Genomic DNA, 57,671 nt, shown 5'->3' on the forward strand with positions numbered 1-57,671 from the left:
ATATTGAAGCCATTGCGGTAACCGAGTGGGACGAACCCCAAGCGGTCATCGGCAGCTATCTGCATCGCTATGCCTACCCCGACTTTTTTGCTGCCCACCAAGCCCAGAAACAGCAACTACAAACCTCACACGAACACAGCGCTGACCGCAGTCAATGTCTCCAACTGCGCGGTGAGTATTTATTTATTGCCGACGGCAAAGCAGGATTCAGAGTCTTAGATGTGGCCTCGGTTGAAAACAAGGGCATCTCGCAACGCTTAATCACCGCGCCTTATAGCGCGCTCGGCCACGACGCAAAAGTCGCCACTAAAAATGCCAGCTGTGTTGCGCTCCCCAGCATTCAGCCCATTGCCCCAGAACGCAATCAAGGCGACTTAATGCGAGTAGACAACAAGGAGCAAGCCTTTCATCCACTTTACAATTACGCCTATATCACCGACACCGAAGAGGGTCTAATTGTCGTTGACGTCAACACCTTTGCCGACGGTGAACCCCGCAATAACTTTATAAAAGCCGCGCTGCGCTGGCATGCCGACGGGGCCTTAAAGGGAGCCCGTCACATCACTATTGGCGGTCACTATCTTTACATCATCGCCGATGCGGGCTTGCTGGTCATAGATATAAACTCGCCCCTAGATCCAAAACTACTGCACACCATTGCACTCAACGACGGGCGCGCCTCCGCGCTGCAATTCCGCTATTTGTTTGTGACCGATGCCGACGGCATCAAACTCGTCGACGTCACCCTCCCAGAAAAAGCCCATTTATTACCCGAGTTCACTATGCCGCTTGCTGATGCCCAAAAAATCAGCCTGGCTAGGGGTTACGCCTACGTGGCGGCAGGACAGCAAGGTCTTGCCATCATAAAAATCGAGCGCCCGGAAAAGATGCAGTTACTGCAAAGTTATAATGGCGAAGGTCACTTGCAAGACAGCCGAGATGTAGTCATTGGCACAACTAACGCGTCACTGTTTGCCTATGTCGCTGATGCAAAAACCGGGCTGAACGTTATCCAATTAAGCTCACCAGATTTACAGCCAAAGTTTTACGGCTTTAACCCCGAACCAAAACCGCTTTGGATTGCCGGCAAGCAAACCGCCAGTCCGGCATTAAGTTTGTCCCGAGGCTTGGCTCGAGATCGTGCAGTGGACGAAAGTGGCGGTCAGATCGCGGTATTTGGACGACGCGGTGCGCGGCCAATGAATTTACAGGAAATGCACAAACTCTATTTAGATAAAAATGGCGAACCGTGGTTTGTGGAAGATACACCAAGCAAATCCGGATCCGGAGCGAAGCATGAATAGAACTAAGCAGCTCAGGCTTAATGACAGCACCCCGTGGCTAGGGCTTTGCTTACTTGCAATGCTTTGCTTTAACGCAGGATTGCTGCACGCAGCCAAGCTAAGCCCAAACGCCAGCGCAGCCACTGGTGCCGAGGCCAGCACTGAAGCCATGCACTTGGGTGTAGCTAGTTGTGCAAACAGCGTCTGTCACGGCCGAGCGGCGGCTGTTGAACAAGGCAATGTATTACAGAATGAATATCGCACCTGGGCGAAGTACGATAATCACTCACGCGCCTATGCCATTTTGAAAAACGCCGACTCAAAACGCATCGCCGCCAATATGGGAATTAAGGACGCAAGTCAGACGGCGGAATGTTTAGCCTGCCACGCCGACACCACGCCGGCCAACTTACGGGGCCCGAAGTTTCATATCTCGGACGGTATTGGCTGCGAAGTCTGTCACGGTGGCGCAGAAAATTGGATAGACTCCCATTACGGCGCCAATACCAGTTCACCTGCAGACAATGCCATCGCCAGGCATCAAGCAAATTTAAAGAATGGCTTATCACCAACCGAAGAACCCGCCTTTACAGCCAAGTTATGCCAGTCATGCCACCTTGGTAATACTAATCAACTCGCTACTCATGAAATGATGGCCGCCGGTCATCCTCGCCTACGCTTCGAACTAGACACTTGGCTGGCGCTAATGCCACCCCACCATAGCTACGATGCTGACTATCAGCAGCGGGGGAAAAGTAGTTTACCGACCACCCGCTGGCTAGAGGGCCGCATGCAGGCGGCGCAGGATTCGCTCACGGTGCTAGAACAGCACAGCATGCCACAGGGGCTATTCCCGGAGTTAGCGGTGTTCGACTGCCACTCTTGTCACCGCCCCATGGATACCCGCGTACAGCGCCCCCTCGCGGACAAGCAATTACTACCCGCAGGTGCAATTCGTATCAATGACAATGCGCTGCGAACTATTGTCACCGTGGTTTCGCTAAGAAATGAAATTTTAGGGCAGGAACTGACACTTGCGATTCGGCAGCTAAACCAGTCAACCGTCCTCAGTAAACAAGCACTGCAAGCAAGCAGCCGTAAACTCATGACCTTAGTAGAGAGGGCTAGACAAAGCATTGGTGATTCGGCGCTTAACGACAGTGAGCAACAGGCGATTACTCGCGCGCTACTCAAACAGGGAGCAAGTGGTGAGGTTCGAGACTACGCTGATGCAGAACAACTTTTCTTAGGATTACAAGTTCTCAGTTTTGACAAAAATAGTCCAACACGCGGCGCAAGGCGCTATGATGAAATCTTTACAGTTCTTAGCGATGAAAATAATTACACTCCACGTCGATTTAAAGCAGCAGTTCAAAAAGCTTTAAAAGCTGTCACGGAGAACTAATGCATGATCAGCATTTTAGGAAAAAGTAATATCGCTCAACGCGCGACAAACGAGGATCGTTTCGTCGCTGACAGCAATTGGGGAATAGCACTGGTTGCCGATGGTATGGGTGGGCCTGCAGCAGGTGAAATTGCCGCCAGTATCGTCGCCTACCAAGTAACAGACCTGCTTGACCAGCGAACTCCGCTCGCGGTCGCGGTGTATAGCGCGCATCAAGAAGTATTGCGCGCAGTAGAAGACGGACGTGGAAAACCCGGAATGGGTTCTACTGTCGTAGTAGCACACTTTAGTGGCCACCATTTTGAACTGGCTTGGATTGGCGACAGTCGCGCCTATTTATGGAACGGCGAACTACGGCAAATTAGCCGCGATCATTCGCAAGTTGAAGCCCTGATGGGTCGAGGTGAAATCAGCTATAGCGAGGCTATAAGCCACCCCAATAAAAATATCATTACCCGTGCTATTGGCCACGGCAAATTTAACGAGCACGATATTCCCCTTATTAAAGGCGCACTCTTTCGAGGAGAAAAATTATTACTCTGCAGTGACGGCCTATACGATGCCATGAGTGCCTGCGACATAGCGCGAGTAATGAATACCCCGATTTCAAGTGAACAACAGCTCGAACAGTTACTGGCAATTGCGCTGGCAAATAATGGCGCAGACAACATCACCGCGGTACTGGTCGATAGTGATGTGATACCCCAAGAAAACGAGATCATACCGACACTACCGGCAGTGGTCATCGCGCGCATCGACGGCTTCACCGAACATTTCACAAGCTAAAGAATATAAGACCCACACTACATTACCCATATTTATAGGAAGCAGAAAATGGCAAGCTTTAAACTACACGACACTGCCAGCGCCATTGACTATTTAATAACGGCGACAGAAACGTCGATTGGCCGCAGCCCAGAAAGCGATATCCGGCTGCTTAGCTCGAGTGTGTCTCGAAATCATGGCGTCCTAAAAATTAAAGATGACATCCTGAACTTTGAAGACTTTGGCTCGAGCAACGGCACGTACATTAACACCATCAAAGTAGTCGGCGAAACGGCACTTAAAAACGGTGATGCCCTGCAAGTTGGTGACTTTGAACTAAAAGTTCTCCTAGACACAGATGACGACACAACTACCTTTAATGGCGACGATGACGCCACTCAAATTGGGGCCTACAGTCCACCGGAAGTCGCACATGCTTCGCCACCAACTGCACCGGCTAAGACCACAGTGGAAACAAACATCCCCGCAATGTGGTCAGAGAACGCCGGGCTTGAGCAAGCTTCTGGCACCGTCTTTTTCTCTGAAGACGCCGGATCTGAAGCAAGCACTAGCTACCGCGATGGCAATTTAAATATAGCGCCCATAGGCGACACACCTCGTTTGATAGGCTTAAATCTCAGTATTCAGGGCGTCATCTATCCACTGGATACCGGCGTCACCAGCGTCTGGAAAATCGGCCGGGATCAACAACATGTCGATCTCTGGGTGGCCGAGTCAAGCGTCTCCGGACTGCACGCCCAGTTAATCAACGACGGACAGCGCTGGAAAGTCGTCAACTGGATGTCCACCAACGGCACCTTTGTTAACGAACTAAAGGGCTTATCAACTTACCTTAAAAATGGCGATATTATTCGTATGGGCATTGCCGAATTTGCCTTCGAGCTACCGACAGCGCCGCAAGGTTCCGTGTCGAAGGTCACGGCAGAAAGCCCGAAGAAGAAAGGATTTTTTGCGCGCTTGTTTGGTAAATAGCAAAGTATCTCTTACCTCCTCGTTACTATGTTGTGAACATAGGGCTAAGCTAGCTTGCGACTTTCTTCAAATATTGACACTGTCAACTTCAGGCGATATCTTGACGTCGTTCAGATATCGCGAGCCATGCTATGAGCATAGAAAACCAAAATTATCCCCATCTCCTTGCCCCTCTCGATCTAGGTTTTACTAGCCTTAAAAACCGGGTAGTCATGGGCTCGATGCACACTGGTCTAGAAGATCGCTTCTGGCAGTTCCCCAAACTCGCCGCGTATTTCGCCGAGCGAGCTAAGGGTGGCGTTGGCCTTATGATCACCGGTGGTTACAGTCCAAACCGCAGCGGCTGGCTTTATCCCGGCGCCAGTACCTTTAATTCCCGCTTAGATATTTACAACCACCGCAAAGTCACCAAGGCGGTACACCAAGCGGGGGGCAAAATTTGTCTACAAATACTTCACGCTGGTCGTTATTCCTATCATCCGCTGTCCAAAACCGCCTCAAGCAGCAAAGCGCCAATCAACCCCTTTAAGGCCCGCGCCTTAAGCACCCGCGGCGTAGCCAGTACCGTTAATGACTTTGCACGCACCGCGCAGCTGGCCCAAAAAGCGGGTTACGACGGTGTCGAGATCATGGGCAGCGAAGGGTATTTAATTAATCAATTTTTGGCACCCGCCACCAATAAACGCAAAGATCGCTATGGCGGCAGCCCAGAAAATAGACGTCGCTTCGCCGTGGAGATAGTGAGCGCTGCGCGTAAAAAAGTCGGCCCTAATTTTATTATTATTTTCCGTTTATCAATGCTCGATTTAGTGCCCGACGGCTGCACTCACGAAGAGATAGTAGACCTAGCCCGCGAGATTGAAGCCGCTGGCGCCACCTTGATTAACACCGGTATTGGCTGGCATGAAGCGCGCGTACCCACTATTGTCACCTCGGTGCCCCGCGCTGCATTTAGCGAAGCCACAGCCGCCATAAAGCGGGTGGTCAATATCCCCGTTATTGCCTCCAACCGCATTAATATGCCGGATATTGCCGAGCACATTTTAGCTAGCGGCCAAGCCGATATGGTGTCCATGGCCAGGCCCATGCTGGCCGACGCCGAATGGGTAAACAAAGCTGCCAGCAATCGTAGCGATGAAATCAATACCTGCATCGCTTGTAACCAAGCTTGCTTAGACCACACCTTTCAATTGAAGCGCGCTAGTTGCTTGGTAAACCCCCGCGCCTGCCACGAGACTGAACTGGTGTTTAAGCCCGCCTCCAAGGCCAAGAAAATTGCCGTGATCGGCGCTGGTCCTGCCGGGCTGTCCTGCGCCACTGCGGCGGCAGACTGCGGCCACGAAGTACATCTATTTGATCAGGCGGACAAGATCGGTGGCCAATTTAATTTAGCCAAGATCATTCCTGGCAAAGAGGAATTTGGCGAAACCCTGCGCTACTTCGGCAAAAAAATTGAACGTTCAGGGGTAAATCTCAGACTGAATCATCGCGTCGAGAAAGCCGAACTCATCAGCGGCGGTTACGACCATATCATCGTCGCTACCGGTGTTAGCCCACGCGCGCTGAGTATTCCCGGTATCGATCATCCTAAAGTGGTTTCCTACATCGACGTATTGAAAGGTAATGTCACCATCGGCAAGCGAGTCGCCCTCATCGGCGCCGGCGGCATCGGCTTTGACGTGGCAGAATATCTCGCCCACGACCACAGCACCGAGCTCCCCCAAAGCATTGCCAGCTGGTCTGCCGAGTGGGGCATAGACCAACACAGCGCAGAGCGCGGCGGGCTGGTAGCGGGCAAGCCCCAGCCCTCACAGCGAGAGATATTCTTACTTCAGCGCAAAACCACCGCGCCCGGCAAAGACTTGGGCAAGACCTCCGGCTGGGTGCACCGCGCCACCCTCAAGAACAAAGGCGTCAACATGCTCGCTGGCTGCAGCTACGACCGTATAGACGACCAAGGACTGCACATAAGCCAAGATGGAAAGCCGCGCTTATTAGAGGTCGACCACGTTGTTATCTGTGCGGGGCAAGAACCACTCAGAGAGCTTTACAATTCTGAGTCCGAGCAAGGCGCTAAATCAGCCCAGCGCTACCATCTGATCGGTGGCGCTAGTATCGCCTCAGAGCTGGATGCCAAACGCGCTATACGTGAGGGCGCTGAATTAGCAGCGAGTCTTTAAAAGATGATTTATCGGGATCGTGTGCACTGCAGCTTGAGTAATGACTCACTACAGCGCCGCTTTCTGCTGGGCAATTTTGAATGCTAAATTCTTGAGCTGCTCTACCTGGCTGCGCACCTCGAATAAAGCAGATGCAGGCTAGCTATATAAATTGGCTCACGATCTCAACCCAATTAAAACCTTGTTAAAACTATAGAAGACGAGCACGAGCCTTGAGTGAGGATTAAGCAAAATAGGCATAGGCCTGCCTCGCTATACTACTTGTTTAGCCTAAACCCTAAGCATTTCTGCTCAGACTCGCACAGCCGGTATAAAAGGAATCATAAGCAGTCTATAGCACCGCCGGCAAGCCGGTCATTTACTCGTCTGATTCCGTCTCTTCAAATTCAATATAAAGGCTGGGCTGTGCGCTAACGACCGGCACAATGGCTGCTGGCCTGCTCGGCGCTTGCTCAATGGCCGGCCTACCATAAGTCATGGAACTAAGTTTTACGGCTTCGGCCAAACTGCGAGCTTGCTCTCGCGGCGACATTGCCGTTAGGTTTTTTATGCCGACCTCTTCGTTGATTAGCTGCAACAGGCCGCCCACATACAGAACGTACTGCTCGGCATCCTCGGCATCAATCTCAATAATTTTGGCCGCTTCCTCGGCAACATAATAAGCGTGCAAGGCAGCTGTGTAAGCTTTATCGCATTCCCGCCTCACACCCTCGCGGTCACGATAATTCCTTTCGATAAACTCGCCGGCATAGTCGACCGACTCCTCGGCTTTGTCATAGCTCACCTCAGCGAAATCATCGGCGTCATTGGATTTTGCCTCGTCGAGTTTCTGTATTGCTTTATTTAAATAGGTGGTTTTTAAGGTTTCGATTTCAACTTCCGCGTAGTACTCGAGCACGCTGACTTCGTCGTTTTTCGCGCTTGCAAGCCGGCCGCCCTCTATATCGCGAATCAGGCCTTCCAGCTTGGTGGTCGCGTTGCGATAGAGCTTCGGGTGGAGAGTGTCAGTGTTTAGCTCCGCGAGGACTTTGCGGTGCTCAAGAACCCTGCTCAGGGTCAATTCCACCGTTGCTTTATTGCTATAGGCCTCTGCGACTAACTTTTTAGCGGCAAAAGCCGCACTGATTGCGGCAATTTTCTCTTCGGGCTCACGTGCATCCTTACTGAGCTTAAGTGCGCTCTGCAGCTTTTCTCTGGCGTTTTCCATATGTGAGGGTGCGTAAAACTGCAGCTCACTCGCAATCGCTTCTTCATAAGCAGCTGAGGCCTGTCTAATCGCATCTATTGGAGTGATATCTGCGTTGCTGGCTCGCGCCATGGCGTTTAATTCGATTTGTTCTCTGTTTGCCACATTGGTCGACATGCAGCCTGTCACTAAAACTAAAGAACTCGCTAGTAATAACAGATGAAATTGTATCGGCATTTATTGCTCCGTTTTTATTGAAATCCCTTCAAGATAGTATGTCGCTCACTGCCGCATAACAGGTGATGCGCCATTACTTAAAAATATAACAATATATGTCGTAATCGAAGGATAAACCATAGTGTATCCCCTAAGTCATAAAAAGAACGTTTATTAAATCCATGCCAACCTAAAGACTGCTTAACTAAAACTCCTCAGCTGCTTAAATTGAGCGCTAAGTATAAGAAAAGGCCAGAATGATATTAAAAAATCACGTTGTCGCAGCGTGCAGCGTATTTGTGTTTATATTTTGCTTTATAGTCAGCTGGTGGATCATTGCTGGACTAATACCTCCGCTATCACCGTCGGCAAAAGCAGAGGAAGTCGCGGCATTTTATCAAGGCAATCAACTCAGAATACAAATTGGTATCGCGCTAGCCATGTCCTCAGTAGCTTATATTATTCCCATGGCCAGCGCCCTCGGCTACCAACTAAGACGAATCGAAGACTCCAAGCCCATGCTAGCAAACGCTCAGCTCGCGTGTGCCACCGCCACCTTCGCTATTGTTACCGCAGCCCTTATCATTTGGTCGGTGGCCGCGTACAGGCCAGACAGACCCATTGAAATCACATATTTACTGAATGATTTAGCGTGGATTGGTTTTACAATGCCGGTATCCGGCATCGTGGTATGGATGCTCTGCGTGGGCCTTAGTGTATTTTCAGATAAAGCGTCAAACCCGATATTTCCCAGATAGGCGGGCTACCTAAGCTTGTTTTGCGCAACACTGACACTACCCGGCTTCCCTGTGGTGATATTTCAAAGTGGGCCTCTTGCTTGGAATGGTCTTTTATCCTTTTGGATCGCCCTAACTGCCGCTATTGCATGGATGATGGTTATGTCATTTTTAACCATCCGCGCCGCAATTACTGAATCAAATAACAGCGCAAGCTTGGCTAAGTAGCGAGTTAAAGAACTCGAACTCAAGTATAAATAACGAAGGTAGGAAAATGTTATTGGATTAGGTGGAATCGGAATTTGGCAGCTACTTGTCGTACTCGCCATCATAGTAATGGTATTTGGAACAAAACGGCTAAAAGGAATTGGCGGCAACCTCGGCGGTGCAATAAAGGGATTCAAAGACAGCCTGCAGGGTAACAGCGACAAAGGCGCCCCTCCGCCAATACACGACAGTAGCAAGGCAAAGATAAGTGAAAGCGCAGCAACAGACAAAAAATAATTGCGCAGCTTTGGCACCGTTTGAAACAGGGGATACCTATCGCTTAAGTCATACCTCGTATCACTTGCCTGTTTTCGGCGAGCACATTTTTTAACAAGCCGCTTGGCGGTGCAAGTCCGGCTTTGATCATTTTCTACAAAGCCTAGAGCGAGAATTAATCTATACAGCCCCGGGGCTGTATAGATCCTATTTACTTATAAACATAGGCCTATAACCATTTTGAAACTGTAGAGAGACCATAAGCATTTTTTAATGCATTTCTGATCAGTCTAGAATGAGGCGACCCCCAGAGGCAGATTCCCCCAGCTATTTGCTATATCACGCATCATTACTGAGTAATTCGCTAAACTCATATTGCAAAATTAGTACACAATACCCACTAACACCTCGAAATCTATTCGCATTGCTGTCTCGGCTTCTTTTATAAAAACAAAGTATTAAGGCTTAATTAGATCTGCGAACACCTTCCAGCTGTACATCCAATTTACAATGTGGCTATATCGCTGCCTCAACAAATAATTATAAGCTCTTTAATTAAATACCTAGCGACAATTAGGTCAATTCGTGGACACCCAAATCAGCTATCGCCGAAAATCACACCAAGATTTACAGATCGCCATCTGCTGCGCACTAATCTGGCTTCCACTCCCCCTAGGTAGTAATAGGCCGTGGTCAACTGGGTTGGTCATAGTGATCATTTCAGCAATTGGCTTTGTGTGGGCGATCCGCAGATGCAAACAAGCTGCAAAAAATTCTACCGCACTCACAAAAGCGAAACCGGCAATAATAGCCCTCGTTACCGTGCAACTATTAGTGGCCGTGCAGTATTTTGGTGGATTAAGCCTTGCCCCAAGCGAAACGTTTAATCACCTACTGCTAGGATCGGCGTATACGCTTCTTTTTATCCTCGTTCTGGATTTATTTACTACGCGTAAGTCGATCAATTTATTACTGGGCACAGTGGTTATCAGCGGCACTTTTCAAGCGTTTTATGGCTCTACCATGGCGCTATCGGGCTTAGACTGGAGTTTTTTTGCTACAAAAGAATACATGCAAGGCCTTGCTACTGGAACCTTTGTGAACCGCAACCATCTTGCCGGTTATCTGGAGATTGCCGCAGCATGCGGTATCGGCCTACTCCTAGCGCTTCGCGATCACCGCGCACTTTCACTTAAATCTATAATTGAGTGGATATCAGGCCCGAAAGCGCTCATTCGCATTGCGCTTGCCATTATGGTGATTGGACTGGTCATGACCCGCTCACGTATGGGCAACATCGCGTTTGTTTCATCGTTGCTTATAACGGGCGCTATATTGGCTGTCGCAACCCCAAAATACCGTTTGCGATTAGCTATAATTTTGGCAAGCCTATTGATAATTGATTTATTCATCGTGTCACAATTTTTTGGCCTCGACGAGCTACAGCAAAGACTAGTAAATACTCAGATCGATGACAAAGTCATAAGTGGCGAGGTGACCGTAAAGCAGAATGTTAATCGAGACGAAGTTCTAGACTATTCAGTTATTTTATTAAAGCAGCATGCCTTATTAGGCAGCGGAGCAGGCAGCTTTGAAGTGATATTCCCATCGGTCGCCGGACCAGATATCACCCATCATTTTGAGCACGCCCACAACGATTATATTCAATTCGTGATCGAGTACGGCATTGCCGCTTCGGCAGCGCTCATTTTCTTTGTCTTGCACACTTTCTACCATGGAACTAAGGCGTTGTGCCTTACTAACTCGACCTACCGAAGTGGAATTGGATTTGCTTGCGTGATGGGACTAACTGCGATTGGAATACACTCATTAGCCGACTTTAATCTGCAAATTCCTGCAAACGCGGCAACGGTACTTGTGATAGCTTCACTGGGGCTACTGGCTAGGTTCCATACCCGCCCAGGCTAAACTGCTCAGATAAAAGCGGGGAGTTAAAAAGTGCAAGCGCCTATTAAATCGCGACACCACTATAATTAAGCTTGCTTGATGGCATATCTGCGCTAGCTACGGGATCATCAATATCTCCTAGCAGCAAATCCACAATATCACCCTGGGGCTGGTAGTCGGTCACAAATCGCTTCAATAACTCCCGCAGCTTTGCCGCATCGCCACACCGCAATAGAACCTCCATTTGCCAAAGGGCATCTTCAACCTCAGCCCAGCTTAAATGGCGTTCGCTGGCGCTCATAATCATCGGATGGTCGGTGCTAGTAACCGCATCGTCAACCAAGAGCTCTTCAAAGAGTTTTTCACCCGGTCTTAAACCAGTAAAAACCACCTTAATATCCCCAGAACCATCGTCCTCGTTATAAGGCGAAGAGCCCGCAAGCTTAATCATTTTCAACGCTAAGTCTAAAATACGTATCGGCGAACCCATATCTAATACAAAGACGTCGCCACTCTGCCCCATAAAACCCGCTTGCAGCACCAAACTTGCCGCCTCAGGAATAGTCATAAAATAGCGGGTTATTTCTGGGTCGGTAATTGTAACGGGACCACCTTTTTCTATCTGTTCCTTGAATAAAGGGACAACAGAGCCAGACGAACCAAGCACATTACCAAACCGAACAATAGTGAAGTGGGTAGACGAACTGAGATCACGATCCGCAAGCCCCTGCAAAATCATTTCAGCAAACCGCTTACTGGCTCCCATCACATTAGTAGGGCGCACGGCCTTATCAGTCGATACTAATACGAAATGCTCAACACCACTATTTAAGCTAGCCTGAGCAGCATTTAAAGTGCCAAATATATTATTCCTTAGGCTAGACACCACATTATGCTCCACCATGGGAACATGTTTATATGCCGCAGCGTGATAGACGGTATCAACGGAATAACATCTCATGACCTGCTCAAGATGATCCCGACTCTGGACGCTACCCAATATCGGGATAATTCGAACGAAATCATACTTTTCTATTTTACTCGCTATAAGCTCACGCTCGATGGCGTATAGGTTATATTCCGATAGATCAAACAAAACAACGACAGCAGGTCCCTGACAAAAGATTTGACGGCAAAGTTCACTGCCAATCGAGCCACCAGCACCCGTCACCATCACAACCTTATTTTCGATATTAGCACCGAGTAGCGCTTCATTTGGTGGGACCACTGTGCGGCCCAGCAAATCAGTGATATCAATATCTCTAATATCGTCGGGTGTTACCCGGCCATCGGTTAGTTCTGCGAAACTCGGCAATACACGCACCCTAACGGGTAATAGACTTAATTTTTCTAACAAGAACTTTTTATGTTGAGGTGAAATAGCAGACATCGCGAGTAAAACATCATCAACTTCTCGCTCCTTTATCAAGCCCTCAAGGCTATCAAACGAGTACACCCTCAAACCGTTTACGCTGCGGCGATGTAACTTGGCGTTATCGTCGACAAATGCAATAGCACGCATTTTCGCGTCATTAGCCAGAGCATGCACCAACTGCACCCCTACTGCTCCAGCACCGTAAATAATTATATTACGGGCATGTTTCCGCTTAGCGCTATACCCAAAGGGGGACAGCTCCCGCAGAAAAAAGCGCATTGCAAAGCGCAAACCTAGCATCAGCGGCATAGCCAATAGCCATTGCATCAAAATCATAGAGCGAGGCAAACTAAGCTCTAACACTAAACAAATTGTCGCCCATGTTAGAACAGAAAAGCTAACCGCTTTAGCTATCACCCACACATCGTCAGCACAAAAATAACGAATCACCGAGCGATAAGCACCAAATCCGGCTAACACCATCACTCCCACCAGAGGAACGATAAGGCAGACCGCGCCATACTCCTGAAGTGGTGAGCCTGCATTCCCTAAGCGAACGTAGAGAGCAAACCACGCCGAGATGAATAGGGTTAGCGCATCAAGCGAGACGATCACAGAAAATTTGACTGAGCTGGGAGCAGACAGCAATACGCGCAATATAAGGGCAGCAGCCCCCTTATTTTCAGGATTTTCCAATCTATCGCCTCGATAATTGAATCATCCTTAATTACTCTTAGCATTTCTGGACCGACAGAAATCAAGCAATCCATTGCTGAGTGTATGAACATGTTCTTAGGCGGCTAATATACTACAGGCTAATTCTGAGAACTAGCCGTCATTTTGTGAGGATTCCCGCTATATCAAAGCCAAGGCAGGGCAGGGCAGGGCAGGGCTTAAAACAATGCACCATAATGAGCCTAATCACTACAAGGAAGCATTACTTGCAGGCCAATTCCGCCACCGTAGCAACCACCTCGCAGGTTTTCTGAATCTCCTCCGACGTCAAACTAGGATGCACCAAAAACATTACACTGCTCTCCCCCAATTGCTTTGCACTAGGCAAGCGCTCAGACGGGGATAGCCCTGCATCAACAAAGCACCTCTCCAAGTAGATCTCAGAGCACGAACCGGAAAAACAGGGAACACCGCGATCATTTATCTCAGCAACCACACGATCTCGGCTCCAACTTAATCCCAGCTTTTCAACCTGAATAAATGCGTAGCATTTATACCACCCATGCTCGATGTCAGGCGGGACATCAGGCACCCGAAACAAATCTGTCGCTCGCGCAGCACCCAATATTGCCAAAGCATTTACTTTACGCGCCTCGTGCCAACTGGGCATGCGGGCAAGCTGTATTCGACCAATCACAGCCTGCATCTCTGTCATGCGCCAGTTAGTGCCGAAGGAGTCATGCAGCCAACGAAAACCTGGAGCGTGCTCTCGCTCGTAGACCGCCTCCCAGCTTTTTCCGTGATCTTTATAGCTCCACATACGAGACCATAAATCTTTGTCGTTGGTGGTGACGATGCCTCCTTCACCGCCCGTTGTCATGATTTTATCCTGACAGAACGACCAACATCCAACGTGGCCTATAGAGCCGACCGAGCGACCTTTATACCTAGCCCCATGCGCTTGCGCGCAATCCTCAATGACATAAAGCCCATGCCTTTCCGCCAGCGCCATGATTGGATCCATATCACAAGGCCAGCCAGCCAGATGAACACAAACTATTGCCTTGGTTCTTTCTGTTATTAACGGCGCCACTGTTTCTGCAGTGATATTTTGAGACTCTAGATCAACATCAGCGAAAATAGGCGTAGCGCCTGCATTAACGATAGCCGACGCTGAGGCAAGGAAAGTTCGTGGTGACACAATAACCTCGTCGCCTAGACCGATACCGAGCCCCACAAAAGCCAGATCCAAAGCGACTGTTCCATTTGCCACTACTACGGCACATTCAACTCCGCAGAAAGCAGCAAACTCTCTCTCAAAGTCTCGGCCTTCCATTCCTGTCCAGTAGTTAACTTTATTTGAAAGAAGTACTTTCTTAACAGCCTCCCCTTCCTGTTCCGTAAATTTTGGCCAAGACGAGAAGCTAGACAAATTCGAACTCATTTAATAACGTTCCTACAACGTAACAACTGTTTTTCTCCAAGCAATCCGTTATATTTCACCGGAGAGTCCTGGCAGTTTCTTTAATACTTTAGCGGGGGAACCGACGTAAATATAATTCTCTTCCGCATCCCGGGTAAGAACACCACCCATGCCCAACATCGCTCCTTTGCCAAGCTGTATACCTTGCCTAATCGACGCCCCAGTTCCCACTTCAACTCCCGAGGATATATTCACGCTCCCAGAAATAGCCACCATCGGCGCGATCGTAACTAAAGAGCCAATAAAACAATCATGCCCAACAGTTACATTTAAATTGATAATGACATGTTCCAGAACTTCGACATCTACAGTCAATACACAGCCCGCACATATCACCGAACCGCTACCAACAATAACTGAACCAGACATGATGACAGAAGGGTGAATCAACGTTGCAAACGCTGGTGTACCACTGAACAGCATTTTATCAACCACCATTTTACGTATACGTGGACTCCCTATAGCCACTACAAATTCCGCATTAGGAAAATCCACCCAGCGATCAACGGCACCGAGTATTTGCTGCCCTCCTTGTTCTCCAACTAAGGCTTCGTCATCTAGAAAACCAAGAACGTTATACCCACAATCCTTAGCTAGCCAGGCCACCTCTCGACCAAACCCACCAAATCCCACAACTATAATATTTTTCATACTAATTCGCCGCTGCACAAAAAACACTTTGCCGTCAAACGTAACGATCGCATTATCAAACGGAAACCAAACTGTTAAGAAATTAGCTTCATCTAATCCAATGGCCTATTACGCTTAGCAACAGCGATAAAAAGACCATAATTCGGATTCCAAGGATTCCGAAAACTTAACATATTCAAAAGTATACTCTTCCAGCCAGGATTTGCTTTTGAAGATAAATCTGCTAAGGGAGAAAAAACTATGTCGACCATGAATTCATTCTTCAAAAATATATCTCGCAATTTATTGACAGGAAAACCTGTCCCTGGCTGATGATGTATTTCAGCCAGCAAATTTAATTTCGCCTGCTCAGTGTTTCTAAATATATACTTACTTTTAAGAAAATAACTAAGAAACCGATAAGCTATAAAACGCAAGTTAAATACCCATACTGCCAAAGGACTCCAGGCCATTTTTTCCTTACTAGGTTCCGAATCAAGTATAACACCACCAGGATACGCGCAAACTCGACACGACTCTAAAAGCACAGACTGCCAATCTTCAATATGATGCAATCCGGACGACTCAGTAACCAGAGAAAAAATATTATCTGAGAATGGCATATCAGAAGCATCACCACAAACAACCGCACAACCAGTATTTCTTCTAGCGTTTCTCAAATTAAGCAGTGAAACATCAAGTCCAAATTGCTTAAACCCTAAAGGGTTCAACCACTTAAGCACATGCCCTGGCCCGCAAGCATAATCTAGGTGAAAGCGATCGACGTAGTCACCGCTTGGAAGAACCACGCTAACAGCACTTCTAATCCGCTCACCAATCAAATAGTTCTTGCGAGTATATCTCTCATAATCATCCGATATCCCCTCATACACCTCTAAATTTGCGGAAATATTGTGATTTCCTTCCAAAGGATTAATACCAGAAAAGGCAGCTTTTAAATTATCAGACCAGATGATGGGTATGAAGTCTTTAGTAACAGGATAATTCTCAGAACAAATCAAACATGACAGAAACTTGTCATGCAATGGAAATGAAACACTAAAATCAGCATGCCCTTCACATAAAACAATATCACCACTCTTACCACACGATACACACCTTAATATCGAAATAGTGTCAAGAAAACTTGCTTCATAATCCATCAAACACACCCCCATCTACATATAATATATTTATAATCATTAAAAAGTTTTTAATATCAGATAGTTAAAGTCAAATTCAAACTTCATTCGAATCTCTTATTCAAGTCATCAGATGTTAATGAACAAAAATAAGCTATCAGGTAAAAAAATAAACATTGGCACTAGGTGGTTAGCAACTGACCTAAGACGCTAGCATTACGTCAATGCTTTCGCTAAAACATCTAAAAAGGAGAGATTATAAACCACACACCGAAAGCAAACTTATGAACATTATCAATCATTTCCGGTAAATCGTGACATTGTTGTTTCCGCATCACTATTTATGCCATCACGCCCAATAACCTTTTTTACTGTTAGCATCAGGATTTTTAGATCCAAGAAAAAAGTATGATTATCGACATACCAAACATCTAACTCAAACTTGTCTCGCCACTCAAGAAGATTCCTCCCATTAATCTGCGCCCATCCCGTAACCCCTGGCCTAACATCATGCCGTCTATTCTGTTTTTGAGTGTATAAAGGAAGGTAATCCATTAGAAGCGGCCTAGGGCCAACCAAACTCATATCCCCTTTAATAACGTTAATTAGTGTTGGGAGCTCGTCTAAACTAGTACATCTAAGCATCCGCCCAAACTTAGAGAGGCGAAGGTTATCCGGCAGCAACTCACCTCCTTCATCAACCGCGTCACTCATTGTTCGAAATTTAATTAACTTAAATGGTCGGCAACCTCTACCCGGTCTATCCTGAACAAAAAACACTCTCGGACCGATGAAGAAAAAAACTAAAACTGCCAAAAAAAACAAGGCCGGCATTATTAATAAAAATAATGTTAGCGAAAAAATCAGATCGAAAATTCTCTTTAGCATATTCCATCACTCAAAAAATTTTTAATACCCTTCTAATACGATTAACCATGCAAAATTACCATTCGATAGCCAGTCTACATTATTAAAAAATCACGAAATACTGAGAAAATATAAAGTAGTCAGAAATCAACGGAAAAATCCACATCATCGCCTCCAACGACAACCTCGAGAACACGAATCAACTTTTCAGCCAACACATCTCGATCAAAAAGGTCCTCAGCTAAGGCAAGGGAATTCCGACCGCAATTAACGACAAATTCCGGCGCACATAAAGCATCGCCAATCTTTTTAGCGGACTGTTGCAATGTCATATTCCACGTTACAAGTCCGCACTGATACTCCTCGACCAACTCTCTCTGCCAGCCGCCGTAGTTCAACAACACAGGCTTTCCCGCCGCCAAACCGTCAAAAAATTTGTTAGCGGAATTCGCTCGCATCTCTGGGATATCAACAAACAAACTACAAATAAACGTAGCCGAACCAAACAAAGCTGGCATGTATCTTTTTGGAAGGGAGGGTTCCATAAAAAAATTAATTCCCAATACGGCATTATCTACCGCCATCGAAGTGATCTTGTCACGCTCACTACCATCACCGACAACCAAAACCTTGACCTCAGGATGCGTTAACTTAAGGTAAGTCGCCATTTCCACGAGATACTCAACTCCATTTATTTTCCCTAGAGTGCCCGCGTAAACAAGCAACGGATCACCACCAAGCCAAGGCCTATCGGCTATAAATAATGCTACCTCCGATTCCGACACTGAAAACATATCTATGTCGCACGCATTTGGGATCACTGATATACGGCGACAAGGGTATCCCGCAGAAACAACTCCATCTCGCATGCCAGGTGACAGCGCTACAACAGCCGCCGAACTTTTATATGCCAAGCGTTCTAATCCCCTAGCTAAAAACCTTGACATAGGAGACTTTAAAGCACCCATCGCGATGGGAAGCTCAGGCCACAAATCACGGACTTCGAATACCATAGGGATATTCTTAATCCTAGACACATAAATCGCAGGAATGCAAATAGTCAAAGGAGTACTTGTCGCATAGACAAGATCTGCCCGTATAGACTGCGCGCGCGCAGCGCTAAAAAAAGCAAATTTGAAAAATGCGAACACACGTTTTGAATAAGACATACTGTTAGAATATGCGACCGGTAACCAGTGCACATTAATACCACCCTCGTTTGTCCTCACCCACTTTAGGTCATCAGAACGCTCACGCAACGATGTAATGACATGCACTTCGTGACCACGTGCAACCATACGCCTAGCCATTTCGTAAGACCGCGTCCCCCCATTCATATCCGGCGTATTAAAATACTGATGCAAATAAATTATCTTCATCTAAAAAATATCCCAAAAACCGTTAAAGGCTATCGTAAAATTCAATAAGCTTATTTTCTTCATTATCCCAATTATATACTTCATCAATTGCGCCTTTACCCCGAAGTCCCATTTCTTTAGCTTCAACGGAATTCTCAACCAAGCAATCTATTGCCTTAGCAATTTCAATAGGATCCTTTGGATTCACACATAATCCACATCCAACGTTTTTAACAATTTCTGTCAAAATTTTGAAATCAGAAGATATAACCGGAATACCTGCATTCATATATTCGAACATCTTAACAGGGAGAGCCTCAACATAACTGGCAGTTGGGTACAGTGTAACCAAACCTGCAACGGATCGAGATAACACTGCGTCAACCTCATCACGACTTAGATACCCTAAATAATCTACTTTTGACCAGCCCTTTCTCCTCGAAACTTTATCTTTTAAATTAGCAACACCAAATTTTCCACCTAACAACAAATAAACATTTGATCGACAAAGATCCATAGCATCTACAATTTCTAATATTCCTCGTGTTTCAGATATTGCTCCCACATAGCAGACAAATATTTTTCCATCCGTAGAAACAGAACCCGATACTCCCCGCCCCCTCTTAGTAGGGAAATTATTTACATCTATCACCTTCGAATTCATGATCGCGAACTTATTGCGAATAGTTGACGTAGCCGCAACCACTCCAGAAAATAAAGGAATAGCTAGTCGCTCAATGACTCGATAAGCACTCGACACAAGAAACGCAGTCGGCTTGTTAAAATAAGGCTTATCCAATATTTGTTTGGGAACATCTTCATGCGAATCGAAAACCACTTTTTTCCCACATAACCTAAGCAACAAACCAACAAAAATAAGCTCAGGGTCATGAATATGATAGATGTCTGCGCTGCTATTTATAGCTTGCCGGTAAACCCTCAGGCCAACTAAAAAAAAACGCTTTATCCTTCCACGCTCGGTACCGACGTCAGATATTGAGACGCCTGACAAAACCTCACACCCAATGCCGTCTGCAACAATTAGTGATACGTCATATCCAAATTTTACTAGAGAGAGACATTCTTTATGAAATATCCTAGTGTCATACCTTGGATGAACTGAAGTAATGTGTACAACATTTTTCCCCACAATCTATTCCCTCACAGCATAGAATTTGTCAAAATTCGATGCTTCACAATTAGCACACACCCCCCAAGAAAAAGCAGGAAGGATCCAAAAAACAGATTTAGAAAATATTATAAGAATAAGGCAAATAAGACTTAAAAAGAGCGCCAAAACCCAAGGAGATGACTCACCGTCAGTCTGAATAACTCCACGCAATGAAATAGCAAACGCGTAGATAGACAGGCCTAAATATAAAACAAAGCCCAGCAGCCCGTAATTAACCCAGGCTGAGAGCGCATTATGCGAGTAACCCCCAACCGAACCCGAATTCTCTATATGTCCTCCAAAGCTACCAAAAATAATACTACGATCGATTTGGTTGATCGCGGCATCTTGCAGAATCAGCCGCGCATTCCATGAGCTTGACGACTGTAAATCCAACACTTCGAACTGACGATTACTCAAGTCACTCTCGAGACCAAGAAATAACATAACCAATGCAACACACACACAAGCGACGCCCACCGCCAACCTAAACCATGAACGACGCAGAATCTCCAACAAAACGTAACAGATTAATGCGGCAACGAAGTAGGCGTAAAATTCAGACCTTGCACCTACATAAAAAAGCACTACACCGCCTACCATCCAAAAAGTCATACCAAGAATATTGCGTGGAATCGTTGTTATAAACATCAGTATAATGACCAAACAATTCCGAGAATAATTTTGATATGAAACTGAAGCATCGCCCCCCGAAAATAAAGCAAGTCCAGCATAATAAGCATTCCCGTTAATGCGATATAATAGAAATAATACAATTAATATCAGGGAGAGACTTACCGAAAATTTTATTGCGGAGCTGGATATCTCAAAATGTCTCCCAACGTAAAAAAGCGTGACATTTAACACAATAAGTTCTAATGTCTGGATAACTGCATATTTCGTATACTCTCCAGTATCAAAAAACAGATGAATAAATGTCCATAAAAATATGTAACTCAAATACAAAAAAAACATAGCACAAAACCAAGATACATACCGGTCAGTGCATAGATAATTATTGATAGCATATAAAACATAGAATACTAGAAATCCTACTGTAAATTTTCCAAAATACCCCTCAATAAAATCACTAATAAGACCCAAGTTAATTAGTGAATGATACAAAATAAACCCAGGGAATAGAAAAATAAACGCTACGTTGGAAAGCATAGCAACTGATTTCCCGGAACTATTAAAAACCATTGAATTTCAACTCGTATAGTATTTATATTCGATCAGCACCAATTAACACTCAAAAAGATAAACTATGTGCCATGATTTTTCCCCAAAGCCAGCTTATAAGAATAATAACCGCTAGCTAAGTAAAAGAAGCTGTATGAAACGCTATACGCAGAAAGAGATAAAATTATATTACCTTCATAAAATCCAGTTGCTATCGACAATATTACGAAAATCAAGAGACAGGATGTGAAAACCACATCAATCTTTTGCGCCTCGGCAATCATAAACATTGAGCTAAGAGGGCTCACAACAAACCGAATCATATACATAGGTGCCAGCACACGGATATAACCCCCAACCTCCCGCCACTCTTTACCAAATACGATTTCAAAGATATCAGGCGCGAACAAGTAAAGCACCGAAAACGGAAGTATCGAGAGCAATACCAACCTTAAAAAGGCTTTAGTAAAAACTCCCTCGCAACTACCAACCTTCGAATATTCGCTACTTGCCTGCTGGCGAAAAATATCTCCTATTGCGCTTGATAATATTGTCATTGGAGACCCCACAGCACGCTGTGCAAGCATATAATAACCTGCAGGAGCAGCCCCAAATAAACCGTTAAAAGAGATAGCTGGAGCTTGCGCCGCGATCTTGCTAATACTATGAGAAAAAATCAAAAATTTAGGGAAGTCTATGTACCGCCGTGCTACCCGAGTAATATCGATGAATCTCACTTGACGAAATTCATTCGAGTGCGAATTCCAGATTATTGCAACAAGTATTATCATTGATACTAGTTGCCCAGACAAATACCCGACGATTAAGCCAAGTCCACTCTCAACATATATACCAAAGCCTACTTGCACGCCAACAATTACTATCGAGTGAGTTATCTTATTTAACGCAATACTCCTATAATCCTTGTACCTATTGCACCAGTAATAAGCACATTGGTTAACTGCGACCATAAGCGCACTAATAGGGACAAGAAGAATCACGAGCTTAAAGCTATTATCCAGTTGAAACAGTGATTCGTTCAAAAATATAAAGTACATTAGAATAGATATGAGCATTATGAGCGCAATAAAAATTGCTATAGCCGCAGCGAGCACAAACAACGATGCCGCATCTCTCATTTTCTGCGGAACAACTATAGCCAACTCATATCGGCCGGAAATAAAAACAACAACAACGGTCATACATCCTAAGAATACTGCTAATGTACCGAAACTTTCTGGACCATATAATCGCGTTAGTAGTGGGCTCGCCAAAATAGGAATCAGCTGAGCTAGACCTGTACCGGTCATCAACGTCGCGACATTCCGCACAAAGGTACTTTTAAAGTAAGAGCTCAATTAACTACCACGCCAACCTAATTTAGACGCAACATATTTAATTTCCGCCAGCTCTAAATAAGGATGCATCGGAAGACTTATTACCTCGCGAGACACCTGATCACATACGGGTAATATATATTTGGCATCACAGACTGAAGGTTGTTGATAAATTGGGACAGGGTAATGAATTGCCGTTGGTATATTGTAACTCTGAAGCCGCGACCTCACGGCATCCCGATCACTAACTCGCAAGGTAAACTGCGCGTACACTGACGTATTCCAGCTCTCGATGTTAGGTAACGAGATAACGGCGCCCTCAGCCACCCCCAAGTTCATTTGAGCATCTCTGATGGCGTCTGAATAGGATTCGGCTACAGCACTCCTTCGCTCCAACTCCTCATTAAAGACTTCCAGTTTTGAAAGTAACACGGCAGCCTGAATTGTATCGAGCCGACTGTTTAACCCTACGTGAACATGATTGTATAAACGATCCTGCCCATGGCGAGCAATCTGTCGCAGTTTCGTTGCAAGCCCTTCATCATTGGTAAATATTGCTCCGCCATCGCCATAGCAACCTAAGGGTTTACTTGGGAAAAATGACGTTATTGCCACGGTGGTTAAATTGCAGGATTTTCGCCCCTTATATACCGCACCAAAGCTCTGAGCTGCGTCTTCAATTACCGGTATATTATATTTGTTAGCAATCCTATTAATTTCATCGTAGTCTGCGCATTGCCCAAATAACGATATTGGCATGATCGCCTTTGTTCGTGAGGTGATAGCCGCCTCAAGCTTTGCCGGGTCTAAATTGTATGTCCGCTCATCTACGTCTACATAAACTGGCTTCGCAGATAATAGGGCGATAGTTTCAGCGGCGGCAATGTAACCAAAGCCGGGAGTTATGACTTCATCGCCAGCACCGATACCAAGCGCCATCTGAGCTATCTGAAGCGCATCTGTACCATTTGCACAAGTAATGCAATATTTGGCGCCGGTGTATTCGGCGAGTCGCGCTTCCAACTCATCAACTTCTGGGCCCAAAATATACCTACCATGGGCGAGAACGCGTGCAATTCCGGCGTCTAAACTTCTTTTAATTACTTTCTGCTGCGCAGCAAGGTCTATAAATTCCATTAACTTTCCAGCCGTTCAAGACTATTTCCATTTAACAAATAGCGCTCGCCGGAATATTTACATTTCACCGCGGCCTCACCACTCAACGGCAAGTCGAGTTGTTCGCCATAAGCACTCATCCACCCGATGTGTCTTCCGGGCACTCCAGCAACTAATGCGTAAGCAGGTACATCTTTGTTAACAACCGCACCGGCAGCGACAAACGCGAACTGACCAATTACTACTCCGCAAACAATCGTGCAATTTGCGCCCAGCGTTGCGCCAGTTTTAACTAGAGTAGGCCGATACTCATTTTTCCGCTCTATTAAAGACCTTGGGTTATAAACGTTAGTAAAAACCATACTTGGGCCACAAAACACGCCCTCTTCCAGCGTCACACCATCGTATATCGATACATTGTTCTGTATTTTACAGCCGTCACCTACAACGACTTGATTACCGATAAATACGTTTTGACCGAGCGAGACCTTACTTCCTATTCGCGCACCGCTACAAACATGCACAAAATGCCAAATTTTACTGCCCTCACCAATGATAGCGCCATCATCGACAATTGCGGAGCTTTGTATCTGCACATCAGTACTCATTAAATTGTATCCGCTAGAAAGGGGTGGTAGTCACCTTTAACACCGATCGGTGACGCATTCCTTATCGCAGAAACTGTTTCTATTGCAACTCGATTCTCTTCAAGACCAAATCCTTCACCCGCCAAGATCCGCTGGTAACTTAAGTTATGGAGATCCGCGAATCCACCTGAAAACTCGATTTCCTCACCATCGACCGTAATGGATCTGAATGTACGCAGCCCTTTAGCTTTTGCCTCTTCTGGCACATAACTATTATCTACCGAAAGAAACCACCTCACTCTAGCCTTCTCATACTCTAAGAAGCCAGATGCCGTTGCATCAGTAGAATGATGTAGGACATTTTCTTGCAGCTCACCAAAAATGAAGTGCAGCATATCAAAAAAGTGTACGCCAATATTAGTGGCTATTCCCCCAGATTTTTTTTCATCTCCCTTCCAAGACTGAAAATACCAATGGCCGCGCGACGTTATGTAAGTCAAATCCACATCATACTTACCATTACTATTTTCAGACCGGACCTTTTCTTTCAATGAAACAATGGCGGGATGCACCCTTAACTGCAATATTGTATTGACTTTTTTTCCCGTCGACTTTTCAATATCTAACAGGCCATCGATATTCCACGAATTCAATACCAGCGGCTTTTCACATATGGCATCAGCACCAGATCGCAGTGCGAATCGCATATGTGAATCATGCAAGTAGTTTGGTGAACAGATTGACATGTAGTCGATCATTTTTCTGCCGGTTTCTCGACGTAGCTTATCTATATGACGATCGAAGCGTTCAAACTCGGTAAAAAAATCAGCATCCGGAAAGTGACTATCAATAACTCCCACCGAGTCATTAGGATCAAAGGCGGCAATAAGATCGTTTCCCGTAGCTTTTATGGCCTGCATATGTCGAGGAGCTATATAGCCAGCAGCACCTATCAGCGCAAATCTTTTCATTTACAGAAACTCCACTCAAGCCTTAATAATATTATTAGCAAACTCACGATACTGTCCTCGACTATCCACAATAAGAAGTGATTTTTCTTTTATTAAATCGTAATCAAAGCAATCATGATTGGTAGCTATAACGACGGCATCGTAAATTTCTAGTGACTCTTTATCTAGCCTCACACTTTTAAGATTAAATTCATACTTCCTCATCTTCGGAAAAACTGGAACATGGGGATCGCAATACGCAACATGAGCGCCTTTATTCTGAATCATTTGCATTATCTGTACCGCTGGCGACTCTCGCATATCGCCAACATTCTTTTTGTAGGCAATCCCAAGCACTAAAATCTTGCTGCCCTTTAGGGATTTACCCGCCTCATTTAAGCCATCGACCAATTTACTAACCACATATTCAGGCATAGCACTATTTACCTCACCCGAAAGTTCAATAAAACGAGTGTGCATACCGTACTCACGAGCTTTCCATGTGAGGTAAAAAGGATCTATCGGAATACAATGACCACCTAGACCCGGGCCTGGGTAAAAAGGCGTAAACCCAAAAGGCTTTGTAGCTGCGGCATCTATAACCTCAAAGATATCTATCCCCATCCTGTCGGCTACCATCTTCATCTCATTTACTAAACCAATATTTACGGCTCGATGTATATTTTCTAAAAGCTTAGTAAGTTCCGCCACCTTAGTACTTGAAACAGGAACCACTTGGTCAATTACTTCTCCATAAAGGGCGACCCCTACCTCCAAACATGCAGGCGTTATACCGCCACATACTTTAGGAATTGAATGGGTGCTAAATGACTTATTCCCTGGATCCTCACGCTCAGGTGAGTAGATAATGTATACATCTTCACCAACCTTGAATCCCGCTTTTTCAACTCGCGTTTGTATTTCTTCTTCCGTTGTACCGGGATAGGTGGTGGATTCGAGACTAATAATTTGGCCCTGACGTAAATACGGTATGACAGACTCTATGGTATCTATAACGTAGCTTAAGTCTGGCTCTCTATAGGTGTTTAGTGGCGTTGGGACACAAATGATCAGCGCGTCCACCTCCGCAGCCCGTGAAAAATCAGTGGTCGCGTTAAGTCCGTTAGCGCACGCACTTGCGACAGCTGCTCCGGCAATATGCGCGATATAGGATTCACCAAGAGCTAAAGAATCCACTTTCCCTTGATCCACATCAAACCCCAAAACTTTAAAGCCAACTTCGGAGTAGCGTAAAGCAAGTGGCAGACCTACATAGCCAAGACCAAGAACACCAATAACAGCGTCTTTATTTTTTATCTTTGTCAATATGTCCATTAAATTTATAATTCCGCCATATAAAGATCTTTTATCGATAAAAGTTAAATCGGTAATATTGAACGCATTACTATGAAATCACGCCAGATAGCAGCAGTCCGAAAACTACTGACGAAGCAAAACCAGCATAAACTTTTGAGAGAAAGGATGTTTTGGCGAACCAACTTCTGAACTCAAGTCAGCTAGACTGAATTCCAGCCAACGGATAAGTAAAACTAATTTTAACTCGGGCTTGCTGAAGAATTAGTATCCCCACCGCTCCCGCCGTCATTGGTCTGATTATTACCGGGCGTCGTTTCAGATGGGCCGCTAGCAGTCTGATCACCACCTTCACTCGCAGCCTGCCTGCGACCGTCGCTCGCGCCTGAATTGATTGCTACACTTTGTTCAGGAGCAGCTTTAACCGCTGCCTGCACAATCTGCTCAGCCATTTGCGGGCGCACGGCCACAGCAGCAGCCACGATTGAGCGTGCGTAGTTTGGCGCAGCGGCGACTGCAGCAGCGACAATTTCAGCTACCTGCAAAGGCGCCGTCTTAACGGCAGCTGCAACAATTACCGGCGCCATTGCCGGAAGCGCTTTCACTAGCGATTCAGTAATTGCAACGGCATAATCGGGATACTCCGCAACCAGTGCGCCTACTACATTTGCAACTAGTTCAGCATCGACGTACGGTCTTTTTGCAAACAAGCCAGCGGCAACAGGACCGATTTGTGCAGGCACTGCCTGTAACAACGCGAAATATTCCTCGTCTGCCAAGACGATTCCGGCCTGGTTTAATGCCGTCACAGCCGTCTGATCAGCAATAGCGACAGATGAAAACCAGACACCAACGGCACAAAAAGCCCACACAGCTGCTAGGCTCCTAATTATTCTTCTCATTTCTGCCTCCAAAATCACATCGTGATAGACGCGCGATCAATACATACTCATGGATTAATCGAATTACTTATGGCGTAAAATGCCGAGAGATGCCTATTCTATAGAAGCTACGATACGAATGCATTACACTGTGAAACAATCTTTGATGCGCGGAAATTCGTATTTCTTAAGATTCAAGCTGGCTGAGCGCTTAACGCCTCGCTTACATTGAAGGCGAATCAAAACACAAAATAACGGGAAAGCAATAATGAAGAACAGCATTATAGGCTGCGCAGCACTGCTTGCAACCCTTTGCTCAGCAACAAACGCAGGCATTGAATTAGAGGAAGGTGACCATTTTCTGTCGCTACTTACGCTCGGTGCTCGCCACGATGACAATATCTCCCAAGACCCGAAATCTCAGCCTAGGGACTCGTCGGCGATAGCCATTGTTCAGCCCGCGTTCTTGTTTAAAGTAGGCGGATCAAAGGTCACATTCGACGGCGCTTACACACTGACCAATGAGTCCTATGAGTATGACTCTAAAGACAACCATACAGATCACGAACTCCTGCTAGGCAGCCAATTTGCCCTTGATGCCAGTAACAACGCATCGTTATCCTTCGACTATATTGAGAAGCAAAACATCAGAACTAGTATCAACCGAGCTGCCACCGATGAAGAAGTCGGTGATAGATCACGCTTTACGAATTTAGCCGGCCTGTATCGGCTCGGCTCCGATTCTGCCCGCGCTCAGTTTGAGCTAAATCTCGGCGCCAGTAATCTTAGCTATTCAAACAACCTTAATACATCTTCCCAAAACAGACTTAAAGAGCGCGACATGATTAGCCAAGGCGGCACTTTTTATGTCCGGGTTGCCCCCAAGACTAGAATCTTACTCGAAGTTATACGCACTGACTTTGAGTACAAAGACGCAGAAAGTCTGCTAAACAATAACGCCACAAAATACTATGCAGGGGTAATCTGGGACGCAACGGCTAGAACAAGCAGCTACATTCGCGTCGGCCAAGAAGACAAAAACTTCGATAGCGACAGCGCACAAGATACCTCAGAGCCGGCGTGGGATATAAATATTACGTGGCAGCCAAGGAGCTACTCTCGAATTAACCTTACAACCGGCAAAGGAGCTGCCGAAGGTAGCGTGAGATCCGATGTCGTTGAAACGACAAACACCACTCTCAGCTGGACCCATGACTGGTCCTACCAATTTGAATCCCTGCTAAGCTACAATTCAGTCAGCGAAGATTATAAGGGCAAAGTATTCAATGGACGAGAAGACGACACTAATACTGCGGCGGCAGCCCTAATCTATAAAATGAACCGGAATGTGGAAATTAGCGGAAAATACAGCCGAAAAGAGCGTGAATCAAACTCTCCAATAGAAGAGTTCGATAGCAATATAGTGGAAATTAACGTGACCCTTGCCATTTAAGGAATACTCGGAGGTTGCTGTAATCATTCGCTAGCCTCCTACCCCACGTTCTCAACCTTGGATCTGAAACAGAAACGATGCAAAGACTTTTATCCTATATGCTGATTTGTTTATCGTTAGCTGCCGCAGCACCTATTTTAGCCCAAGGATCCCCACAAACAACAGACAAGAGCCTAGATTCAATTTATCGACTTGGTGCGGGAGACTTAATCAGCGTGCAGGTGTTTGGGGAGCCCGACTTAAGTTTCGCAGAAATCCGATTAACCGATGCAGGAACGTTCTCATACCCCTTTTTACGCGAAGTTCGAGCCAAGGGTTTAACAAGCGCGGAAGTTGAAACAACAATTAAAACCAGCTTATTGGGTGACTACCTAATAGACCCTAAAGTAACCGTGCGGATTCTTGAATATCGGTCGTTTTTTGTGAATGGTGAAGTAAAACGGCCTGGGGGCTATCCCTTCACCCCCGGATTAACATTACGTAAAGCTATCGCAATATCCGGGGGCTTTACGGAACGCGCGTCTCGTAGCAAGTTTTATATCATTCGAGACAGTGACAGCAAAAGAACGCCTGTTCGAAGTTCACTGGATTCCAACATCTACCCTGGCGATATTGTCACCGTTGACGAGAGCTTTTTTTAAGCGACCTATGAATAATCAATCAAACAATCAACGTCCCATCGTTGCCAATCAACTTGATCTTTCCCATATCTGGGAGGTACTAAAGCAGGCAAAATGGAGTATTCTTTTTTTAACGATAGCAGTAGCCATGCTGGCGACACTCGCTGTTTTATCCGTACAGCCGATTTTTAGAGCAACTACAACACTGCTGATTGAACCCACTAAAAACAAAATTGCATCCGCAGAAGAGCTATTTGGCCTAGACACCTCAAGAGGGGAATATTTGTCTACACAATTTGCCCTTCTAGAAAGCCGTGAACTATTAAAGACGGTTGTCACCAAGACTGGATTGACTAAACAACCAGATTTCACAATGGAATCGAAAAACGCCTTCAATCTCGGCTCTCTTATTAAATCACTGAAGTTAAGTGAGTACTTACCTTTCATAAAACCTAGTGACCTCGCCGCACCGCCGACTCCAGATGAACAAATCGATTTTGCGCTCAAAGCGCTCCAGCGGCAGGTGACAATATCGCCAATCGCAAAAACACAGTTGGTCAGAATTCATGTTGACATGGCCAACGCGAACATAGCCGCGCGGGTGGCCGATAGCATCGCAAATAATTACATTAGCGGTCAGCTTGATGCTCGGCTCAGCATGCGTGAAACGGCAACGTCGTGGATGTCAGAACGCCTTATTGATCTCAAGGACAAACTTAAAAATTCTGAACGCCGCTTGCAATCATACCGAGAAAAAGAAAATCTCGTGGACCTAGAAGGCATAACGACCTTGTCTGCCGATACACTAAGTAGCATCAGCAGCCGCCTCACAGACGCCAGAAAGGAACTTGCTAGCTCTCAAAGTCAATTCCAGCAGGTTGGCCAGATTCACCGGGATGATCTAGAAAGACTTAGCTCTGTCCCGGCAGTACTTAGTAACCTAGGGGTTCAACAATTCAAAGCCGAGCAAGCCAAAGCTATTTCTAAGGTTCAAGAGCTTTCTCGCCGTTACGGCCCCAAACATCCTACAATGATTAGTGCGCAATCAGAGCTAGCATCTGCCAGTCAAAGTTTACGTACCCAAGTTGCCCAAGTTGTTTCCAGCATAGAGAAAAACTACCTTTTGGCAAGAGCGAATGAGGAATCGTTAAGTAGCTCTTACAATGATAACAGGAACGAAATTAAAGCCATTGCAAAAAAAGAATTCACCCTGCGAGAGCTACAACTCGACGTTGATACAAATCGCTCACTTTACAATACCTTTCTCGGTCGCCTTAAAGAAACCTCGGCTACAACGGACATGGAAACAGCCAATGCGAGGGTTGTTGACCCAGCTGCCGTGCCAAGCAACCCAATTAAACCAAAGAAGGCACTTATTGTGACGCTATCGGCATTGCTAGCACTAATGGCCGGCGCCGGTATAACACTGTTAGCTGATGCAATGGGCAATACATTTAGCAGTGTTAAACAGATCGAAGATTACCTGAATCTACCGGTTTTTGGTGTGGTGCCATTTGTAAAACGCCAAAAAAGGAAGGCATTAACAAAGTCTTTTATTGACACACCAAAAGGTGTATTTGCTGAGTCAATCCGCGGGCTCCGCACAAGCACATTGCTGGCAACCAATAATGACAGCCAGCAGCTTATTTATATAACCTCATCTGTTCCAGGCGAGGGTAAAAGTATTATTGCCAGCAATTTAGCGCTTGCACTTGGACAGTTAAAAGAAACACTTTTGATAGACGCAGATATGCGGCAACCTGTGCTCGGCAAATCCTACGATTTACCGCTTGGCTCACCGGGATTGGCCAATATACTCACAGGCACTGCGACTATAGAGGAATGCCTGTATGAAAAGGACGGCATACACATTATTAGTGCGGGTGCGGCACCACCGAATCCGCTGGACCTACTGTCATCGTCTCAGTTTGCAGAGTTTATCGCTCAAATGCGCGGCCGCTTTGATTATGTTGTAATTGACACCCCACCCATACAGGCCGTTAGCGACGCGATGGTGTTAGCAAAGAATGCCGACATATTATTACAAGTGGTGCGCAGTGAATCTACGACTAAAAAGATCGTGGAATCAAGCATTGGTCAAATGCTGCAAAACAGGCTGCGAGTTTCAGGTATCGTGTTTAGCCAGGTGAATGACAAAAAAAGTAAGTATCATCGATACGGGAATTACCATAACTAATTAACCCAGCCATTGCGGATCACCACCTGGTGTATAAATGATTGATATCCACTGCCATATGCTTCCAGGAATCGATGACGGCGCGCAAACACTGCAGGACTCTGTAGCCTTGGCAAAAGCTGCAGTTGATAACGGAATTACCCACGCAGTGTGCACGCCACACATCCATTTCGGTCGCTACGACAACACCCGCGAAACCATATCCCAAGCTTGTATTACTTTGCGAAATACCCTAAACGACCACAACATCAATTTAGCGATCAGCGCAGCAGCCGAGGTCAGGTTTGATGTAGAAATATTAAGTGCTATTGACCGCGATGAAATACCATTTTTAGGTGAATGGTATGGTGACAAGATACTGCTTCTTGAGTTTCCACACGGGGACTTCCCGATCGGCGCCGCGAAGCTAACCCGATGGCTGCTAGATAATGAAATTCGGCCGATGATCGCTCACCCAGAAAGAAACAAGGGTTTGCTCGAACGCCCCGAGCAACTAACCCCGCTCCTAGAGCAAGGCTGCTTATTACAGTTAACCGCCGCATCTGTTACCGGCGATTTTGGTCCAAAGGCCGAAAAAATGGCGCTATCGCTTATCGCCGAAGGACTGGCAACAGTAGTTGCAACTGATGCCCACCATATCAAAAAGCGACCGCCGCTTCTTCGGGAAGCCTACGACATAGTTAGCAAGTACGAAGGTAATGCGATAGCACAAAAGCTCATGGTGGATACTCCCTGGGCAATCGCTAGATCACACTTCCCCGGCTCAGACTAAACGATGTTAAGAGCACGCAAACTTCGCACTTTTCTCTGGCTTAGCCTTGCGTTTTTTTGCGTATTATCTTTCATAGCAGGCATACTGATATCAAGCTCTTCACTCTATTCGCTGCAGGCTAACCACTTTATCCGCGACTGGAGCCTTCGCCAAGATGAGCCGCAACCGCATGCTTGGTTGATTGCTCACGGTGCAATTGAGCGCGCCATTAATTGGTATCCGGTGGATAATCCAAATCTCTTTATTACACGTGGTCGCATCCATGACTGGCGCTATTACAAAAAGCCAATAGGAGACCCAATTGCGGCAGAGTCACGACTGCTTGCTTTAACGGACTATCGCCATGCAGCAGAACTTCAGCCAAGCTGGCCATATACATGGATTGATATCGCCCTGGTAAAAACTCGGCTCGGTATCGTTGATCAAGAGGCATTAGATGCCTTACAAAATGCATTCAACGCCGGGCAATGGCGGCCTGATGTATTACTAAAAATCACCGAAACGGGAGTCTTTGCTTGGAATATGCTTCCCGCTCGAGGTAAAAAGCTAGTAATGGTATCCATTGACCGAGGCCTCGCGAGCAGCACAAAAACGGCAGGACTGGTCGCCAATTCCCTCGAACAGCTAGAGCGCGAGAACGCTATATGCAATCGCCTAGTTGTTGAATACGCCTATATTAAAAAATGGTGTAGCCGCGCAGAAGCCCAAAAACCAGCGCTATTGAGATAAGTTCACATAGAACCAGCGGCCATCTTCCAATCCAGCCTTGTGCCATTTATATCCCACTTTTTGAAGATCTGTATTTGACATCACTCTAGTAAAACGGACATCGAGAATCCAGCCCTGCATATACAAAACGCAGTGGTATTGCTCAGTTTCAGTCCAGCACGTTAGCAACAAACTGCCGTATATCCCCTTGGCTTGCAGTAGTTCTCGGCACAGCAAAGCATGATCTTCACAATCACCACGCCAACCGTTGCTCGCGCTCGCGGGATTCCAGTAGTCGCTCTCGCCATAGGTCGACGAGTCAGAATCATACTGGAATTTATCGTTTACACGCTGAAGGACCTCGTCCAAGACCGGCTTTACATCATCCGGCGAGCCCTGAACCTGCGTTAAAAGCCCAGCTTTCGCGCGAAATGGCGTAGGCTGGCTTGCACAGCCTAGTAACAACAGTGCAGGCACAAACAAAGCGTAACGTGAAATTTCTCGGCGCGTGATTAGCATATTCAACTTATTCACTAAGTAGACAATCGCATGAACACAAAGTGTAGACTACCGCTATGAAACGACAATACCAGGCCAGAGTAGGCTTATTAGATTGAAATATGAGGGGATTAAATTTTATAGAGAATCCACTTACCAAATCTCCGGAAGAATTGCAGATCCAAATATCTCTAGACGCCATCAAAACCTAGCGGCACTATTCGCTTGGCTAGAACTGCTGCACTGTATCCCGATGGAGCAGGTGCCTCATCTCCAATCACGTATATATTGGTACCCTGGGTATTTGCACAGCCAGTAAACGTAGCCATTGCTACCGGCATTAGTACTACCAAGCTTAATGTCCGTAGGCATTTCTCGAAAACGATCCTTGTAACAGCCACTTCTCGCCCCCCAATAACACGTCAACATGCAATGAGGGCTTAGCTTATGGAACTGAGTAAAAGCTTATAATTGGGGATATCCACCAATCGATAAATACAAATACCTATCGGCAGAAAACTGTACCCGAATTCAGCAACTCGGCAATGGAAGGAGCTTCATCAGAAAATGCGGCTCTAACTAGGTGGTTTTCTTAGGAGATGGTTAATCCAATCACTGCGGTTGGGGGCCGTATCAATACGCTTTCTGTGACTTACGAGGTAATAAAGTCCGGCCACGCACGCTAATATGCCATCTAGTGAGCCGTAGTAACGCGGATTACGATCAACTATGAGCATTGAAAGAACCAATACACTTCTAAAAAACATGATAGACGCACGGTATTCTCAATGCCTAGGCACGGCTTGGGCACAGCAATTTTTTCATTATTATTTTAACAAAACCAGCTAACGCTCATGAGTGCTAGCCCACAAGGCCGGCTTTGCTCATATGCTACGCATACCTTGAGCGAGGATTAATCAATTCAGCCTTAGAGCTGCAATCCCCCTTCGGGGCTGCGTCGCTCTCCGCCATAGGCACAATTTATCGAACCTAGAGAGGCTCTCACCGATCAGATTGAGACGACCGAAAATACCGCTATCACGGTTTATTACAAAGATAGCCAGAGTCAGTTTAGTGAACATATGCTGTTTCGCTTAGATGAAAATCAGCTAACATCAAGCGCGGAATTGGGAACCGGAATCCATTCGGAATTACCGGATAGTTACCCGCAGCCGCCATAGCGCGCGGAGGTACTAAACACTCCTGCCAGCCCCAAACTGTCTTAACCTTCCGATTCGACATATCGTTCTTATCCGTGCAACCGGACGGAATCGGAACTATTTACGCAAAACCACATAAGTATGTCTTTACACATCGACACGTTATTAATATATTGAGACACAGACCTGTGAACCAGGTCTCAGAATTAGTGGTATGGAACACACCCCTGGGGCAATCAAGACGCGCCCTTGATAACAATAAACAAGGAAATGTATTATGAACAAGAAATTAATTTGGCTTTTCGCCGTCCTCTTAACCACTGGCGTATCCACTGCGAGCGCCGACTCTGTCGGTGTCAGCATTGACGGTGAAATTAGCAACGCAGCAGCCGTAGGTTGTAGAGTCACTACCGGGGCCTTAAACTTTAATTATCAGGGCGATAGTGATGACTGGGCGCCCTATACCGGTGGCTCAGCGGAAGGGGAATTCCGATTCGACGTGGTTGCTACGGACGAAATAGGCATTGATTGCTCCACAGCCGAAACAGACACCTTCATCAGATTCTCGACTAATGATACCGATAGCCAGAACCCTCTCGGTGGATGCGGTGACAACAGTTGCACTTCTTACCCGGTCGTATTCCAGCCTGACCCAGCGAGCTGCCTCAGCCAAGAAACCTCATGCGAGGACAATCTGGGAGAAGGTCGGGTCACGGTCAATCTGACAGCAGTCGACTGCGGAGGCGCTGCTTGCTCCTCGCAAACCACGGGTGTTTTTTCCGTTGCCGAAATCAAAGCCCCAGCAGTTGCTGGCATCTTGGCGGCTTTTAGTGGCACATTGATTGCAGGTGGGCAACCTCGAGGTGAGTTGTCAGTCTCACCACGTACACAAGGCCCGCAGCTTTACGTTATTTACGGCGAAGAATAATACTCAGCAAGCTTAACTTTTTAAAACTCTAGCCCTGGCGCGCAAGCACCAGGGCTTTTTTTTCTGCTTGGGTATTTTATATGTCTATTTATCTACGTTGTATCGCCGTTATTTTCAGTTTGTTTACCAGCTTAGTTCAGGCACAAGTAATTGTGCCCAATAACGCGATATCTATAACATTCCCCAAAACTCAGGCGCAGTTTGCGCTGAAAAACAGCGGCAAACTGCCCATTGTGGTGCAACTCGACCTCGCCAATCGCAACGATGTCTACACAACCAGTAACGATGGCTTGGCAATTCTCTACCCGAGAATCAGCCGCATCGAGCCCGGCGCCACGCAAAAAATTAGCGCTATGTGGCGCGGCAATCAAGACAGCTCCCACTACTATTATATACGCGTTAATACCGTGCTGGAGGCCGAGCTGAGTCGCGACCGAGCCAACGCCAGCAGTAACGAAGGGCTAACCGCCGAGGTGGGCCAGGCATTCCCCCTTAACATTATTTCGCCCAGCGCCAGACCGGCACTAAGCATTGCGATCAGTGACGCGCAGCTGTGGCTGCACAACAGCGGCGCCAGTGGCGACTTTATCGACGCGATTAAACTGCAAGATGGCCGTATAGCCCGAGTCGGTAAATTTATGGTTCCGGGACAAAAAATGCTCTTAGAGGGCTTAGACAGTTCGCAAACGGTGAGCGCCGCCAAACTGCGCAAATTTGGTTGGGTCACCCTAGAGGAGGAATAATATGCGCCGATTACTCGCCATGTCGGCATGCTTATTACTATTGCCACAGCAACCCCTAGCGCAAATTCACAACCTACTCGACAGCCAGGCCCTTGAGCGTGTCCGCGCCTATAGTGCACGGATTAACGGCAGCCACAGCAAGGATTTATTGCTGATCGCAGACGACAACAACCGCCTGTATTTTCCGATGACCGAACTAGCCGATTACATAGACACTGCAAATGCACTGCTCTTGGCGGAAAATATTTACGGTTGCACGCCATGCATACCGCTTGATGCCATCGCCGACACCGAATTTGACGAGCTGAAAAATCAACTTGAGCTGACCATACACCCGGCTTTTTTACCGCCACAACGCTTTGGTCGCGCCAGTATAGGCAGTGACGCCACGCTGAGTTATGGCGGCGGCCTAGCAACCAATATTAACTTACTGTCGCGCTACGATGAGCGCAGGGACGTAGAGCAATACGCCGCCGACCTCGACGTGGGCGTGTCACTAGGTCGCGGCGGCAATGTCTACAGTTCGCAGCTATACCTCAGTGAGGGCGACAGTATTCGCGGCCAAAGCTATTATGAAAAGGCCTTTGAGCGCAGCAAAATTCGCCTACAGATTGGCGACACCAACACGCGCCCAGACACCTTTGGCGGCGCTCTGCAAATTGGCGGCATCCGCCTGAGCCGCGCCTTCGATGTGGCGCCAGACTATAGATACCGGCCGATTTTCAAATACCAAACCGAGGCCAAACTGCCCGGCACCCTAGAGCTATTTATTGACGGCCAGAGAATCAAAAACGAAGAATACCAGCAGGGCCAATTACAAGTAGAAAGCGACGCCTATGGCAGTGGCCAGGAACTGACGCTGATATTAACCGACGCGCTGGGAAACCGCCGGGTAATTAGACAGTCATTATTTGACGCCAGCCAAAATCTCGCCCCCGGTGTGGTCGATTTCGATATTAGCTACGGCGCCATTCGCGACACGCCAGACAAATATCAGGACGAATACGCCGCAGGCTATATCAGTACCGGCATTAGCAATCACTGGACACAAAGCCTGTCTTACCAAGGAAATGAAGAGTTCGAACTGGCCTCTACCGAATTCATCTTGGCCGCAGGCAATCACCATCTTAGCGTCGAACCCGCCTGGAGCCACATTGCCGCCACCACAAGCGAAGGTAACGCCGTCACCGCACGCTATGCCTACGACTGGGACGGCAAAACACGCTGGGTCACCCTAGGCGCCGAGTATTTCAGTGCCGACAATTTCGCGCAATTTCGCGGCCGCACGCTATCAGGTGATGGCGGCACCGTATCACTGTCCACCGGTACCGCGCAGCTTTACTACGGCGTGTCGGCATTTGAAATTGGCGACCTTAGCGGCGGCTCATTTAATTTTGGCTACAATCGGCGCGGCTGGTACCTAGAGTCCAACGCGGAATACCTTGAAACCGGCGACTATATCGCCATCCTCAGCATTGGCTATCGCCCCCAGCAACGCAATGCACCGCGAGTTCGCGTGGCGCACAGCTGGGAGCGCGATCAGCGCAGTGTCGGCGCCGATGTCACAGGCAATATCAGCGCCGGCCAAAGCCAGCTGGGCTACCAGCTGGCAGCCGCGCAGGATTATGAAAGCCAAGCGACGCTGGACTCGCGCGCGGGACTGTCTTATCGCGACAACTATATTACTGCGCAAGCCAACTACGACGACGTTAACCGCTTTTACCGCTCGAGCAGTCGCGTAAGTACCGGCTTTGTAATCAGCAAACACAATAGCTTTATTACGCCACTACCGGTTTCACAAGCCTATGCCACCGCGCGCACCGGCCAAAAGGGGGTAGTAATTTCTTCGGCAAGTACCAAGCGCAAAACCTACGGTAATGGCGCAGCCAGCGTGCCCGTGCCGGCATATTACCCCACCACAGTCAAGATAGAGCGCGACTCACTCGCCAGCAGCGATGTGCTCACTACGCGCCAAGCACCGGTGCGAGTAGCGAAGGCCAATTATGCCAGCGTAGACATGCCAGTCACCCAGGCGCCTATTATTATTCATATCTTGCACAACGGTATCAGCGACATACTTATTAACGGCAAGCCCTTTGTACACAATGATTTTGGCGCCTATATTACAAAATACAGACCAAATGCCAGCAACACTTTGGAAGTGGGTGGCAAGCGCTACAAATTACATATACCGCTGGTAACTGAAGAATTGCCTATCTACGAATTTGATCGCACCACCGGAGAAATGACTCGGGCGAGTGAATTATTCAGGAGTTACCCATGAGCAAACTAACTACTGCTGCACTTATGCTTATCGCCATACATGGGGCGCAGCTTAATGCCAGCAGCCTGCTTGACCAGATGATGCCGTATCAGGATTTTTATGCTGAAAGCAGCTGCGAGCAAGGCGCTGACACTACAGCGACAACAGCGGACTGCCCAGCGGAGTTAGGCAAGACTGTCTTTACCAACGCCCTACTCGGCGGCGACGGCAGTCAAGCCGTCACCATGGATGACATTGCCGCGGCACTACGCGAGCGCCTAGCAAGCGGCCTGCCAATCGCCACAATTGTTGACGAGTTACCGCCATTTATCCGTCGCCAGCTGCCCACTCTCTTACAATCTAAGCACTGCAGCTTTGAAAACAGCGGTGAGGTGGACATTTTCTTTGACGATGACTCTCAATCTAGCGACAGCGGCCCCTACAGCGAATACAGCTACTTGAACGTGGTATGCGACAGCGACCGCAGCTTTCGCGTGGTGCTTACCGACGCCTCACGCGGCCAGCTGATGTCGCAAGCTGCCGCTATGCACGTCAAGTCGCGGCTTGCGGTGGAATTGGTCGACGACGAGCAGCGATACCCGGCTGAGGTATCACTGATCACTGACGGACAGCTCCTCTCAGAGAAAGAGTTTCAAGCCCAGAGCGGGCTAATGGAGATTCCTATTCTATTCCTGCTGCACGAAGTCAACGATACCTCTGTCGCCCCCCATGGTGCAGGCACCCTCAGCGGCGTTCCAGCCAACACAAGCCTTATTATTTACGAGACAGATTGAGCAATCGCAACATCTAGAATATAGCTAACCAATCTCTCACCCCAACCGTTTAATTGGCCATGCAGCCAGCTGAAATAGGCAACTAACGCCAGCTGCTTCCGTCTCATAGTATTCAAGGTTTTCTGAAAGAATCTCTATACGCTCAACAAGAATATCGCTCCTGACAGTCAGACCTACGTAAGTCGAATAGCCGGTGGCGATATTTAGCCATAACGCCACTGTCGTTATCGGATAGCCGGACATCAGACATCACCTTGTCTGCGATGAGATACACCCTTAGAAAGCGGATTCAGAGTGTCACCTTGTATTTTACACGGATAGAAGAATTGAATATATGAACAGTAAACTCCAAATATTATAGAAAAAGGCATTCGCCACAGTGTGAATCGGCTAGGGAAGTGCATCGGAAATATCTGGATGGAATCGTTCTTCCACAGCCTAAAGACCGAGCTGATCTGATCTGAGGAGCCTAGTTCAATGGTGTGAAGGTATTACGTAAAGCATTATCCCGTTACATCAACAAATTTTATAACGAGTGTAGCAATTTGATACGGGTATCTATTTTATCTGAGAAAGATCAACTTTATTACCATAACGCGGCTTACGATCAATTATCAGCATTGAAAGAGCAAATACACTTCTAAAAACCATGATAGACGCACGGTATTCTCAAGGCCTAGGCACGGCTTGGACACGGCAATTTTTTCATTATTATTTTAACAAAACCAGCTAACGCTCATGAGTACTAGTCCACAAGGCCGGCTTTGCTCATATGCTACGCCTACCTCGAGCGAGGATTAATCAATTCAGCCTTAGAGCTGCAATTCCTCTTCGAGGCTGCGTCGCTGCGCTCCTTGTTTAAATTGCGCCGTGGGCACAATTTATCGAACCTAGAGAGGCTCTCACCGATCAAGCAAACCAAAACCAAAAAGGCCCGCTAATTAGCGGGCCTTTTTGGTTTTGGTGCGCCCGAGAGGATTCGAACCTCTGACCTCTGCCTCCGGAGGGCAGCGCTCTATCCAGCTGAGCTACGGGCGCGAAATCGGTATTTCACGAAGCGCAACACTATAACAGAGGGGGTTTCCCGCCTCAATCTACCTCGATCATTTACTTAAGGATATTGGCCTAAATCTGTTTTGAGACCATATTGAGACCACAAGCATTTGCACATGAATTTTAGAACAGTCGAAATGAGTGCTGCCCGCAGAGACCAATTTCCCTGTTAATTGCTATATCACGCTTCGATTGTTAGTAATTCGCTAAGCTCACAATGCAAATACGTGCACAAAACCTCTAACACCTCGAAATCAATTCGCACCGCCATCTCGCGATACAGCCTTGTAACAGTGCCACGATTTAAGCCCGTATCCCGATCTACAGGAGATTATTAAGAGCTCTTATAAATTGTACTGTCTTTACCTGAAGGTATTATGCCACAGACCTACCTAACAACTGAAAAACTCGCTGAGCGGATCAAATACGACCCGCGAACTATTCGTACTCGCCTCAAAGATTCAGTCCTTCTTGAAGGTATCCATTACAGCCGCCCTTTTGGTGGCCGAAAAATTCTCTACTTATGGGAAAAGATAGAGGTCGATATGGCCAAGCCTGTTTCTCTAAATATGCTAATTGCCGGAATCCAATAAGGAGAATCTGATGGCTTCAGTTAATGTAAGAGACGGTAAGTTATTTTTTGATTTCCGCTACAAAGGGCAGCGGTGCATAGAATACACGAAGCTCACCGACACGCCAGCAAACCAAAAGAGGGCAAAGAGATCCTGGTTCGCGAAACTTGGGTGATGGGACAAAGGGAATACACCAAGAATGATGGTTCCCAGCGCGAAACCCAGATGTCGAAACCGGTTTACGATGCCCTTCTAGCCCAACGTAATGCCACTGGCGAATACGCATACGTTTTCTGCAATCGACTGGGCACACCACTTTCTCACAACAACATCACTCGAAGGGTCTGGTACCCACTACTGCGATATCTCGGATTAGAAAAACGCCGCCCTTATCAGACCCGCCACACTGCCGCCACCTTGTGGCTGGCTGCGGGTGAATCCCCAGAATGGATTGCTCGACAAATGGGTCACACCAACACCGAAATGTTATTCAAAGTTTACTCACGCTATGTGCCCAATCTGACCCGCGCAGACGGTTCAGCCTTCGAGCGCTTGCTGACTGAGCAATTCCCTAACAACTCACCAAATGCTGAGGCAACCAACCCATTAGCACATATCGGCCGTTGCCTAGGAGCAGAGCATGACTAAATCAAAAATTAACGAAAATATTCACCACATCGCGACAATGCTTCTTACACAAAGTAATTCCCAAGTAGGTAACCTCGGCGTCCTTATCGGAACAGGCAAAGAAACCGACAACCATCAAGCCCTAGTGGCATGGTTAGGAGCACGATTTAATAATATGTATGACGTTGAATTAACTGTGCAAGACGCAGTAACCCAGCTAACCGACCACCTACAGGAACAAAACTCACACCTAGTTCAAAAATGCATTGCCAGGATAGCTGATGCTCATTCGATCTTACCGGCGCACTCACTCGCTCCACCTCACACAAGCATGCGCAAATGAACTGAAAATGCGCTGTTCTCTCGATGAGCTATAACGCAAACATCAGCTCCGCTGCTATCCGTTGTGACAATGGGCCTGAATACATCTCCCATCAGCTATAACAATGGGCGATCGACCGGCACATCACCCTCAGGTATATCCAACCAGGAAAGCCCACGCAGAACGATTTAACCGAACAGCACGACATGAGTGGCTCGATATGCATCGCTTGAACAGCCTTGAGCACGCCCAGCTGTTAGCGACTCAGTGGCTTTGGATATACAATCACGAACGACCACACTATGCTATCGGAGGCATATCGCCAGTCCGGAAACTGAATGTGACATAGCCCCTCTACTTACAATGTCGGTTGGTAATGAGGGGATTACAGGAGGATTTTCCCGTTATTAGCTTATACGTTAGTGTTAAGCTTTCATAAATATTAAAAAATTGAGATTAAATTGAATAAGATTTTTAAGCATATAAGGGCTGTCGTAAGCGATCTAGTATGGGGGTGGCTGCTGGCCTTCAACAGCTCGCGCGGGCTCTCTCTTGCCTGGTTGTTCCTAAGTGTTATTTCCGGCGTGTTGCCTATGGTGATCTTGATCGGTATTCGCATGCGGTTAGATGCCGAATCGGTCGGGAGTGAGGCTGTTCTTAATGAGGGTGAAATGTTGTATTGGCTGCTGATTGCTGCAGTCGTGTTGTTTGGCGTCTTTGTTGTTTCTCGCGTCGTGCAGTATTTACAAACTGTATTTTCGCAGCAAGTCAAAGGGGCAGTTCAAGAAAGCCTATTAAGTACCATTAACGGATTAAAGCTAAGTTTTTTTGATAAAGCAGAGAACCAAAGCTTGTTGCAAAGAGCTAGGTCAGAAGCCCTGCAGCAGCCATCCATAATCTTCGAGGCAAGTGGTGGGGCAATACAGGCAGGCTTCTTTTTGGCAGCGATATTCGGATATCTATTCTTGCAGTCACCAATATATGTTGCTGTTATTGTTGTGTGCGCACTTCCTGCGGTTGCCTTATATGGCCGAATGACAATTCGTGCAAACCAACAACGCATTAAACAGACAGCATTGAAGAGAAAGCAAAATTATCTGTTTTGGGTTTTGGGAGAAAGAGATTATATTCCCGAGCTTAGAATGACTCTGGCAGATCAATGGTTCGCCGCTAATCACAAGAAAATAGAAGGACAGCTGGCCACGTCCGAGCGCGGATTGGCGCAGAGTGAATTGCTGCACAGCATTGTTGCCGGTTTGTGTATTGTCGGTGGCGTGGGCTTATGTGCATGGCAAATGCTGGAGGCTTACATAGCTAACGAGCTTACGTCGGCAGGGTTAGTATTAAACGCTTATGTGTTGGTTGTTGGCCAGCGGATAGCCGTCAATTTTATGGAGCAGGCCATAAAGCTCTATAAAGGCGGGCTGTTCTTTGGTGACTTTCGTCGACTGTCACCGCTGGGAAGCCCCTTAGCGACGGCTTCTGCGCCTGCAGAACAACAACTAGTTAAGCATTCTATTCGGCTTAAAAATATTGAGTTCTCTTATCCTGGCGCTATGCAAAAGGCTGTAGACAATATTTCTATGTGCTTTGATGTGGGCACTATTAATATAGTGCGCGGAGCGAATGGCAGCGGCAAATCAACACTTTTCAAAATTTTAGCAGGACTATATAGGCCTGACTCAGGTGAGGTGTTGTTGGACGGGGTGCGACTGGAAGGCACTAGTTCAGACAGTTGGAAAAACTCGGTATCTCTGCAAGTTCAACACGGTGGACGCTATCCAGAAACAGTACGTAATAATGTTGTACTAGATAGAGATATAACAGATGAAAAATGGAGGTTTGCGGCCGACTTAAGTGGCGCGCGTTCAGAATATCAGAAGCTTAAAGACACTGAAAGCACCCCATTGATAGCCCCAATGGGGGGAGTTGATTTAAGCGGTGGGCAGTGGCAAAAATTGTTTATTGCGCGAGCATTTTCTTCTCAAGCACAGGTTATATTGCTTGATGAGCCAACCGCCTTTTTAGATGCGGAAAGCAAAGCCAAGTTTTGGAAAGAGCTTGTTTTGCCGGTCCAAGATTCAATTGTAATAATTATTACTCATGACAGTATACTGAAAGATGAGTATATCTTTCACTCAAGTTGAGCTGGCCCCTGCGCCGCTTGCAAGGAGCCTGACCAAGCTCCTTGTGAATTACCTATTGCGAACCACCGAAAACAATATCATCGACAGGCACCACATTGACACCCTTAGTTTCATCGGCTAGTTTTCCAAGATCTGAAACCATTGGTTTTGAGTATTCTTGTATTTTTGCTAGCTTATCTTCTTTAGTTTTTGTGTTCATTGTGATTCTCACGTTAGTTGTGGTATTTGTTAAATAGGAAGTCTACACCACATTGTGCTTCATCGGCAATGTTGTTAGCTATGTGCATTAGCAGAGGTAGTTCATTGCTTTGGAATGCTGAGTGATCAAATATTCTATGGACTGGAGATGCTTTTGGTGGTTTCGTTTGCTTCGGCATATCTACGCTCATAAACCCTTTTCCTTCCCTTTCTAGGATGCCAGCAGGGACCAGGCTTTTAAAAGCAGCTGTAAACAACTCTTTGCTCTTTGGTGCAAGCCGATGTTTGGCATGTGTGCCGCGCAACAAAGTTAATGTTTCTCGGGTTAGTAGAGGAAAAGAGCGGCGTATCCCCATAATTGAGCAAGCAGCCCAATTCATTCCAAGCACTGCTGCATATTTTTGATGGAAGCGGTGCAATGGTTGCTCAGACGCACTAAGGCCAAAATGGCTCCCCTTGATAAGTAAGGTGCGAATTGGATTCTTTAAATCTGGCGCGATGAAGCCAGGCACCCCGTCTCCATACTTAACTTGTAATAGTTTGTTTGACCAACGGTGTTTGGTGTTGAGGTAGGTTTTAATAAGGTGTCGGCTAGTAACGATACGGGTTTGGGTTTTTATTGGGAGCTTGCTATGACTTTTGAAGAAGCCGAGGTCGGCTAACCACTCACCGAGCACGGCCTCTCCGCCAATAAGTTCATCGCAAAATTCACCACCAAAATAGACGTCCACGCGCTTTTTAGCGGTTATGAAGCTGAGCTCACATAACATGGGGTGGAGAACGAAATGTGCTGTTGGGGGTTTTTTGTTAAGTACGTTTGCTTGATAGGACCCGTCTGGCCAATCGATAATGAGCTTATTTTGCGCTGGGGTGTCTTTTAGCAGAGCTAATATGGAGTCTAACTCTTTTGACTTCCAGTCGCCCTGGCTAGGTGTTAGCGAAGCGGTAGTAATGGGTATTTTGAGATGATCTTGGCATAGCAAGGCTAATGTTGAGGAATCTCGGCCTCCGCTAAGAGAGAGTAGGTTTGTATGCTTGCCTGACAAGTCTTTTTTTAGGTTGTCCAGCACAATTTTCCGAAGCGCAGCGCCACAGCTTTCTTTATCCATATGAGCGTTTGCGAGCGGTTTTCCTAAAAACTCATCATCGCAATTCGTATAACAATTTTTCTTTTGAGGCTTAAGCCTTATCCTTTGCCCGCGTTTTTCTTCGGCGATACCTTGGATAAGAGAGCGGCCCTCGGCAAACAAACTGGCCAGACTTGCGACCATTGCTGCGATAGCATCGTCAAGTTCAGGAGCCGCTGGTCGAGCCAGTGCGGCAAAGTCTAATGAGGTACTCCACAATAGCCAGTTTTTGTTCTGCGCTGTAAAAATCGGCATTAGTGCAGCGTGTGACTGCATAACCGTAAGCGTACCGTTCTCACCAAGGTGGGCAGCAGAAAAGTCTGAAGTAGTTGCTGTTGCGCAATAGCGAGTGGCTTCTATTAGGTCCTTTTTTATGGCTATTGCATTAAATGGGGAGCTCTTGTCGTCAGTGGGGAATAGATCGGCGCCCTGAGCCATGAAAACCTGAGCTTCTTCACAATATACGTCGCCGATGTTTGTTTCTGGAAGGCACCTTATAGCCAAGAGCCAGCCATCGGGTGTCACAATAGTATTAACACGATCAATCTTTTGGAGGCGAGCTTGAGCGAGCTTCCTCTCGTGAGAATCTGGCTGCCAGAGCGCCACAGCATCGGCGAAAGGTCTAAGGCTCATAATTGGGTTCCAATTTTAGTTGCGCTTCTATTTTCTGAGCTAACTCCGCTGGGTCAAGGTGCTCTTTGGTTAAAGTGGCGCGGTATATAGGTACGTTTTGGCTGACCATGTTTAGTTTGTTGAAATCATTTTGTAAGCGGGTTTTGCAACGCGTTCCGCTGCTTCGTTTGCCGTTGGCTAAAAGCGCTAACAGTGCATCAGTTGCTGAAACACGTTGAAGCTCGAGCTTGTCATTGTTGACGCTAAAGTCGGGAATGATTAATGCGCTAATAGCCCGTTTTCCATTATGTATTGCTGTGGCAGGGCTATATTTTAAGCGCCCATCACCGGTTGCCGGATAGCTGTCGGGGTCATCTAGGAAGCTACAGGCTAAACTAGGATTTCTGAGCCTTAACGAAGTAGAGCAGGCGCCGTTTACATAAATGCGTTCTTGTTCAATCAGTAGAGGCAACATGTCATCTGCGTATAAGCCCATGCCGCTGCAACAGAGTGCTGTTGCTAAGGTGGTTTTACCTGCGCCGCTTTGGCCAAATATTCCAACTAGTGAGTTTCCACATTCCACCGCGGACGCATGCAACAAAGAAAACCCTTTTAATTGAAACAGTGGCGCTAGCAGGCTTGCGGCCAAAAGCACTTCGAGCATCCCCTCGTTTAACGAGGGGTCTGGAGTGATGATAATTTGCTGATCTGGCTGGGTATATAAGACCTCTATAGCGCCGCCGATACGAAACAGCACGCCTTTTTTTGTGGCTACCTGCGTGCTGACCCAGCTACCAAAGTCGACGTGGCTAAGTATCTTGCCTTGGGGCAATTCAGTTGAAATCGGCCTGGGGCTTTGGATGGTGATTATTGCGTCGGGATCGCGACTTGGAATTATCGCTGGCGTAGCAAGTGGGACGGGGCTTTCAAAAAGTAGCCCACCGACCCAGTGGAAAGAGTTCATAAAGTGGCTGATGTCCATATGACTTTAAACTTAGGATTTAAAGGCCCGCCAGTAATGATGCGATTAGAGCTAACTAGCCAGGCGTGACTTTGGAAGTGCTTGTCCGAATCAAAAGAAACGCCAATGAACATAGTGGTAGGCACGCGAGCAAAGTTGGTTATCCAACTCGCTGCGATAGCAATGGCTAAACAGTTAATACCAGCGGGCAGGAAAGCATCTAGTTTTCGTACTAGTTTGGAAGGCCCGCTTTCGGCGAGTTGTTGGCTGGGCCACTCCGGGCGCTTCGTCGTAGATTTTCGCGAGGTACTGAAGCGCAGGCGCCTCCAAACCAGAGCGAGAGGATATAGCGCAAGCACCGCTGTAACAAAAGCAATCGTTTTGAAGCTCACGTTAGTTGGTGGCCGGCTCGATGAGCTTTCGATCCAGTAGGCTGGCGAGCAGTTCGGCGACGTCCTGAGTTGCTTCTTGCTCTGGCGCCGAATATTGCTCGATAATTTTGGCCACGAGGCTTGCGCCGTTAGTGGGCGTCTCCAGTAGGTTCCATACATAACACGCAACCGCATTCAGTTGATGGTACTCGCCCGTGTCGAGTTGCAGCACGACGCCACTCCCTGGCTCGGGCTCAGTAAAGACGGTTGCGCTGCTGTGTTGGTAATGAGTGTTGATATTCATTTCTATTTATTCTTTTGAGAGGGTTTTTGTGGCCGCATTGAAATTACGCCGACGATTTTAAACACGGCCCTAGATAGCTTGTAAACAACTTTTGCGGGCGGGAATATTGCAAACACATAAGCTAGCCTCAGGGAGCTTGGCATGGATCCAGAAAGTACACCATACGTGTAGTAGGCACGTTTGAAAAAGCTTGATTCTAGGGCGCCTGATAGCCACGACTCATTAGCGATAGCTGTTACATGCTGTAATCCGGATGTTTTGTGGCTAGCTCCTACATCTCTGGCTCGTATCGCTGAGCCAGCATTTGAAATTCTTACAGCGAGAGTGCTTGACGGGATAGTTTGGTCGCCTAGTTGGTGCAACATAACTTGGAGGCAAAGTTCCGCGGTATTAACATTAGACGCTTCAGACTTTTCCGTCCATTCGGAACCCGGCGGAAACATCAGGTGCAGAACGTCGTAGCCCCACTTCCACCCATAACAAAATGAGCGAGCTGCATGCATGGAAATGGTTGATAGTAATAAGGGCTCAGTTTGTTCGGGAATCTCGGCACCAACAAAAGTGGTTACATCAAGCGTTTTCGCTAGCAATTTTAGCGGCGCTAAGGAGAGTGAGTGCGAAGGTTCGTTACGCCAATGTAGCTCAACGAGCTGACCATCTTCCGATAGATAGCAAAGATGATGTGCTGTCCTCATCATGGAGAGACGAACAAGGCTGTTGCCGTCATAGGCAAAAGTTGGTGTGTACCCCGCGTTATGGAGCGCGCTATGCGCGCTGTCAAAGTCAGTGGGATCGATCAGGACATCAATATCGCAACTGGCGCGTGTGGCGATATCACCGTATAACCGTTTAGATAACAACAGGCCCTTGAGTGGCATGTAGACGATTGCAGCCTGTTGCAGTATTTGTCCAACGTCCCTGAGTGTGGCGAATTGTTTTAGCGCGTGAAGGCTTTGCCTTTGACGAACCTGCTCGATTACTTCTGTGAATTCAGCAGGTAGCCGAGAAAGCGCTTCTTGGTGGTACAGGCATAGTACCCCCGCAAGGCCATGATAGGTCACACAGCGTTGCCATTCTGATTTGGTACAGCTGTCGAGATACTCAGTTACTTTGGCTAGCTGCATCTTGTTCCAACGGCTAGCGACGACGGCTGCGAGTAAATCTTCAGCGGCACTTAGTCTTGGGCTGGAATCTTTTAGAACATTTAGTAGCATGTTAAAATAAACTGGTTTTACTAAAACGTTAGTCTATCATCTTTAAGGGTGTTCTGTTCAACAAAACCGGACACGTTAATTTGCTAATTTCTCATACCGAGCCGGCGATAAATCATTGTTCGATGAGTGCAGTCGATCCAGGTTGTAGTATTTAACATACGCTCTAATATCGTTGATCATATGCTCGCGTGTCGGCTGATGAAGCTTAAAAATCCAGTCATGCCTTAAAACACCAAAGAATCGCTTGACCACGGCATTGTCCCAGCACGCACTCACATCCCCCCATCGAAGTGCGTATGCCATATTCCAACAGTAATTCACCGTAAGCTTTACTCGTGTATTGCGAGCCTCTGTCGCTGTGAAACACTAGCCCTTCAGCTGGCCGCCTAAGGTTGTAAGCCATGATCATCGCCCGACTAATCAGGTTGGTCGTCATGCGCTTATCCGTTGCCCCACCGATTATGCGGCGGGAGTAAAGATCCATCGTAATCACTAGGTACACCCCGCCTTCGGCTGTTTTTGAATAGATGATGTCACCTGCCCAGATTTGATCTTGTCCAACAGGTTTAAAATTTTGATTTAACAAATTAGCCGCTACGGAATCGCTGTGCTTACGTTTCGTGGTTATCTTGTAGGCCACGCGCTGCTTGGCCTGCAGCTTTAATTTAGCCATGACCTTCATGGTTTTATAGCGAGTAACGTTAAAGCCTTCGGCGCTTAGCTTCTTCGCTATTTCTCGGCTACCTAAACTTTGTCGGCTTGCGTTAAACAGCGCCTTGGTTATTCGGTATAGTTGCAGCTCCTGCTCTGTTATTAGCTGCGCCGGACGAGCCTTACATGCATAAAAAGAGGATTTACTCAGCTTCATCACTCGGCACAGCAGCCGCACCGGGTAGCCCTGAGAGTGTTTTTGTATGACGCCGTACTTCACTTCATTTCTTTCGCAAAGAAGGCACTGGTGGTCTCAATGGCGTTTTTGTTACTTTCAAAGAATCACCGAGTGAAATCATCCGCAACGTCATCGGTTTAGATGGAACCTTTCTCAATACGTGGCAGAGGGCAAGTTGATATTTGTTGATGCTAGTCCGCAACCGGGTCAGGTCGATATTCAGATTGGCGGCGATTTTAACCTCGGCGCCTTGGCAGCACGTATCGGCTATGCCGTCAAAAATGTGCAGGCCAAGCGCCTATCAGTCGACTCATCGGGCAGCATATTTAGCCAGTTTAACGCTATGGAGGTTGTGCGCAGCGAGCTCCACCGGGTATTTATGGGTCTGAAAAACTTAAGGGTCACCGCGATTGTCACTGCCGAGCGCACCGAAGAATATGGTCAATTGGGGCGCTTTGATGCCGAAGAATTTGCGGCCGATAATATTATTATTTTGCGCAATGCCCTTGATCAGGAAAGGCGTCGCCGCACCCTCGAGATTCTCAAATCCAGAGGTAACTACCACCACAAGGGTGAGTTCCCGTTTTCCATTACCGCTGATGAAGACATCATATTTATCCCTCTGGCCAAAACCGCACTCGATCAGAAATCGTCAACAAAGCGTATATCCTCGGGTAATGTCGTGCTCGATGAGATGTGTGGCGGCGCTCAATTATCCTGTTATCCGGACACACAGGTTGCGGCAAAACCTTGCTTATTGCCATGTTTCGCGATGACCAATGAAAACCCTAATAAACGTTCACTGTATTTTGCCTATGAGGAAAGTCGTAAACAGTTGACTCGCAACGCCGCTGGCTGGGGTATGGACTTTGAAAAACTGGAGCAAAAAGGTAAGTTAATAATTATCTGTCGTTATCCAGAGTCGGTACCCGTTGAAGACCATCTGTTATTGATGGAAAAGGAAATCACAGACTACAAACCCACCCGAATCGCGGTCGACAGCCTGTCGGCACTGGAACGAATGACGAATGGTAAATCCTTCCGGGAATTTGTCATCGGGCTTACCTCCTTTATTGAAAAGAAGCAAATCGTTGGTTTATTCTCTTCCACCACCTCTTCCTTAATGGGTGGTGGGTCCGTGACCGACGAGCATGTCTCCACTATCACCGACACTATTATTCTATTGCGCTATGTGGAAATATTTGGCGAAATTCGCCGAGGAGTATTGGTATTGAAGATGCGTGGATCGCAACACGATAAAGGAATTCGTGAGTATCAGATTGATAATAAAGGTATGCACATCGGCGCCCAATTCCACGGTATTACCGGAATACTGTCGGGTAATCCTGTGCAGACGCCGCAAAAAGATGTTGATCGTATCGCCACGCTGTTCAATGATTAATCCTCATTGAGACCTTTGCACGAGAGCATGAGTGCTTTCGTGCAAAGGTCTCTTATTAAATTATGGAATGCTTAGCCTGATATCACGTGCTGCGAGTTAATTGAGGTACCACCGTCAACCGGAATGACTGCGCCATGAGTGTAGGCGCCGGCCCTAGAACTAAGATAAATAGCAATCCCCGCCATTTCTTCAGCCTGACCAGCGCGTTTCAATAAACTGTTAGCAGCGACGTCATCGGCAAATTCGCCAAACACATGGTCTGTCATTTTGCTGGGAAAAAATCCGGGTGCTACTGCATTCACCGTAATAAATTTTGGACCAAGTTCAACCGCAAGGTGTCGCGTTAAATGGTGCACCGCCGCTTTACTCGCGGTATAAGCGTACGTGCCGGCGCGGTGAACTGTTGGAATATGCAGGCCATCAATAGACCCAATATTAATCACCCGCGCCGGGTCTGCCTGAGACGCAGCCGCAATGAGTAGCGGAGTTAAATCCCGAGTCAGTGCAAACACGGCAGTCACATTTAAGTTCATTAGCTTTTCAAAGGCCGACTCGGGATAGGTTTCAAAGTCGCCCCCCCAAGCAGTACCGGCATTATTAATGAGAATATCCAACTGCGACTCTCGGGCTTGCAGAGCACGGCATAAATGCCCGCGGCCCTCAGCACTAGCAATATCGGCGGGTATCGCGAAGCACTCGCCAAACTCGCTTAACTCTTCAGCCGCAACGCGACACGCTTGCTCATTGCGAGCCGAGATATAAACCCGCGCTCCGGCTTGCAGCAGGCCCTGAGCCATCATGCGGCCAATGCCCCTCGACCCACCGGTAATCAACGCGACTTTACCGTTAAGTGAGAAAAGCGCGTTGATACCTAAATTCGATACACCGTTCATAATATGATCCTATTGCTGATAACTCTGCATGTCGTCGTCGGACAAGCACATCACCGCACCTGCGCCTGCGCGAATCACCGCAGCATGTGTAAGGGTGCGAGGCAGAATTTTTTGGAAGTAGAAGCGAGCGGTAGCCAACTTACTTCGATAAAAACCATCGTCTTGCACCAATATTTTTTGCTTGGCAACGACGGCCATTTTCGTCCACATCCACCCCAATACAATATAGCCACCCATCATCAAATAATCGACAGCGGCAGAGCCCAACTCATTGACATCGTCGGCGCATGCCGCGCCAACTTCAGCAGTTATTGCCTGCCACTCGGCCAAGGCTTTGAGTAGCAACGGACTAAATTCATCGTCATCAAGATCCGCCAAACTTGCCTGAATCTCGCTTGCTAATAGGTTCAGCAATTCACCGCCGGACCCCATTACTTTGCGGGCCAACAAATCCATCGACTGAATGCCAGTGGTGCCTTCGTATAAGGTACTGATGCGAGCATCACGGACATTTTGCTCCATACCCCACTCGCGGATATATCCATGGCCACCAAATACTTGAAGACCGAGATTAGCTGCCTCTAAACCATTTTCGGTCATAAAGCCTTTGGCAATTGGGGTTAGCATTGCCAGTATTTTCTCGCCCTTCGCAACCAAGTCTCGATCTTTGGAGTAGGCACTTATATCAATATATTTAATAAGATAATGAGCCAGTGCGCGGTTGCCTTCGGCAAAGGCGCGAATGGTCAGCAACATTCTCCGCACATCCGGGTGGACAATTAATAAATCAGCGGGACGATCAGGGTTCTTAATACCGCTGAGTGCTCGGCCCGCCTCACGTTCGCATGCGTAACGCCATGCGCCCTGAAGAGCAAGCTCGGCGTGAGTAATACCTTGCACTGCAGTACCAATGCGGGCACCGTTCATGAAGGTGAACATACATGCTAAGCCGCGATTTTCTTTACCGATCAAAAAGGCCTTGGCACCGTCAAAATTCATAACGCAGGTAGCATTGCCATGTATTCCCATTTTATTTTCAAGGGCGCCGCAGTTCACCGCATTACGCTCGCCTACAGCCCCGTCACCGTTAGGCAAATATTTGGGAACGATGAATAGGGATATTCCCTTGGTGCCTGCAGGTGCATCTGGCAGCCGCGCTAGAACGATATGAACAATATTCTCGGCAAGATCGTGATCACCGGAGGAAATAAAGATTTTCGTGCCAGTTACCCGATAACTGCCGTCGTCCAGAGGCTCGGCCTTAGTCCGTAGGGAGCTTAGATCACTGCCGCAATGAGGTTCGGTCAAACACATAGTGCCGGTCCATGCGCCCTCTATTAGCTTAGGCAAGTACTGCGTTTTTTGCTCATTGGTACCGTGGGCATATATTGTTTCCCGCGCACCACCACTTAATCCGGGATACATCGACCAGGACTGATTGGCCTGGCCCATTAATTCGCCAACCATCATATCAACAGAGCTGGGCAGTCCCTGCCCGCCGAATTCTTCAGGTGCACTAAGTGAGGGCCAGCCGCCTTCACAATATTTTGCGTAGGCCTCTTTAAAGCCCTTCGGCGCCTGCACGCCGGTTTCTGTTAGCCGGCAGCCTTCTTCGTCGCCGCTGCGATTTAATGGCGCCAATTCATTTTCGGCGAATTTCGCTGCCTCGGCCAATATCGCGTCACACAACTCAGCATTAACTTCATGCAAGCCAAGACCACGATAATGGGCATCGAAATCTAATACTTCGTTACGGACAAATTGAATATCACGCACAGGCGCCTTGTAATTACTCATCGCTAAAGATTCTCAGTTTGGTAAAGTATTCGCCTTACTTTTTCAGTAAATAAAGCGCTGTAGTGGCGACGAGCCCGCGACATCAAATGTCTAAGCAGGACAATATCCCATGGTAATGGAGCCTGCTTACTCGGCGAGGCAGTATTAAATTTACTGCTAAAGCGATAGCACCTCTAAAAAATAAGGCAACTTATTTATTTTTGGTTCACTAAGACCTGTTCTTTAATCTGCCGCTTAAATATTTTATCCGTCGCGGTTCTCGCCAACGGTAAATCACTAAATTGGATAAATGCTGGAACCTTGTAGCTGGCAAGATTCTGTTCCAACAGTGCCCTCAAGGTCTCCACAGTTATTGCCCGCCCTGCCTTCATGTATATCACCGCGGCAACTATCTCGCCAAGACGATCATCGGGCAGGCTAAAGACGGCGACTTCAGCAACGTCTGGACAGGCATAAATTGCTGCCTCAACTTCACTGCAGCTAATGTTCTCACCGCCACGAATAATGATGTCTTTGATGCGATCAACGATAGATAACATGCCATTTTCGTCAAGAAAACCGATATCACCGGTGTGAAACCAACCGTCGATAAACGCCGCGGCGGTGGCTTCTGGGTTATTCCAGTAGCCCCGCGCATTGGACGGACTTTTTATGCAAATTTCGCCCCGCTCATTCTCGGCAAGGATGGCACCACCCTCGCTGAGGATTTTAATTTGGGTAACTGACGGGGAAGGAATACCGACACTCGCCGGACGCTGAATATAAGTCACACCCATATTCACAGCGCCAATGGCATTGGTCTCAGTCAGGCCATAGCCACTGCCGGGGGTGAGATTAAAGCCCTCACTGATGCGGCGAACATGCTCCGGTGGCCTTGCAGCACCCGCGGAATAAAGTTCGCGAAGACTCGACAGATCGCGATCGCTATGTTCAGCAGCGTCGAGTAATTCTTGGGAGACCGTCGGCACGCCATTGACATAGGTAATGCGCTCGCGCTCGATGAGAGCAAGAGCTTCTTGGGGGTCCCATTTGTACATCATCACCAACTTCCGACCGATGACAATAGACAGCAAAAATAAACTATGGGAACCCGTAACATGAAAAAGCGGGACAGTTAAGAGTGCTACCGCTTCGTCTGGCGGAGCGCCATTCTCAGCGACGTCATTAATAGCGCCAGCTGCCGCCCCCAATAACACCCAACTCATTAAGGAGCTAATAATTCCCCGATGAGTTGATACCACCCCTTTTGGATTTCCGGTGGAGCCAGAGGTATACAAAATACTAACGTCATCATCTGGCGCTATTTCGACGCTCGGCATAGTAGCGGAGGGATAGCGATTGGCTAGATCATTAAAATCATAAACATTCGAGTCTGTGCTTGCAGGCATCGCACTCGTGGCTAGAACGAGTGTTAAGCCAAGCTCATTTTGAAATGGCTTAATGCGGTCGAATCGTTGCTGATCAACCACCACAACACGAGCGCCGCTGTCGGCCAAGCCATACTTCAATTCTTCACTGGTCCACCACGCGTTCATAGGTACAGCGACCGCGCCCAGCGCGGTAACCGCCATAAAGCTTAAAATCCACTCGGGATTATTGCGCATAGCAATAGCGACGCGATCGCCCTTGCGTACGCCCAAATCCATTGCCAACGCAGCGCTAAGCACTGCTGCGCGCTCAAAGGTTTGGCGAAAGCTTAAGCGCTGATCTTGGTAAACAAGAAAGGTCTTGTCATCGTAGGCCAAACACGCTTGATACAGATCGCGTAAATTAGTCGGTGCATTCTTATATACATCATAGGCTACCCCGTTTACGGTTTGCGTCAGCGTTTCAAAGTCAGCACCCGTAGCGGTAAATGTGGCAATACTGCTTTTTATCTTTAAAAGTGTGTCTTCCATACAATTTCTCAATATTATTGATCTTAGGAGTCCGCGCAGTAAACGCGATAATCGTTAAATGGCTTCGCCCCGGAGAAAATCCGGATGCTCAAACAACGGCTCAGGGTAACGATAAAATCCCTGGCCATCTTGTTTGCCGGATCTACCTAGAACCACTTGCGCAGCAAGAAAACCCTCTACCACCTCGACCTTAGCCCGGGTGAATATGCCCAGGTCGCGATAACTGCGGTAGGCGTTTAAGAAATTCACTATGCCCTGCTCGTCAAGATCGCCAAACGGCCCACGCAATGCGCCGGTTCCGCACATCCAAGCGCGGTCGATGTCGCCGGTTGTCGCCACATCACTTTTGGCCAGAAGTATTGCTTGCTCGATGACTGTTCCAGCCAGAATTTTATAGAGATCGTCCCCAGTCCCATTGGCGGTAAAGTCGGCATTTTCATAGCTGGGCGCAGGATATTGATAAAAGCCTTGTCCTGATTTCATACCCAACTTGCCGGCGTTGATATGAGACGATAAAAGCGCAATGACTTTTGTGCGCAGGTCCGCATTCTGAGGATCACTTTGCTGGTGTGCCCAACTGTCGTGAACGACATCCAAGCCGAAGAGATCGATCATACCGAAAGGGCCCATTGGCGCCTTCGCGCCTTGAATCCACGCCCGGTCAATATCTTCGATGGACATACCGCCTTCTAGCACGAGGCCGAGCGCCATGCCTAATAATGAGCCCAGCAAGGTGTTTAGCACATAGCCAGGACTTTCTTTCTTTAGGATCAACGGCACACCGTTAATACTCAGCACATAGCGCCGTAAAACGTCGATTGTTGCCGCACTGGTATGAGTACCACTAACAATATCAATCAAGCGCGCACCAAGATGGGAGTGCAGCGCAGCAAATTGTCGGTCAGATGGTAGAGCGCCGTCGATTTGGGACACTAAGAGCGTGCTGGTATTCGTGGTAAGAATAGCGGTCGACGGGCATGCTAAAGCGAGCCCTTGGTGCACACTGCGCTTAATATCCAGACGCTCAGCAACAGATTCGCTAACCAACTGGGCATCTTGCACCGCTAAGGCTAAATCTGGCTCAATCCGTATATTCTGCATTGCGGTGTGAACTTCTTCTTCACTAAAAAAGCCAACATGCACCAGCATTGCGGCCATGATGCCAATCTGTTCCCGCGTCTCATTAAGCACAGTAGTAGATACATCGTAGAGAATAGACTCATAACCCGCGGCGGCAGCCATCAAGGCATTAAAGCGACCCATGGTACCTGCGCCGATGAAGCAGACCGTGGTTATTTCAGAAATTTGCATATTAACGCTTCCCCTGTTCGCGGATCACCGTGATAAGGTCCGCGACCAGCGCTCAGGTAAACTTAAATTGGTGCGCCCTCGGGTAACCAAAGCTGGCAAATATTCCAGTACTGGCAGTCCCGCCAAGGCATTAACAATATGGTACTGCGTGGGATTTTGCTCCCAAGTCAGATTCGCCCAGCTGAGCTCGCCACTGCCAACAAACACTTCGCTGTACTCGTTCTTTGAGGGAAATATCGTGACTTCATTCACCGTCGGCGGTCCAAACCCACCAACCGCCGGCATGAATCGCCAAGCCATGGGGTTGTCCTTATCGGCGTCGGCTTTTAACTGCGCCTCAACATCTTCTGCACTTACTTTAACGAGGCCATCGATTGCCATATCGATAATCGGGTTGTCGAAATGCGATGCGGCAACTTGCCAGCGGCCACCATTGACCTGATGATCTGGTATATCAGCAAACACTTTTGGTATGCCTTGAAGTTCACGGCCAGACAGAATCGCATCGGTTAGATTTTCCCACATCACTAGGTTGTAGGTACCGACCAATCGGTCCTTGTCGCCTTTAAATACAACCTGAGCATTAACCCCGAGCAGGTTGTAGCCCCGCCCC

At 47.3% G+C, this 57,671-nt stretch carries 49 protein-coding genes, 1 tRNA gene and 4 pseudogenes (1 of these 54 running past the window's edge); 24 read left to right on the forward strand and 30 right to left on the reverse strand.

Features of this window, described 5'->3' with window-relative positions; translation table 11 throughout:
* From ACI955_RS12830 to ACI955_RS12850, 5 genes are all read left to right on the forward strand, one after another.
* Positions 1–1,304, forward strand: a 1,304-nt coding sequence (locus ACI955_RS12830) for an LVIVD repeat-containing protein (RefSeq protein ID WP_415244142.1), incomplete at its 5' end; no start/stop codon positions are given.
* Positions 1,297–2,688: a multiheme c-type cytochrome gene (locus ACI955_RS12835; protein ID WP_415244143.1), complete on the forward strand. Its 1,392-nt coding sequence runs from the start codon at positions 1,297–1,299 to the stop codon at positions 2,686–2,688. The genes ACI955_RS12830 and ACI955_RS12835, both read left to right, overlap by 8 nt.
* A 3-nt stretch (positions 2,689–2,691) precedes the next feature.
* Positions 2,692–3,474 carry a PP2C family protein-serine/threonine phosphatase gene (locus ACI955_RS12840; protein ID WP_415244144.1) on the forward strand — a complete coding sequence of 261 codons (783 nt, stop codon included), beginning with the start codon at positions 2,692–2,694 and terminating at the stop codon, positions 3,472–3,474.
* 48 nt (positions 3,475–3,522) lie between these two features.
* Positions 3,523–4,446 (forward strand): FHA domain-containing protein, encoded by a 924-nt coding sequence (locus tag ACI955_RS12845; RefSeq protein WP_415244145.1) that lies wholly within the window; start codon positions 3,523–3,525, stop codon positions 4,444–4,446.
* Between the two features lie 131 nt (positions 4,447–4,577).
* Positions 4,578–6,626: an FAD-dependent oxidoreductase gene (locus ACI955_RS12850; protein ID WP_415244146.1), complete on the forward strand. Its 2,049-nt coding sequence runs from the start codon at positions 4,578–4,580 to the stop codon at positions 6,624–6,626.
* Between the two features lie 358 nt (positions 6,627–6,984).
* Here ACI955_RS12850 and ACI955_RS12855 read toward each other — a convergent pair whose 3' ends face one another.
* Positions 6,985–8,049, reverse strand: a complete 1,065-nt coding sequence (locus tag ACI955_RS12855) for a hypothetical protein (RefSeq protein WP_415244147.1) — start codon at positions 8,047–8,049, stop codon at positions 6,985–6,987.
* Between the two features lie 236 nt (positions 8,050–8,285).
* Here ACI955_RS12855 and ACI955_RS12860 point away from each other — a divergent pair, with 236 nt between their 5' ends.
* The 3 genes from ACI955_RS12860 (at position 8,286) to ACI955_RS12870 (ending at position 11,177) form a co-directional block, all read left to right on the forward strand.
* Positions 8,286–8,786 carry a hypothetical protein gene (locus ACI955_RS12860; protein WP_415244148.1) on the forward strand — a complete coding sequence of 167 codons (501 nt, stop codon included), beginning with the start codon at positions 8,286–8,288 and terminating at the stop codon, positions 8,784–8,786.
* 258 nt (positions 8,787–9,044) lie between these two features.
* Positions 9,045–9,269: a Sec-independent protein translocase subunit TatA gene (locus ACI955_RS12865; RefSeq protein ID WP_415244192.1), complete on the forward strand. Its 225-nt coding sequence runs from the start codon at positions 9,045–9,047 to the stop codon at positions 9,267–9,269.
* A gap of 690 nt (positions 9,270–9,959) precedes the next feature.
* Entirely contained in the window at positions 9,960–11,177 is a 1,218-nt protein-coding gene (locus ACI955_RS12870) for an O-antigen ligase family protein (protein ID WP_415244149.1), read from the forward strand.
* Between the two features lie 43 nt (positions 11,178–11,220).
* On the opposite strand, the gene ACI955_RS12875 is transcribed toward ACI955_RS12870, so the two are convergent.
* The 14 genes from ACI955_RS12875 to ACI955_RS12940 all read right to left on the reverse strand — a co-directional run bounded on the left by ACI955_RS12875 (position 11,221) and on the right by ACI955_RS12940 (position 27,245).
* The gene (locus ACI955_RS12875) at positions 11,221–13,227 is read right to left on the reverse strand and encodes a polysaccharide biosynthesis protein (protein ID WP_415244150.1); all 2,007 of its coding nucleotides are present in this window, start codon (positions 13,225–13,227) and stop codon (positions 11,221–11,223) included.
* Between the two features lie 241 nt (positions 13,228–13,468).
* Positions 13,469–14,650 (reverse strand): DegT/DnrJ/EryC1/StrS family aminotransferase, encoded by a 1,182-nt coding sequence (locus tag ACI955_RS12880; RefSeq protein WP_415244151.1) that lies wholly within the window; start codon positions 14,648–14,650, stop codon positions 13,469–13,471.
* Between the two features lie 48 nt (positions 14,651–14,698).
* A complete protein-coding gene (locus ACI955_RS12885) occupies positions 14,699–15,340 on the reverse strand; it encodes an acetyltransferase (RefSeq protein WP_415244152.1) in 642 nt (213 codons plus the stop codon).
* A 92-nt stretch (positions 15,341–15,432) separates the two neighbouring features.
* Positions 15,433–16,482 carry a class I SAM-dependent methyltransferase gene (locus tag ACI955_RS12890; RefSeq protein WP_415244153.1) on the reverse strand — a complete coding sequence of 350 codons (1,050 nt, stop codon included), beginning with the start codon at positions 16,480–16,482 and terminating at the stop codon, positions 15,433–15,435.
* Between the two features lie 273 nt (positions 16,483–16,755).
* Positions 16,756–17,349, reverse strand: a complete 594-nt coding sequence (locus ACI955_RS12895) for a sugar transferase (protein WP_415244154.1) — start codon at positions 17,347–17,349, stop codon at positions 16,756–16,758.
* 119 nt (positions 17,350–17,468) lie between these two features.
* Positions 17,469–18,707, reverse strand: a complete 1,239-nt coding sequence (locus ACI955_RS12900; protein ID WP_415244155.1) for a glycosyltransferase family 4 protein — start codon at positions 18,705–18,707, stop codon at positions 17,469–17,471.
* Between the two features lie 22 nt (positions 18,708–18,729).
* A complete protein-coding gene (locus ACI955_RS12905) occupies positions 18,730–19,836 on the reverse strand; it encodes a glycosyltransferase family 4 protein (RefSeq protein WP_415244156.1) in 1,107 nt (368 codons plus the stop codon).
* Positions 19,837–19,839: 3 nt separating this feature from the next.
* The gene (locus tag ACI955_RS12910) at positions 19,840–21,060 is read right to left on the reverse strand and encodes a hypothetical protein (protein ID WP_415244157.1); all 1,221 of its coding nucleotides are present in this window, start codon (positions 21,058–21,060) and stop codon (positions 19,840–19,842) included.
* A 62-nt stretch (positions 21,061–21,122) separates the two neighbouring features.
* Positions 21,123–22,370 carry a lipopolysaccharide biosynthesis protein gene (locus ACI955_RS12915; protein WP_415244193.1) on the reverse strand — a complete coding sequence of 416 codons (1,248 nt, stop codon included), beginning with the start codon at positions 22,368–22,370 and terminating at the stop codon, positions 21,123–21,125.
* Between the two features lie 27 nt (positions 22,371–22,397).
* The gene (locus ACI955_RS12920) at positions 22,398–23,513 is read right to left on the reverse strand and encodes a DegT/DnrJ/EryC1/StrS family aminotransferase (RefSeq protein WP_415244158.1); all 1,116 of its coding nucleotides are present in this window, start codon (positions 23,511–23,513) and stop codon (positions 22,398–22,400) included.
* A complete protein-coding gene (locus ACI955_RS12925; protein WP_415244159.1) occupies positions 23,513–24,100 on the reverse strand; it encodes an acyltransferase in 588 nt (195 codons plus the stop codon). Before ACI955_RS12925 ends, ACI955_RS12920 begins: the two co-directional genes overlap by 1 nt.
* Positions 24,100–25,050, reverse strand: coding sequence for a Gfo/Idh/MocA family protein (locus ACI955_RS12930; RefSeq protein ID WP_415244160.1), 951 nt, complete (start codon positions 25,048–25,050; stop codon positions 24,100–24,102). The genes ACI955_RS12925 and ACI955_RS12930 overlap by 1 nt, the downstream gene beginning before the upstream one ends.
* Positions 25,051–25,065: 15 nt before the next feature.
* Positions 25,066–26,364 (reverse strand): nucleotide sugar dehydrogenase, encoded by a 1,299-nt coding sequence (locus tag ACI955_RS12935; protein ID WP_415244161.1) that lies wholly within the window; start codon positions 26,362–26,364, stop codon positions 25,066–25,068.
* Positions 26,365–26,585: 221 nt separating this feature from the next.
* On the reverse strand, positions 26,586–27,245 hold the full coding sequence (locus tag ACI955_RS12940) for a hypothetical protein (protein WP_415244162.1): 660 nt from the start codon (positions 27,243–27,245) through the stop codon (positions 26,586–26,588).
* A gap of 247 nt (positions 27,246–27,492) precedes the next feature.
* Between ACI955_RS12940 and ACI955_RS12945 the strand changes: the two genes are divergently transcribed.
* The 5 genes from ACI955_RS12945 to ACI955_RS12965 all read left to right on the forward strand — a co-directional run bounded on the left by ACI955_RS12945 (position 27,493) and on the right by ACI955_RS12965 (position 32,995).
* On the forward strand, positions 27,493–28,677 hold the full coding sequence (locus ACI955_RS12945) for an outer membrane beta-barrel protein (protein WP_415244163.1): 1,185 nt from the start codon (positions 27,493–27,495) through the stop codon (positions 28,675–28,677).
* A gap of 77 nt (positions 28,678–28,754) precedes the next feature.
* Complete coding sequence (locus ACI955_RS12950; RefSeq protein ID WP_415244164.1) at positions 28,755–29,318, forward strand: polysaccharide biosynthesis/export family protein; 564 nt, start codon at positions 28,755–28,757, stop codon at positions 29,316–29,318.
* Positions 29,230–31,494, forward strand: coding sequence for a GumC family protein (locus ACI955_RS12955; RefSeq protein ID WP_415244165.1), 2,265 nt, complete (start codon positions 29,230–29,232; stop codon positions 31,492–31,494). The genes ACI955_RS12950 and ACI955_RS12955 overlap by 89 nt, the downstream gene beginning before the upstream one ends.
* A gap of 37 nt (positions 31,495–31,531) precedes the next feature.
* Entirely contained in the window at positions 31,532–32,266 is a 735-nt protein-coding gene (locus ACI955_RS12960) for a tyrosine-protein phosphatase (RefSeq protein WP_415244166.1), read from the forward strand.
* A gap of 3 nt (positions 32,267–32,269) precedes the next feature.
* On the forward strand, positions 32,270–32,995 hold the full coding sequence (locus ACI955_RS12965; protein ID WP_415244167.1) for a hypothetical protein: 726 nt from the start codon (positions 32,270–32,272) through the stop codon (positions 32,993–32,995).
* Here ACI955_RS12965 and ACI955_RS12970 read toward each other — a convergent pair.
* Positions 32,984–33,493 carry a transglutaminase-like cysteine peptidase gene (locus ACI955_RS12970; RefSeq protein WP_415244168.1) on the reverse strand — a complete coding sequence of 170 codons (510 nt, stop codon included), beginning with the start codon at positions 33,491–33,493 and terminating at the stop codon, positions 32,984–32,986. The two genes, ACI955_RS12965 and ACI955_RS12970, sit on opposite strands and share 12 nt — an antisense overlap.
* A gap of 1,416 nt (positions 33,494–34,909) precedes the next feature.
* On the opposite strand from ACI955_RS12970, the gene ACI955_RS12975 reads away from it, so the two are divergent.
* The 4 genes from ACI955_RS12975 (at position 34,910) to ACI955_RS12990 (ending at position 39,360) form a co-directional block, all read left to right on the forward strand.
* Positions 34,910–35,560, forward strand: coding sequence for a hypothetical protein (locus ACI955_RS12975; RefSeq protein WP_415244169.1), 651 nt, complete (start codon positions 34,910–34,912; stop codon positions 35,558–35,560).
* Positions 35,561–35,640: 80 nt separating this feature from the next.
* Positions 35,641–36,303, forward strand: a complete 663-nt coding sequence (locus ACI955_RS12980) for a hypothetical protein (RefSeq protein ID WP_415244170.1) — start codon at positions 35,641–35,643, stop codon at positions 36,301–36,303.
* A gap of 1 nt (position 36,304) precedes the next feature.
* Complete coding sequence (locus ACI955_RS12985) at positions 36,305–38,587, forward strand: hypothetical protein (protein WP_415244171.1); 2,283 nt, start codon at positions 36,305–36,307, stop codon at positions 38,585–38,587.
* Complete coding sequence (locus tag ACI955_RS12990; protein ID WP_415244172.1) at positions 38,584–39,360, forward strand: hypothetical protein; 777 nt, start codon at positions 38,584–38,586, stop codon at positions 39,358–39,360. Before ACI955_RS12985 ends, ACI955_RS12990 begins: the two co-directional genes overlap by 4 nt.
* A 961-nt stretch (positions 39,361–40,321) precedes the next feature.
* On the opposite strand, the gene ACI955_RS12995 is transcribed toward ACI955_RS12990, so the two are convergent.
* A tRNA-Arg gene (locus ACI955_RS12995) sits at positions 40,322–40,398 on the reverse strand.
* A gap of 196 nt (positions 40,399–40,594) precedes the next feature.
* A pseudogene (locus ACI955_RS13000) lies at positions 40,595–40,720 on the reverse strand (helix-turn-helix domain-containing protein); the annotation flags it as partial.
* Positions 40,721–40,790: 70 nt separating this feature from the next.
* Between ACI955_RS13000 and ACI955_RS13005 the strand changes: the two are divergent.
* The 6 genes and pseudogenes from ACI955_RS13005 to ACI955_RS13030 all read left to right on the forward strand — a co-directional run bounded on the left by ACI955_RS13005 (position 40,791) and on the right by ACI955_RS13030 (position 44,081).
* Positions 40,791–41,006 (forward strand): hypothetical protein, encoded by a 216-nt coding sequence (locus ACI955_RS13005; protein WP_415244173.1) that lies wholly within the window; start codon positions 40,791–40,793, stop codon positions 41,004–41,006.
* A 10-nt stretch (positions 41,007–41,016) separates the two neighbouring features.
* The gene (locus ACI955_RS13010) at positions 41,017–41,160 is read left to right on the forward strand and encodes an Arm DNA-binding domain-containing protein (protein WP_415244174.1); all 144 of its coding nucleotides are present in this window, start codon (positions 41,017–41,019) and stop codon (positions 41,158–41,160) included.
* Positions 41,139–41,633 (forward strand): tyrosine-type recombinase/integrase, encoded by a 495-nt coding sequence (locus ACI955_RS13015; RefSeq protein ID WP_415244194.1) that lies wholly within the window; start codon positions 41,139–41,141, stop codon positions 41,631–41,633. The genes ACI955_RS13010 and ACI955_RS13015 overlap by 22 nt, the downstream gene beginning before the upstream one ends.
* Complete coding sequence (locus tag ACI955_RS13020; RefSeq protein ID WP_415244175.1) at positions 41,626–41,955, forward strand: hypothetical protein; 330 nt, start codon at positions 41,626–41,628, stop codon at positions 41,953–41,955. Before ACI955_RS13015 ends, ACI955_RS13020 begins: the two co-directional genes overlap by 8 nt.
* A gap of 50 nt (positions 41,956–42,005) precedes the next feature.
* A pseudogene (locus ACI955_RS13025) lies at positions 42,006–42,283 on the forward strand (integrase core domain-containing protein); the annotation flags it as partial.
* A 211-nt stretch (positions 42,284–42,494) separates the two neighbouring features.
* Entirely contained in the window at positions 42,495–44,081 is a 1,587-nt protein-coding gene (locus tag ACI955_RS13030) for an ATP-binding cassette domain-containing protein (RefSeq protein ID WP_415244195.1), read from the forward strand.
* 52 nt (positions 44,082–44,133) lie between these two features.
* On the opposite strand, the gene ACI955_RS13035 is transcribed toward ACI955_RS13030, so the two are convergent.
* The 7 genes and pseudogenes from ACI955_RS13035 to ACI955_RS13065 form a co-directional block, all read right to left on the reverse strand.
* Positions 44,134–44,280: a hypothetical protein gene (locus ACI955_RS13035; RefSeq protein WP_415244176.1), complete on the reverse strand. Its 147-nt coding sequence runs from the start codon at positions 44,278–44,280 to the stop codon at positions 44,134–44,136.
* Between the two features lie 13 nt (positions 44,281–44,293).
* Positions 44,294–45,661: an asparagine synthase-related protein gene (locus tag ACI955_RS13040; RefSeq protein ID WP_415244177.1), complete on the reverse strand. Its 1,368-nt coding sequence runs from the start codon at positions 45,659–45,661 to the stop codon at positions 44,294–44,296.
* Positions 45,662–46,028: 367 nt separating this feature from the next.
* The gene (locus tag ACI955_RS13045; protein WP_415244178.1) at positions 46,029–46,982 is read right to left on the reverse strand and encodes a hypothetical protein; all 954 of its coding nucleotides are present in this window, start codon (positions 46,980–46,982) and stop codon (positions 46,029–46,031) included.
* Complete coding sequence (locus ACI955_RS13050) at positions 46,979–47,371, reverse strand: lasso peptide biosynthesis B2 protein (protein WP_415244179.1); 393 nt, start codon at positions 47,369–47,371, stop codon at positions 46,979–46,981. Before ACI955_RS13050 ends, ACI955_RS13045 begins: the two co-directional genes overlap by 4 nt.
* Before the next feature lies 1 nt (position 47,372).
* Entirely contained in the window at positions 47,373–47,654 is a 282-nt protein-coding gene (locus tag ACI955_RS13055) for a PqqD family protein (RefSeq protein ID WP_415244180.1), read from the reverse strand.
* 2 nt (positions 47,655–47,656) lie between these two features.
* Entirely contained in the window at positions 47,657–48,778 is a 1,122-nt protein-coding gene (locus ACI955_RS13060) for a nucleotidyltransferase family protein (RefSeq protein ID WP_415244181.1), read from the reverse strand.
* Positions 48,779–48,943: 165 nt separating this feature from the next.
* Positions 48,944–49,820: pseudogene (locus ACI955_RS13065) on the reverse strand (IS3 family transposase); the annotation flags it as partial.
* A 79-nt stretch (positions 49,821–49,899) separates the two neighbouring features.
* On the opposite strand from ACI955_RS13065, the pseudogene kaiC reads away from it, so the two are divergent.
* A pseudogene (kaiC, locus tag ACI955_RS13070) lies at positions 49,900–51,159 on the forward strand (circadian clock protein KaiC); the annotation flags it as partial.
* Between the two features lie 71 nt (positions 51,160–51,230).
* Here kaiC and ACI955_RS13075 read toward each other — a convergent pair.
* From ACI955_RS13075 to ACI955_RS13095, 5 genes are all read right to left on the reverse strand, one after another.
* On the reverse strand, positions 51,231–52,052 hold the full coding sequence (locus ACI955_RS13075; RefSeq protein ID WP_415244182.1) for an SDR family oxidoreductase: 822 nt from the start codon (positions 52,050–52,052) through the stop codon (positions 51,231–51,233).
* Between the two features lie 9 nt (positions 52,053–52,061).
* Complete coding sequence (locus ACI955_RS13080) at positions 52,062–53,849, reverse strand: acyl-CoA dehydrogenase C-terminal domain-containing protein (protein ID WP_415244183.1); 1,788 nt, start codon at positions 53,847–53,849, stop codon at positions 52,062–52,064.
* A 194-nt stretch (positions 53,850–54,043) separates the two neighbouring features.
* Positions 54,044–55,747, reverse strand: coding sequence for a class I adenylate-forming enzyme family protein (locus tag ACI955_RS13085; protein ID WP_415244184.1), 1,704 nt, complete (start codon positions 55,745–55,747; stop codon positions 54,044–54,046).
* A 54-nt stretch (positions 55,748–55,801) separates the two neighbouring features.
* Complete coding sequence (locus ACI955_RS13090; RefSeq protein ID WP_415244185.1) at positions 55,802–57,058, reverse strand: 3-hydroxyacyl-CoA dehydrogenase NAD-binding domain-containing protein; 1,257 nt, start codon at positions 57,056–57,058, stop codon at positions 55,802–55,804.
* A gap of 24 nt (positions 57,059–57,082) precedes the next feature.
* Positions 57,083–57,671, reverse strand: partial view of an acetoacetate decarboxylase family protein gene (locus tag ACI955_RS13095; protein WP_415244186.1) — the 3' portion only. The gene runs 227 nt beyond the window's last position; only the last 589 of its 816 coding nucleotides appear in the window; its start codon lies beyond the right edge, outside the window; it ends in the stop codon at positions 57,083–57,085.

Source organism: Zhongshania sp. (assembly GCF_047636175.1).
Taxonomy (GTDB): Bacteria; Pseudomonadota; Gammaproteobacteria; order Pseudomonadales; family Spongiibacteraceae; genus Spongiibacter.

Excerpts from the sequence above, each read along its gene's own strand:
- ACI955_RS12930 (WP_415244160.1), bottom strand. The coding sequence starts at position 25,050 with ATGAAAAGATTTGCGCTGATAGGTGCTGCTGGCTATATAGCTCCTCGA.
- ACI955_RS12965 (WP_415244167.1), top strand. The coding sequence starts at position 32,270 with ATGTTAAGAGCACGCAAACTTCGCACTTTTCTCTGGCTTAGCCTTGCG.
- ACI955_RS12985 (WP_415244171.1), top strand. The coding sequence starts at position 36,305 with ATGCGCCGATTACTCGCCATGTCGGCATGCTTATTACTATTGCCACAG.
- ACI955_RS12840 (WP_415244144.1), top strand. The coding sequence starts at position 2,692 with ATGATCAGCATTTTAGGAAAAAGTAATATCGCTCAACGCGCGACAAAC.
- ACI955_RS13045 (WP_415244178.1), bottom strand. The coding sequence starts at position 46,982 with ATGAACTCTTTCCACTGGGTCGGTGGGCTACTTTTTGAAAGCCCCGTC.
- ACI955_RS13020 (WP_415244175.1), top strand. The coding sequence starts at position 41,626 with ATGACTAAATCAAAAATTAACGAAAATATTCACCACATCGCGACAATG.
- ACI955_RS13060 (WP_415244181.1), bottom strand. The coding sequence starts at position 48,778 with ATGCAGCTAGCCAAAGTAACTGAGTATCTCGACAGCTGTACCAAATCA.
- ACI955_RS13080 (WP_415244183.1), bottom strand. The coding sequence starts at position 53,849 with ATGAGTAATTACAAGGCGCCTGTGCGTGATATTCAATTTGTCCGTAAC.
- ACI955_RS12900 (WP_415244155.1), bottom strand. The coding sequence starts at position 18,707 with ATGAAGATAATTTATTTGCATCAGTATTTTAATACGCCGGATATGAAT.
- ACI955_RS12845 (WP_415244145.1), top strand. The coding sequence starts at position 3,523 with ATGGCAAGCTTTAAACTACACGACACTGCCAGCGCCATTGACTATTTA.
- ACI955_RS12835 (WP_415244143.1), top strand. The coding sequence starts at position 1,297 with ATGAATAGAACTAAGCAGCTCAGGCTTAATGACAGCACCCCGTGGCTA.
- ACI955_RS13090 (WP_415244185.1), bottom strand. The coding sequence starts at position 57,058 with ATGCAAATTTCTGAAATAACCACGGTCTGCTTCATCGGCGCAGGTACC.
- ACI955_RS12945 (WP_415244163.1), top strand. The coding sequence starts at position 27,493 with ATGAAGAACAGCATTATAGGCTGCGCAGCACTGCTTGCAACCCTTTGC.
- ACI955_RS12940 (WP_415244162.1), bottom strand. The coding sequence starts at position 27,245 with ATGAGAAGAATAATTAGGAGCCTAGCAGCTGTGTGGGCTTTTTGTGCC.
- ACI955_RS12960 (WP_415244166.1), top strand. The coding sequence starts at position 31,532 with ATGATTGATATCCACTGCCATATGCTTCCAGGAATCGATGACGGCGCG.
- ACI955_RS12860 (WP_415244148.1), top strand. The coding sequence starts at position 8,286 with ATGATATTAAAAAATCACGTTGTCGCAGCGTGCAGCGTATTTGTGTTT.
- ACI955_RS13040 (WP_415244177.1), bottom strand. The coding sequence starts at position 45,661 with ATGCCGATTTTTACAGCGCAGAACAAAAACTGGCTATTGTGGAGTACC.
- ACI955_RS12890 (WP_415244153.1), bottom strand. The coding sequence starts at position 16,482 with ATGGATTATGAAGCAAGTTTTCTTGACACTATTTCGATATTAAGGTGT.
- ACI955_RS12855 (WP_415244147.1), bottom strand. The coding sequence starts at position 8,049 with ATGCCGATACAATTTCATCTGTTATTACTAGCGAGTTCTTTAGTTTTA.
- ACI955_RS12925 (WP_415244159.1), bottom strand. The coding sequence starts at position 24,100 with ATGAGTACTGATGTGCAGATACAAAGCTCCGCAATTGTCGATGATGGC.
- ACI955_RS13055 (WP_415244180.1), bottom strand. The coding sequence starts at position 47,654 with ATGAATATCAACACTCATTACCAACACAGCAGCGCAACCGTCTTTACT.
- ACI955_RS12975 (WP_415244169.1), top strand. The coding sequence starts at position 34,910 with ATGAACAAGAAATTAATTTGGCTTTTCGCCGTCCTCTTAACCACTGGC.
- ACI955_RS13005 (WP_415244173.1), top strand. The coding sequence starts at position 40,791 with ATGCCACAGACCTACCTAACAACTGAAAAACTCGCTGAGCGGATCAAA.
- ACI955_RS12920 (WP_415244158.1), bottom strand. The coding sequence starts at position 23,513 with ATGGAATTTATAGACCTTGCTGCGCAGCAGAAAGTAATTAAAAGAAGT.
- ACI955_RS12850 (WP_415244146.1), top strand. The coding sequence starts at position 4,578 with ATGAGCATAGAAAACCAAAATTATCCCCATCTCCTTGCCCCTCTCGAT.
- ACI955_RS13035 (WP_415244176.1), bottom strand. The coding sequence starts at position 44,280 with ATGAACACAAAAACTAAAGAAGATAAGCTAGCAAAAATACAAGAATAC.
- ACI955_RS12950 (WP_415244164.1), top strand. The coding sequence starts at position 28,755 with ATGCAAAGACTTTTATCCTATATGCTGATTTGTTTATCGTTAGCTGCC.
- ACI955_RS12980 (WP_415244170.1), top strand. The coding sequence starts at position 35,641 with ATGTCTATTTATCTACGTTGTATCGCCGTTATTTTCAGTTTGTTTACC.
- ACI955_RS12880 (WP_415244151.1), bottom strand. The coding sequence starts at position 14,650 with ATGAGTTCGAATTTGTCTAGCTTCTCGTCTTGGCCAAAATTTACGGAA.
- ACI955_RS12935 (WP_415244161.1), bottom strand. The coding sequence starts at position 26,364 with ATGGACATATTGACAAAGATAAAAAATAAAGACGCTGTTATTGGTGTT.
- ACI955_RS13085 (WP_415244184.1), bottom strand. The coding sequence starts at position 55,747 with ATGGAAGACACACTTTTAAAGATAAAAAGCAGTATTGCCACATTTACC.
- ACI955_RS13075 (WP_415244182.1), bottom strand. The coding sequence starts at position 52,052 with ATGAACGGTGTATCGAATTTAGGTATCAACGCGCTTTTCTCACTTAAC.
- ACI955_RS13010 (WP_415244174.1), top strand. The coding sequence starts at position 41,017 with ATGGCTTCAGTTAATGTAAGAGACGGTAAGTTATTTTTTGATTTCCGC.
- ACI955_RS12910 (WP_415244157.1), bottom strand. The coding sequence starts at position 21,060 with ATGGTTTTTAATAGTTCCGGGAAATCAGTTGCTATGCTTTCCAACGTA.
- ACI955_RS12885 (WP_415244152.1), bottom strand. The coding sequence starts at position 15,340 with ATGAAAAATATTATAGTTGTGGGATTTGGTGGGTTTGGTCGAGAGGTG.
- ACI955_RS12895 (WP_415244154.1), bottom strand. The coding sequence starts at position 17,349 with ATGCTAAAGAGAATTTTCGATCTGATTTTTTCGCTAACATTATTTTTA.
- ACI955_RS12990 (WP_415244172.1), top strand. The coding sequence starts at position 38,584 with ATGAGCAAACTAACTACTGCTGCACTTATGCTTATCGCCATACATGGG.
- ACI955_RS12970 (WP_415244168.1), bottom strand. The coding sequence starts at position 33,493 with ATGCTAATCACGCGCCGAGAAATTTCACGTTACGCTTTGTTTGTGCCT.